The organism is Ensifer adhaerens (assembly GCF_001270265.1).
Taxonomy (GTDB): Bacteria; Pseudomonadota; Alphaproteobacteria; order Rhizobiales; family Rhizobiaceae; genus Ensifer; species Ensifer adhaerens_B.
On record NZ_LGAP01000008.1, the window covers coordinates 115,344 to 170,532 of the forward strand.

Here is a 55,189-nt window from a genome sequence, read left to right on the forward strand (position 1 = left end):
CGACTGTGGCATATTTGCCATTCTGTCACCTTATTTGACAGTCATCTGAGACAGCGAAGCACGGTTGTCCGTCGGACGGGGATTGAATGCCAAATTTGTTCGGTTTTAAGAAGCCTCTCGGCTCCTTAGCTAGCAGACTCTGCTCAGCGATGACCCGTAAGGTGCCGCAGATTCTGACTTCCATCGCTCTCGCGGCCTCCCTCGTGACCCCTGGCATGGCGCCTCCCGTCGAGGCCGCCGGTCAGACGCGTACGCTGAAACTGTACTTTATCCACACGCAGGAGAAGGCGCAGATCACCTACAAGCGCAACGGTCGCTATGACGCCAAGGGCTTGCAGCAGATCAACCGTTTCCTGCGCGACTGGCGTCGCAACGAGCCGACCAAGATGGATCCGCGCCTGCTCGACCTCGTGTGGGAAGTCTACACCAAGAGCGGCTCGCGCGATTACATCCACGTTGTTTCGGCCTACCGTTCGCCGTCCACCAACGGCATGCTGCGTTCGCGTTCCAAGGGTGTCGCCAAGAAGAGCCAGCACATGCTCGGCAAGGCGATGGACTTCTATATTCCCGACGTGAAGTTGAAGGCGGTGCGCGAAATCGGCATGAAATTCCAGGTCGGTGGCGTCGGCTACTACCCGACTTCGGGCTCTCCTTTCGTTCACATGGATGTCGGCGGCGTTCGCGCCTGGCCGCGCATGACCCGCAACGAGCTGGCTCGCCTCTTCCCCGACGGCAAGACCATGCACGTTCCCTCCGACGGCAAGCCGCTGCCGGGCTATAACCAGGCCGTTGCCGACTACAAGCGTCGCGTCGGCGCTTCGGCGATCGAAGTTGCCGGCGGTGGCGCCAAGGCGGGCGACGCCGAGGGCGGCAAGCGCCGCGGTAATCTGTTTGCCATGCTCTTTGGCGGTGGCGGCGACGAGGATGAAGAACCCTCGGCAATCGCAGCCGGCCCCGGCGAGGGCGAAGAAGCCGCTCCGGCCAAGGTTCAGACGGCGTCGGCACCTGCCGCTCAGGAAGCGCTTCCGGGTGTTGCCGGTTCGGTCGCCGCCGAGACGACCACTGCCGAGACGACCACTGCCGAGACCACCACTGCCGATCAGAACATCAATGCGCCGGTTCCGGCCGTTCGCCCGGCCTTCAAGGATGCGCCTGAAAATGGCGGCGTAGCAGTGGCACTGGTCGCGCCGCAGAAGAACGCGGCCCAGGAAGCACTTGCTGCTGCCCTGCCGCAGACGCCGGAAATGCCGAGTGAATTTGCCGATCTCGCGTCGGTCAAGGTGCCGGTGCCGCAGATTCTTGATCGTGGTGGCATGAACGCCGCTGCCGGTGAGACGCTCGTGGCATCGGTCGATCCTCTGGCAACCGACATGCAGGCGCTCGGCTTCGTGCCGGTGCCGGCCATGCGGCCGGCCGGCGATGCGGCTCTTGCCGCTGTCGCGGACGCCAAGGTTGCCGTGCCGGCCTTTGCAGAACGTCCGGTTCTGGCTTCGGCCGAGCCGCCGCGTGATACGACGGCCCAGGCATCGACGCGCGTCGCGCTTGCCGCGCCGACACAGACCCAGCGCGAGCCCGTGGCCCAGCCGGTCGAAATGGCCGCCTATGCGCCGCAGACTTCGACGAATGGCCGCGCCGATGTGTTTGACAGCGCCTTCGACACCCAGGCCGAAGCCCCGGCAAAGGGTGGCCGTCCGAAGAAGCACGATGCCGACGCAGCGACCCGTTCGTCGGTTCGCACAGAGCCGAAGCTGACGCAGAAGATCATCTCCGAATGGGCTCTCTCGGCCGGCCGCGTCGCGACGCTTTCGAAACCGGTGAAGGCACCGCGCTTCGTCTCGAAGACGCTGCGCACCGCCCCGACGACTGTTTATGCCGCAGGCTTCAGCAGTGGTGCAGGGACCGTCGATACGGCCCGCTTCAGCGGCAACGCGGTCAACTTCATGGAAGTGAAGAAGTTCAGCACCAACTGAGCTTGCCGCAACTGAGACCCAACAAAAAAGCCCGCCGGTGATACCGGCGGGCTTTTTGCTGCATATCGCAGAAGAATTATGCTTCTTCAGCCGCGGCAGGAATCATGCCGAGCGCCTGCAGATAGGTGTCGAGGATCGCTTCCTGTTCCATGCGCTCGTCGGCATCCTGCTTGCGAATGGAGATGACCTTCCGCAGGATCTTGGCGTCGAAGCCGGTGGACTTGGCTTCACCGTAGACGTCCTTGATGTCGTCGGCGATGGTCTTCTTTTCTTCTTCCAGGCGCTCGATCCGTTCGATGAAAGCGCGGAGCTGGTCGCGTGCGACGCCGTGTGCATCTGACATGGTCTTCTCCTTTTGCGGGGAATGAAATTCGTGGGTGCCGTGACGTGCCGCGAACGGCGGCCAAGGTCAAGGGCCATTGCGCAACAACGCTGGCATTTCCGTGGCGGTTGCCCGGCGCGGGGGCTTATTCCTTGGGACGGTTGGCTTCGAAGGCGGCTTTCTGCTCGCTCGAGGCTTCCCTTTGGTGCAGCGCCCGCCACTCGTCATAGGGCATGCCGTAGACGATCTCGCGGGATTGCTCCTTGTCGAGCGCCACACCGGCCTCGTTGGCCGCTTCGAGGTACCAGTTGGACAGACAGTTGCGGCAGAAGCCGGCGAGATTCATCAGGTCGATGTTCTGCACGTCGCTGCGCTCGCGCAAGTGCTCGACGAGACGCCGGAAGGCGGCGGCCTCGAAGGCGGTCTGCTGGTCCGGGGTAAGCTCGGTCATGATCTTGTCTTTCCTCGTCTCAAAAGTCGTAGGCGCCGGTGCGCGACGGGTGCCGCTCGTAGCGATGCAGCTCGGAGCGGGCGTTGAGATCGGCAAGGATCGGAGCCAGGCGATCGGCCCATGCCGCAATGCCGGCCTCGTCGGAAATCAGATCCTGTCGAACCTCGATCAGGGCATGGGGAATGCCTGGTGCCATGCAGTGCCGGAACATCGTATCCCCGCGCAGCGCCCCATCATAGGGTTCGTTGTTGCCGACGACGATATCGCCCGATGCCTCGAGTTTTTCGATGAGCGGCAGGACCGCGCGCGGGTCGTTGTCCCAGAGCACGGCGGCGTCCCATGGACGGGCGACGCCCTTCCATGCGGGCGTAAAGGAATGGATCGAGATGACCAGCGGGGCGCTGCCTGAGGCCACGGCACTGCGCTCCAGCGTCGCGGCGACAGCACGATGATAGGGGCGATGGAAACGGTTCAGCCGGTTGTCCCATTCCTGCTCCGTGATCGGGTGGTTTCCCGGAATGATCGCGCCGTCCGAGATCTTCATGATCAGCGTCGGATCGTCCTCGCCGCGATTGGGGTCGATCAGGAGCCGCGAGAAGCAACCGAGAACCGCCGGCGCGTCGAGCGCGGCCGAGAGGCGGCGGACCAGATGTTCGACACCGATATCGTAGGCGATATGTCGCTGAAACGCTGCCTCCGGCAGACCGAGCCTGCCATATTCTTCCGGCAGGCGGTTCATGGCGTGATCGGCGAGAAGCACGAGACCGGTTGTGGGGCTGGCTTCGATAATCTCATAGGGCGAATGGTGCTGCATGCCGTTCCAGTCTGCTTTCGGGGATCATGCTTTTGATTGCATGCGTCGGCGACATTCACAAGAAAAACGCAACTGTTTTGCGCAATCGGCACCCAATTGGCCCGATGTAATCGATTAGAGTTACGTTGACTTTCCGGGCTGGCCGTCGCAAGAAAGGCCACGCAAATCAAAACGGAGTTCCATCGGAAACCGTGTCCAGATATCCATTTTCCAAAGCGAAGCCTGGGCTGTCGACATTGGGGGGGATCCTCCTGTTTTCCCTGGCAATTTCAGGCTCATTCCTATTCGCCGGCGAGGCCCGTGCCGATTTTCGCGTCTGCAACGGCACGCAAAATCTGGTCGGCGTGGCGATCGGTTACCGCGCCAAGGAAGGCTGGGTAACCGAGGGGTGGTGGCAGGTTCCTGCGACCACCTGTGCGACCCTGATCGAGGGCGAACTCGAATCGCGATACTATTATCTCTACGCTGAAGACGCCGCCCGGGGCGGCCGTTGGACCGGCGACGTCAACATGTGCGTCGCCGAAAACGAATTCAAGATCTCGGGCGTGCAGGACTGCTTTGCCCGCGGCTTCCAGCGGATGGGGTTCAAGGAATATGACACGGGGCGGCAAGGGAGCTGGATGGTTCAGCTCTCCGACACGCCCGGCACGCAGGAAAGCCAGAATTGATGAAGCGGAACAGAAAAGTCAAAATCCTCGCCACGCTCGGGCCGGCGTCCTCCGACGAGCAGATGATCCAGAAGCTGCACGAGGCGGGGGCTGATCTGTTCCGTATCAACATGAGCCACGCGAGCCACGAAGTGATGCGCACGCTGGTGCAGCGCATCCGCGCGGTCGAAGCGCGCTGCGGCCGCCCGATCGGCATTCTTGGCGACCTGCAGGGGCCGAAGCTGCGCGTCGGCAAGTTTGCCGAGGGCAAGGTCGACTTAAAGGTCGGCCAGACCTTCACCCTCGACAACAAGGACGAGCCCGGCGACAGCACCCGCGTTTTCCTGCCGCACCCGGAGATCCTCGAAGCGGTCAAGCCTGGCCATCGCCTGCTGATCGACGACGGCAAGCTGCACCTGCGCGCCGAAAAGACCGACGGTAAGAGCATCGTCACGACGGTGGTTGCCGGTACGAAGATTTCCGACCGCAAGGGCGTCAGCCTTCCCGACACGCTGTTGGCCGTCGGCGTTCTGACCGACAAGGACCGCTCCGACCTCGACGCGGTGCTGGCGACCGGAGAGTTCGACTGGGTGGCGCTTTCCTTCGTCCAGCGCCCCGAAGATCTGGCCGAGGTCCGCAAGATCGCCCGTGGTCGCGTCGGCCTGATGTCCAAGATCGAAAAGCCGCAGGCGCTGGACCGCATCGACGAAATCATCGAGCTCTCCGACGCGCTGATGGTTGCGCGCGGCGACCTCGGCGTCGAGATGCCGCTCGAATCCGTCCCGGGCCTGCAGAAGCAGCTGACGCGGGCTTGTCGCCGCGCCGGCAAGCCGGTGGTCGTTGCTACGCAGATGCTGGAATCGATGATCTCAGCGCCAGTCCCGACGCGTGCCGAAGTCTCCGACGTGGCGACCGCCGTGTTCGAGGGTGCCGACGCCATCATGCTGTCGGCAGAATCGGCCTCCGGCGAGTATCCCGTCGAAGCCGTCTCGACCATGGCGTCGATCGCCAGCAACGTCGAGCGCGACCCGCATTATTCCAGCATCATCTACGCGCAGCGCACGCCGCCTGAGGCCACCGGTGCCGACGCGATTTCACTGGCGGCCCACCAGATCGCCGAGACGCTCCGGCTGTCCGCGATCGTTTGCTACACCTCGTCCGGCACGACCGGCCTTCGCGCCGCCCGCGAGCGCCCGCAGGTTCCGATCATCGCACTCTCGCCGATCGTGCAGACCGCCCGTCGTCTTTCGGTCGTCTGGGGCCTGCATTGCGTCGTCACCGAAGATGCGACCGATCTGGACGACATGGTCAACCGGGCCTGCCGCATCGTTGCTCACGAGGGTTTCGGCAAGCCCGGTGAACGGGTCATCATCTCGGCCGGTGTGCCGCTCGGCACGCCCGGCGCCACCAACATGCTGCGCATCGCCTATATCGGCTCGGACGGCATGAGCGGGATCTGAGACTAACGAACTTCTCTGGGTTGCACGATAAGGCGGGCTTCGGCCCGCCTTGTTATTTTGTCGAGGTCGGTGGCCTGTCCGGAGAGTTTCTCGACCGCTGCGACGACGACGTCGGTGACGACGTAATCGGGTTTGTGGCCGAGGTTGCCGATCCACAGCAGTTCCGATCCGGCAATGTCGCGTGCCAGACCGCGCGAATGGATATCGGCGAGCACGATGTCGTCGCTGTCGCCGCTGACGATGATCGTCGGCGCGGTGATCTCCTGATATCGCGGCGCGACCTCGCTGACATAGGCATGCAGATTGGCGACATCGACGGCGTTGTTGCGGAAGGCGAGGGGCCGCAGCACGAGGTGCGGCGCCGTCTTATCGATATAGTCGACCGGCCTTGGGTTTGGGTAGAAGACCGAACGCGTACCGCTGTCGATCCGCCTGAGGCCGATCGGCGCGGCCAGAGTATGTGCGAACAGCCAGCCGACATAGGGCAGGGCCGTCAGCCGGTAGTACCAGTCGACGCCGCCCGGCCAGGGATGGGTCGCTGGCGCCAACAGAACGAGGCCGGTCGTCTTCTCCGGATGGCGAAGAGCGAAGCTCGCGGCAATCGCCCCGCCGAAGGAATGCCCGACGATGATCGCCCGGGTCATGCCTCTCTTCTCCATGAGCTTTGCAATGGCGTCCGCCTGACCGTCGGGGCGGTCGTTCGCCCGTCCGCCACGCTCGGAGTAGCCGTGGCCCGGCCGATCGACGAACAGCATCTCCGCCCGGCCTTCGAAGGCCGGAGCAAAGGCATGCATCTGGTCGAGCAGGTTGCCGCTGGCGCCGTGGATGAAGACGAGGGGGGCCAAGTCGGCCTTTGCCGTCGCCGGGAGGTGGACGCTGTTCATGCGGAAGCCGCCGACATCGATCAGTTCGCCCGTGTTCGGGAACCGTGCGCTGATGTCCCGTGCGCTGCGCAGGCTATAGGCAATGCCGGCGAGCGTCAGGGCAACGATGAACAGGGCGGCTAGAACCATTGTCTCGGCGGCTCCTCTTACTCGGCAGTGCCCGAAAATGTCCCGGGCGTGGACGTCGATGTATTTCGGTTATTGCCGAGCCATCGTGGCCAGATTTCGTCGACGGCGCGCTCACGGGCCAGAATGAACTCGGGCAGTGCCGTATCGCGGTCGCCTCTGCGGTAGCGGCGATCGTGCCGATCGGTGATGAGCACGGGAGAAGCGCCGAACTGGTCGGCGGTAATGTCGACAATCATGTTGCCGCATTCGACCCAGGCGTGGCTTTGCCAGCCGGTGTCGGTGAGAAAGCCGAATGGGCCCAATTCAGGCCCATCAGCAGACAGGCGCGGCGTGCCGCTTGCCCATGAGGCGTCTACGCCCGCGGCAGTCAGCGCGCGGACCAAAAACAAGCTTGTGCGTCCGCATGTCCATTGTGACGGCGTGCTTGGTGCATCGCCGCTCCGGCCGCTGTGCCATTCAAGCCAGATCGGCTCCATGAAATGGCGTGCGGCCACGGCAAGGTGACTGTTAGCAGCCAGTTCGGTAGAAGGCGTTATTGCGGGAGCCTGCGTTTGCTTCGGCATTCGGCCGGCTTACGTCTTGCTGCCCGCAAGTTTTTCGGTCAGCTCGCCCAGTTGCTCCTGCGCCTTGCGGTCGGCGGGGTAGATCGCCAGGAACTGCTCCCAGGCCCTGAGCGCCAGCTCGTCCTTGCCGGCGGAGCCAAGGATTGCGGCCATGCCGGCGAGCGCGCCGAAGTGGCGTGGCTCGAGAGCCAGGACATGATTGATGTCCGACATCGACTTGCGATAGTTGCCCATCGTGTAGTGTAGAGTCGCGCGGCGGTTCCAGCCTTCGACGTAGCTGGGTGCAAGCGTGATGACCTGGTCGAGGATATCGAGGGCGGCCGCCTGCTTGTTGTCGGTGATGGACTTGTCGGCCCACTGCATCAGCAGGTTGACCGTCGCGCTGCCGGAATCCTGCCATTCCAGGCGGATCTGGTTGGCGAGTTCGCGCGCCTTGTCGGCGTCCCGTTCCTTTTTCAGGTCGGAGAACAGGGCGTCCAGGCGTTGCTTGGGGGTGGAGAGGCTGGCGGCCTCTGTTGCTGGTGCCGCCTCTGCGGCGAAAGCCAGGGTGCCGGCTCCAACTGAGGCGGCGAGAAGGGCGGAGCACGCCAGAATCAAGGGTACAAAAACTCGCATGGCGAGCATGTTAGCTCGCCACGGAATAAGATCAAAATCAATTTTGGGACATCGCCGAAGCGAGGTGCCAAACAGAAACCCGTCGGAGCCTCAGCCCTGACGTGCCTTGAAGCGCGGGTTCTGCTTATTGATGATGTACATACGGCCCTTGCGACGAACCAGACGGTTTTCGCGGTGGCGGGTCTTCAGCGACTTGAGCGAATTCTTGATCTTCATTTTCCTGATCCGCAGGTTTCGGGGAAACAAAATTCGCCCGGTATTTCTAACAATCAAAAGCGCGCCATTCAGCGCGCTCCATAAGGTGGGATGGCAAATACCGTGTCACCCCAGTTGTGTCAACCGCAAGGCACCGGATTTTGGCGCCTTGCCCCGCATTTCTGTGGCTTTGAGGCTCACGTCAGGCGGGTGATGTGACCCATCTTGCGGCCCGGTCGCGCTTCCGTCTTGCCGTAGAGATGGACGAAGACATTGTCTTTGGCAAGCCAGTCGGGCACCTCGTCGATATCGTCGCCGATCAGGTTCTGCATCACGCAGTCGGAGTGACGAACGGGATTGCCGAGCGGCAGGCCGGCTACGGCGCGAATGTGTTGGTCGAACTGCGAGACGATGCAGGCCGCTTCCGTCCAGTGGCCGGAATTGTGCACGCGCGGCGCCATTTCGTTGGCAACCAGGCTGCCGTCGGCCAGCACGAAGAACTCCACGCCGATGACGCCGACATAGCCGAGAGCATCGAGGATCGCCTTGGCAGCGGCGCGCGCGGCCTCCGCAGTGGCAGGGCCGATGGCGGCGGGCACGGTGGAGGTATGAAGAATGCCGTTGCGGTGGATATTCTCAGCCGGATCGTAGCAGGCGACCGTGCCATCGACTGAGCGGCCAGCGATCACAGAGATTTCCCGTTCGAACGGCACGAAACTTTCGAGGATCAACGGCACGGAACCGAGCGCCGCGAACGCGCCTTGCGGGCTGTCCTGCCCAGAGCGGAACACCCGCTGGCCCTTGCCGTCATAGCCGAGGCGGCGGGTCTTCAGCACGCCGGAACCGCCGAAATCAGCAAGGGCTGCTTCAAGATCAGCCTGGCTGTCGACGGCATGGAAGCGGGCGGTAACGATGCCGCTGTCATTGAGAAAGCGCTTTTCGACCAGGCGATCCTGGGCGGCTTCAAGCGCCTTCGGCGGCGGAAATACCGGCCGGGCCCGCGCAAGCCTCTCGGCGGCTGCGACCGGCACATTCTCGAATTCGTAGGTGACGATATCGCAAGCGGCCGCAAGCGCGTCGAGCGCTTTCTCATCGTCATAGGCGGCAACGATCTGTTCGTTTGCCAGCTGAGCTGCCGGACAGTCGGGCTGCGGCTCGAGGACGATGGTGCGGAAATTCAGCCGTGCAGCGGACATGGCCAGCATGCGGCCGAGCTGGCCGCCGCCAATGATGCCAATGGTTGTCATGCGTCGTCCACCGGGTACTCGGCGACGGCGACCGTCTGCTGCTCGCGCCAGTCGTCGAGGCGGTCGGCAAGGTCGTTGTCGCTGAGCGCAAGCACGGCTGCGGCCAGTAGCGCGGCGTTGACCGCTCCGGCGCGCCCGATCGCCAGCGTTCCGACGGGAATGCCGGCCGGCATCTGGACGATCGACAGCAGGCTGTCCTGGCCGGACAGCGCCTTCGACTCCACCGGCACGCCGAAGACCGGCAACGGCGTCATCGAGGCACACATGCCCGGCAGGTGGGCAGCGCCGCCGGCACCGGCAATAATGACCTTGAAGCCTTCGTCGCGCGCGCCCTTGGCGAAGTTGACCAGGCGGTCAGGCGTGCGGTGCGCAGAAACGATGCGGGCCTCATAGGCAATGTCGAGCGCGTCGAGCGTATCGGCGGCGTTCTTCATCGTCTCCCAGTCGGACTGGCTTCCCATGATGATGGCGACGGGTGGGGTCGTGGTGTCGAGCACGTCTTTAAAGTTCCGCTTCAGGCGATGATATCGGGAATGATCTGGTCTTCGAGCTTGGTGATCTTGTCCTTGATGACCAGCTTCTTCTTTTTCATGCGCTGAATTCTGAGCGCATCGCAGCCGGTCTGGATCATGGCGTTGATGGCAGCATCGTAGTCTTCATGTTCCTGCCTCAGCCGCGCGGCGGTCAATCTGAGTTCGGCCTGGTCCTGGTCCGGCATGCAAAGCGATCCCCATCAGCCCGGTTGCGAAGTCCTCCTCGAACCGGAATTTCATGCGCCGCTCTACCACATCTTGGGCGGTAACGGGAAGTTATCCGTCGTCATCATTTCGCCTTCGACAAATGAAAAATGGCGTGGCACAGTAGTAAGGTTACAACCATGGAACATCCGGCATTTGCCTGCCGGATGCAAGCAAAAGGAAGGGACTGCCAATGACCATTGAGGCTCATCTTGCAACGCTTGAGAAAAAACATGGCGCACTGGAGCAGGAGCTCCATGCAGCAATGAACCAGCCGTCCACCGAGGACGAAATGATCAGCGACATCAAGCGGAGGAAGCTGCGCATCAAGGACGAAATCGAAAGGATTCGCTCCTCAACTCACTGATTATGAACGGTATTTCCCAGTAACAACGGGAGGTGTCCTCTCCCCGGAGACGACGCAACAAGGTTCACAACCAATCCCCTCAACGGAATATACGGATCGCTCGACCGGGTTTGAGACCCGGTCGATTTGTGTCAGGAGGCGGTTACGCTTCCGCCAGCCCCTCACGCCCAGAACTGATCCAACCAAAGGTTGAGCCCGTCGAAGCCGGGGCGGTTGATGGCGTATATTCGCCGGGTGCCATTGGCCGAAACCGAGACCAGATTGCAGTCCAGCAGAGCCTTCAGGTGCTGCGATACCGCCGGTCGGCTGATCGGCAATCCTTCAGCCAGTTCGTTGACCGTCTTCGGCGCGCGCCGCAGTTCCTCCAGCAGGTAACGCCGGTTGGGATCCGCGATGGCATCGAAAGGGTCCGCAATGGTCATGACCGGACGTTAAGCGAAATCACTGCTGGCGGCAAGAAATTTGTGCGCTGCGGCATTTCCGTTTTGCTTCGCAATATGACGGTTTGCTTTGATATGTTTCAGGCGCCGGCCAGCAGGCTGTTCAGCCCATCCCACAGCAGTTTCAGTCCGGCTATGAAAGCCATCGTATACATGAAGGGATAGAAGATCTGCGGCTTCATGCGGCGAACGATGAAGGCGCCGCAGATGGTGGCGACGATCGCCAGCGGAAATAACGTCGCAGAGATCTTGAGATTGCTGATGTCGAGCTGGCCGAGTGCGAAGTAAGGGATGAGCTTGACGGCGTTGAGGATGGCGAAGAAGCGTACGATCGTGCCGGTGTATTCGCGCGGGTCGAGTTGAAGCGGCAGCGCGTAGATCTGGAAGGGCGGGCCGCCGGCGTGGGCGACAAAGCTGCCGTAGCCGGCAAACGAGCCCCAGAGTGTTGCTGGGCCGGCCCGTTGCTTCTTGGGCGTGATCGTTATTCCGTTGCGCATGCGCCAGACATTGTAGACATAGCGCAAGACGAACAGCACGGTGATGAGGCCGATGATCAGGCGCAGATAGTCGCGCGAGACATAGGCCGACGTCGCCCAACCGATGAGAATGCCGGCGATGGCGCCGGGCAGGAGCATGACCAGGGTCTTGCGATCGCCGTGCTTGCGCCACATCCAGAGCGAGACGAGGTCCATCGCGATCAGGATCGGCAGCAACAGCGCCGCAGCCTGAACCGGCGAGACGGCCATCGACAGGATCGGCACGCCCATCAGCGAAAGCGCCTCGCCCATGCCGCCCTTGCTGAGGCCAACAAGAAGAACCGCCGGGATGGCGACGAGATAGAAGTCCAGGTCGGGAAGCATCGGTGGCGGTTGATCCTTTTGACGTCTCCGTCTATCGGTTTTCTCAAACGAAATCGAGCGCTGGTTTCCGCCGACATGCGGGCACAGCCGGAAATGGATGTCATGAGCAAGACAATAGAACGCTGCCGCCTGGTGCTGATCGCGCCCGATATCGCCGATCCGGCGGATCGCGCCAAGGTGCTTGCCGACGCCTTGAAGGGCGGTGACGTCGCTTCGGTGATCGTGCCGCAATACGGCCTCGACGACGCCGAGTTCCAGAAGCACGCCGAGCGCCTCGTGCCGATCATCCAGGAGGCGGGTGCTGCCGCGCTGATCGAGGGCGATTCCCGTGTTGCGGGACGCGCCAAGGCCGACGGCCTGCACATTTCCGACAATGCCGAAGTGCTCGGAGAGGCGGTCGAGAAGCACACGCCGAAGCTCATCGTCGGCGGCGGCAATGCGGCCGACCGCCACCACGCGCTTGAAATCGGCGAAGTGCGCCCGGACTACGTGTTCTTCGGCAAGACCGATGGCGACATCAAGCCGGATGCGCATCCGAAGAACCTGGCGCTGGCCGAATGGTGGGCCTCGATGATCGAGATTCCCTGCATCGTCATGGGCGGCACGGATCCGCAATCGGCGCTGGCGGCCGCCGAGACCGGCGCCGAGTTCGTGGCGCTGCGACTGGCCGTCTTCGGCGAGCCCGAGCAGGCGCCGTCGGTCGTTGCGGCCGTCAACGCGCTTCTTGACGAAAAAGCGCCACGGTTTGAAGATTAAGACGTGTCGATGTTGAACCGACTGTCGTCAAAGCTCAGCTGGGGCGTTGCCCTTCTTGCCGTCGCCGCTGCCGTGGCGATGCCGGCGCGTGCGCAGGAACAGCCAACTCCTGCGCAGGAACAACCGGTTCCAGCGCCGGAGCAAGGCGTCAGTGCGGATGACGGCGGCGCCGCAAAGCGCGGCCGCATCACCCCCTTCAATGGCGCGGCAATGCCGGACGAAGGCACGGCCGCGGGCAAGCCCGGGGCCAAGCCGGCTGACCCGGCGGACAAGAAGAAAGCCGGCGACGGCACGGTGCCTTCGCAAGGTGTCAATGTCTTCGATCGCATGGGCGCCGAACTGCCGGCTTTGCCGGCGGAAAAGCCGTTCGCCGGCAAGGTGGATGACGCCTACGGCGCCTTCCAGCGCGGCTACTATCTGACGGCGATGGATCTGGCGCTCCCGCGGGCGCAGCTCGGTGATCCTGCCGCCCAGACGCTGGTCGCCGAAATCCTGCAGCAGGGCCTCGGTGTCGTGCGCAATGCCAAGCAGGCGGCGTTCTGGTATGGGCAGGCGGCCGAAAATGGCGACCCGGCGGCGATGTTCAAATATGCGCTGATCCTGATGGAGGGGCGCTACGTCAAACGCGACCGCAAGAAGTCCGAGGAGCTGATGAAGAAGGCGGCCGATCTCGGCAATGCGTCGGCCCAGTTCAACTACGGACAGACGCTGGTTGCCGACAGTCCAGGGCCGAAGGGTCTGAAGGCAGCGATGCCCTATTACGAAAAATCGGCCGCGCAGGGGATCGCCGACGCGCAATATGCGCTGTCGCAGATCTATCTCAACGTCGATGGCATCGACGAGGGCAAGCGGGCGCGGGCCAGGGAGTGGCTGCTTCGCGCGGCCCATGCCGGCTACGACACGGCGCAGCTCGACATTGCCATCTGGATGATCGAAGGCATTGCCGGCGATCGCAACCTGGAGGACGGTTTCGGCTGGATGAAGCGGGCGGCGGAAGGCGGCAATGTCGTGGCTCAGAACCGGCTGTCGCATCTCTATGTCAACGCCATCGGCACTCGCCCCAATCCGGTCGAAGCGGCAAAGTGGTATGTTTTGTCGCGCCGCGCCGGGCTCAAGGACGATGCGCTGGAAGACTTCTATCTCGGTCTCAACGAACAGCAGCAGAAGGCGGCACTGAGCGCGGCCAACAAGTTCCGCTCGACCTGACCGGCCTTCCAGGCGCCCGAATCTCGCCGGCTTGGCGGGTCTAGGCGCTATTTCTCTTGAACTTCCGGGGCTTTTGTGGTCTTCAAGCCCCGGTTTTTGCCCTTGGCGCCATGGTCTTCCGGCGCGCCTCGGGCGGAGTGATCTTCACTCGGTTTTTTGACGACGGAACTCGATGACAAGCCTTGCCCATTCGGCTGGCGCTACCCCATGTTCCGTCACACAGGTTCAATGTCCGATCGAGAAGGCTCGATCGGCCTTCGCTTCACAAGGATCGCCAGATGGCCCGTTCAGCTCTCCTCAATGTCATGGTTCAAGCCGCCTTCAAGGCCGGCAAGTCGCTGGCACGCGATTTCGGTGAAGTACAGAACCTGCAGGTCTCGCTGAAGGGACCGGGCGACTACGTGTCCCAGGCCGACCGCAAGGCCGAAAAGCTGATCCGCGAAGAACTGCTGAAAGCGCGCCCGACCTACGGCTTCCTCGGCGAGGAGGGCGAGGAGATCATCGGTACCGATGGGGCGCATCGCTGGATCGTCGATCCGCTCGACGGCACCACCAACTTTCTGCACGGCATTCCGCATTTCGCTGTCTCGATCGCGCTTGAACGCCAGGGCGAGATCGTCGGCGCAGTCGTGTTCAACCCGGCAACGGACGAACTCTATACGGCCGAGCGTGGCGGCGGTGCCTTCCTCAACGATCGTCGCCTGCGCGTCGCTTCGCGCAAGGCCCTGTCGGATGCGGTGATCGCCACCGGCACGCCGCATCTCGGCCGCGGCAACCACGGCAAGTACCTGATCGAACTGCGCCACGTGATGGGCGAAGTCGCCGGCATCCGCCGCATGGGCTCTGCTGCGCTGGATCTCGCCTATGTCGCCGCCGGCCGTTTCGACGGCTACTGGGAGCGCGACCTGGCAGCCTGGGACATTGCGGCCGGCGTGCTTCTGATCCGCGAAGCCGGTGGCTGGTCGACGGATATCGATGGCGGCGCCAAGCCGGTCGACGAGGGCTCGATCATTTGCGGCAACGAATACATCACCAAGGCGCTGCGTGACGTCGTTCACCGCCCGATCCCGGCGAAATAAACGGCGGCCGTCCGGCTTTTGCTTCAAGCCTCCGATGCGCCATGCGTCGGGGGCTTTTGTTTTTCCTTCAATTTGGCGCAAAGTTTCACTACAGCGCCGCGCATATTGTATGACGCGCCAAGAACGCTGTGGCGCCTCAAACCTGCTGCATAACTTTCTCCTTAAATCGATTCCGATTTGAGAAATTATGCAGTAGGCTCCGACACGTCGCGGCACCGTTCCGCCAAATGCAACCGGGAGAATGGTATACCCATGACGAAACTGCATCTGTCCGGGTGGGACGGTCGGGAAGGCGTGGAAGCAGACTACAATCCGTATAAGCTTTCGAGCCCCATGCACTTTTTCTGGACCATGGCGATCTTCCTGATCATCGTCGGTTTCGTCGGCGCGATCCTTTTCCGCCAGGCGCACAATGCCTTCCTCGCCAATCCTGGCTTGAACGGCCTGATCCTCGGGGTGCTGCTTATTGGCATCCTGCTGGCTTTCAATCATGTGATCGGGCTTCGCCCCGAGGTGCGCTGGTTCAATTCTTTCCGCGCCGCCGGCAGTGCCGACAAGGTCGGGCGGGACCCGGTCCTGCTTGCGCCGATGCGCGCGCTGATCGGCGGTCGCCAGACGGCGATCTCGACGACCGCGCTGAGGTCGATCCTGGATTCGATCGCAACACGACTGGATGAATCGCGTGATACCACGCGTTACATGACCGGCCTTCTCGTCTTCCTCGGCCTGCTCGGGACCTTCTGGGGTCTGCTCGGTACGATCGGCTCCATCAACACCGTCATCCAGTCCCTGGATGCCGGTTCCGGCAGCACCGAAGACGTGCTTGGCGCCCTGAAAACCGGTCTGTCGGCGCCGCTGGCCGGCATGGGCACGGCATTCTCGACGTCGCTCTTCGGTCTTGCCGGCTCGCTGATCCTCGGCTTTCTCGATCTGCAGGCCGGCCGGGCGCAGAACCGTTTCTATACCGAGCTTGAAAACTGGCTGTCCTCTGTCACCGATGTCGGTTCGGAACTCTCCATTGCCGGCGACCTGTCGACCGGCGCGCCGGTCGCGGAACTGAAGCGCCTGACGGACCAACTCATCCGCCTCAACCATGAAGGCGGTTCCAACCAGCGCACGACGGCTGCGATGGCGAGCCTTGCCGAGGGCATTCAAGGACTGGTCAAGAACATGCGCGGCGAGCAGCAGATGCTGCGTGACTGGATCGAGGCGCAGCAAGAAGAGGCGAAGGCCATGCGCAAGACGCTGGACAAGCTGACGACGCGCATCGGCCACACCGAGCGCATTTCGGTGAACGGCGAGAAATCCGGATCGCAGGCCAAACTCAGTCATGCCGACGATTCCGGAGGGGATTGATCCATGGCGCTCGCCCGTAAAGGCCGCACACAGCGCACGATCGACTATTGGCCCGGCTTCGTCGATGCGCTGTCGACCCTGCTCTTGTCGATCATGTTCCTGCTCAGCGTCTTCGTGCTGGCGCAATTTCTGCTCAGCCGCGAAATCAGCGGCAAGGATGACGTGCTGAACCGGCTGAACAGCCAGATCAACGAACTGACGCAACTGCTGGCGCTTGAAAAGAGCGGCAAGCAGGATCTTGAGGATTCGCTCGCCAATCTGCAGGCTTCCCTGTCCCAGTCTGAAGGCGAGCGGTCTCGTCTGCAGGCCTTGCTCGATCAGGGCGCCGGCAGCACGGATGCCGCCAACCAGAAGCTGGGGCGTATCGGTGCGGAACTCGACGCCGAACGCCAGACGAGCGCACGCGCCATGAGCCAGATCGAGCTTCTGAACCAGCAGATCGCGGCGCTGCGCAGCCAGATCGCCGCAATCGAAGAGGCGTTGCAGGCGTCGGAAGCCAAGGACGTGTCTTCGCAGACCAAGATCGCCGATCTCGGCCGCCGGCTGAATGTCGCGCTGGCGCAACGGGTGCAGGAACTGAACCGCTATCGTTCGGACTTCTTCGGCCGGCTGCGCGAAATCCTGTCCGATCGCGAAAACATCCGCATCGTCGGTGACCGCTTCGTCTTCCAGTCGGAGGTGCTTTTCCCTTCCGGCGGCAACGAGCTCAATCCCGAGGGCCAGGTAGAAATGGCCAAACTCGCCTCGGCGCTGCTCGACCTTGCCAAGGAAATTCCCGCGGAGATCAACTGGGTGCTGCGCGTCGACGGGCACACGGACAATGTACAGCTTTCAGGCACCGGCCGTTATGCCGACAACTGGGAGCTTTCGTCAGCCCGTGCCACATCGGTCGTCAAGTTCCTGATCTCGAAGGGCGTGCCGGCCGACAGGTTGGTCGCGGCCGGCTTCGGCGAGTATCAGCCGATCGCCGAAGGCGAGAGCGTCGGGGCGCGGGCACAGAACCGCCGCATCGAGCTGAAGCTGACCGAGAAATAAGCTCGCGGGCCAAGATACCCGAGCGATCCCGGCGCCCTTGAATTGACCTTGACGTACGCGTAACACTTGCGCCTTCGGGATGCGGGGGAGGGCTCGCATCCCTGGGGATGCAGGGGAGAGCGCCTTTGATGGATTGTGATGTACTGGTGGTCGGTGCCGGGCTTGCCGGCCTTGTGGCGGCGTCGGAGGCAGCAGCGCTTGGCCGCAAGGTCATCGTTCTCGATCAGGAGGGGGAGCAGAACCTCGGCGGTCAGGCGTTCTGGTCGCTTGGCGGTCTCTTTTTCGTCGACAGTCCCGAGCAGCGGCGCATGGGCATCAAGGACAGCCGCCAGCTCGCCCGCCAGGACTGGATGGGCTCATCGCAATTTGATCGTCCCGAGGATCACTGGCCGCGACTGTGGGCCGATGCTTATCTCGATTTCGCTGCCGGCGAGAAGCGCAGCTGGCTGCATTCGCTCGGCATGCGCTGGTTTCCCGTCGTCGGCTGGGCAGAGCGTGGCGGTGGCCTTGCGCATGGGCACGGCAATTCGGTTCCGCGCTTCCACATCACCTGGGGCACTGGTCCCGCGGTTCTCGAGCCGTTCGTGCGGCTGACGCGGGAGGCAGAAAGCCGCGGCCTCGTGCGGTTTCGCTTCCGCCACCGTGTCGATGAACTGGTGACGACCGATGGAGCGGTTACCGGCGCGCGCGGCGCGGTGCTCAAGGCCGATCCGGTTGGCCGGGGTGAGCGCAGTTCGCGCGATGTCGTCGGCGATTTCGAGATATCGGCAGGCGCGGTGATCGTGACGTCGGGCGGCATCGGCGGCAACCATGAGCTGGTGCGGCGCAACTGGCCGCGCAAGCGGCTGGGCCAGCCACCGGCGACGATGGTCTGCGGCGTGCCGCACCATGTCGATGGCCGTATGCTGGAGATCGCTGGGCGCGCCCGCGGCTCGGTCATCAATTCCGATCGCATGTGGCACTATACCGAGGGCCTGAAGAACTTCGATCCGATCTGGCCCGACCACGGCATCCGCATCCTGCCCGGTCCGTCGTCCTTCTGGTGTGATGCCGACGGCCATCGCTTTTCAGCACCCGCCATGCCCGGCTTCGATACGCTCGGCACCTTGCGGGCCATTCGCGACAGCGGCCATGACTACAGCTGGTTCATCCTGACCCGGGCGATCATCAAGAAGGAGTTCGCCCTGTCCGGTTCCGAACAGAATCCGGATCTGACCGGCAAGAGCATCTCGCTTCTGCTCAAGCGGTTGGGCAAGAATCCGCCCGGACCGGTGCAGGCCTTCATGGACCGGGGCGAGGACTTCATCGTTCGCGATCGGCTCGACGATCTCGTGCCGGCAATGAACGCGCTGACCGGTGAAAACCGGCTGTCGGTCGATCACCTGCGCGAGCAGATCGAGGCGCGCGACCGCGAGATCACCAATCCCTTCTCGAAGGATGCGCAGGTGACGGCGATCCGTGGGGCGCGATCCTATCGCGGCGACCGACTGTTGCGTACCGCCAAGCCGCACCGCCTGCTCGATCCCAAGGCCGGGCCGCTGATTGCCGTCCGGCTGCATATCCTGACGCGCAAGACGCTCGGCGGTCTGCAGACCAATCTTTCGGGCCAGGTGCTGGAACAATCGGGCGAGCCGGTGCCGGGTCTTTACGCTGCGGGCGAAGTCGCCGGCTTCGGCGGCGGCGGCATGCATGGCTACAACGCGCTCGAAGGCACGTTCCTCGGTGGCTGCATCTACTCCGGCCGCGTCGCCGGGCGGGGTGCTGCCGGGGCGCTTTGAGCGAACCGAACCGGCTATTGTTGTCCGTAAATGGCGCCCCTCACCCTAGCCCTCTCCCCGCAGGCGGGGAGAGGGACGCATGTCGCTGCTGGCTCGGTGCTTGTGGCTAGAGCCTTTCCAGCAGAGCGTTTCCATGAAGCCGTTTAAGATGGAAACGCTTTAGATCAGCGAGCGCATGCCACAAGGTCCCTTCTCCCCGCAAGCGGGGAGAAGGTGGCGGCAGCCGGATGAGGGGCCAATCCGCCGGGTAGCATCAAATCGCTGAGATCAATCCATCTGGATGTTGGCGTCGCGAACGACCGGCGTCCACTTTTCCAGCTCGGCCTTCACGTGTGCGGCAAGTTCCTGCGGCGTCGATGCGACGATGGTCGCGCTGAATTCCTTCATGCGCTCGACCACGGCCGGGTCCGCAAGGGCCTTGTTGGCGGCTTCGTTCAGGCGCGCGACAACTGGTTCGGGCGTGTTAGCCGGCGCAAAAAGCGCGTTCCAAGTGTAGGTTTCATAGCCTGGTATGCCGGATTCGGCGACCGTCGGGACATCGGGGAAGGATGGCGCGCGCTCGGCCGTCGTTACCGCAAGCGCCCGCAAGGTGCCGGCCTTGATGTGGCTGGAGGAGGAGGGCAGGTTGTCGAACATGATCGGCACCTGGTTGCCGATAACATCGTTCAGCGCCGGGCCAGCGCCCTTGTAGGGGATATGCTGCATGCTGACGCCGGCCATCTTCTTGAAGAGCTCGCCAGACAGGTGCAGGGGCGTACCGTTGCCGGAAGAGGCGTAGGCGTACTCGTCGGGCTTGGCCTTCAACAAGGCCAGCAGTTCCTCGACGGTCTTGGCCGGCAGTTCCGGATTGACCACCAGCACATTCGGCACGACGACCAACAACGAGATCGGAGCGAAGTCCTTTTCCGGGTCATAGGGTTTGGTCTTGAGGATCAGCGGGTTGAGCGCATGCGTGGCGACGGTGCCCATGAGGATCGTATAGCCGTCCGGATCTGCGCGCGCGACATTGTCGGCACCGAGGTTGCCACCGGCGCCGGCGACGTTCTGGACGATGACCTGCTGGCCGAGATCCTCCGACATCTTCTGCGCCACGATCCGCGCCACCACGTCGGTCGAGCCGCCGGCGGCAAAGGGAACGACGAGGGTGACTGCGCGATCCGGAAAGCCCTGAGCAGCTGCCTGGATGCCGGAGCCGAGAACGGTAAGTGCGGTGAAGCCGAGGGCGAGCGCCCCTCGGCGGGTCAACTTCGAAAACGTCATTAAGGTTCCTCCCTGAACAGTCCACGCCTGTCGTGGCCGCCGAAAAAAGCCGGCACCTATAGAATAGGGTCCGGCTTTCCAGCTGCAATGGCATGCCGAACATGCCGGCATGAGACTATCGTAGTGGTCGCCTTATTTGCCCGGATTCAGGAACAGCCCCTCGGCGCCGTGGTTGAACTGCAACCGGGCCAGCTTGGCGTACAGTCCGTCCTGCCGGATCAGCGAGGCATGGGTTCCCTCTTCGACGATGCGACCGTGTTCCATCACGAGGATACGGTCCGCCTTCAAGACGGTTGCGAGCCGGTGGGCGATAACGATCGTCGTGCGTTCATGCAGCAGGCCTTCAAGCGCCTTCTGCACCAGCGTTTCGCTCTCGGCGTCGAGCGCCGAGGTTGCCTCGTCGAGCAGCAGGATCGGCGCATTGCGCAAAATGGCGCGGGCAATGGCGATCCGCTGGCGCTGGCCACCCGACAGTGTGATGCCGCGCTCGCCGACGAGCGTGTCGTAGCCCTGTTCCATTCGGCCGATGAATTCGTCGGCCTGGGCGGCGATGGCTGCGGCGCGCACCGCCTCGCGGCTTGCGCCCGGCAGGCCGAAGGCAATGTTGTCGTGAACGGAGGAGGCGAAGATGGTGACATCCTGCGGCACGATTGCCAGGCGGTCGCGCAGCTCCTTCGGGTCGACGGTGCGGATATCGACGCCGTCGACCGTAACAGCGCCCTTCGCTGGGTCGTAGAACCGGAGCAGCATCGAAAAGACCGTGCTCTTGCCCGCGCCGGACGGGCCGACGATGGCGACGGTTTCGCCGGGCTTGATCGCGAAGCTGAGGCCATTCAGGCTCTTGTAGTCGGGGCGCGCCGGATAGGCGAAATAGACTTCGTCGAAGCTGATGGCACCGAGCGCCGGCGACGGCATGGCGACCGGGTTTTCGGGCGCCTTGATTTCGGGAACTTCGGTCAAAAGTTCATTCAACCGCTCTGCAGCACCGGCTGCCTGCGAAAGTTCGCCCCAGACCTCCGACAGCGAGCCGAGGCTGCCGGCGGCGAACACCGAATAGAGCAGGAACTGGCTGAGCGTGCCGGCCGAGAGATTGCCTGCCAGCACATCGCGCGCGCCGAACCAGAGCACGGCGACGACACTGCCGAACACCATGGTGATGGCAAAGGCAGTCAGCACGGAGCGTGCCTTGATCGCCGAACGTGCGGCGCCGAAGGCGTCCTCGACCGCTGTGCCGAAGCGGGTGTTGGCGATACCCTCGCTGTTGAAGGCCTGAACTGTGCGGGAGGCGGCAATCGCCTCGCCGGCATAGGCCGATGCCGTTGCCAGCGTATCCTGCGCCTCGCGCGACCGGCGGCGGACGGAGCGGCCGAAGCCGACCAGCGGGAAGACGATGACCGGGATTGCCGCCAGCACCAGGCTCGACAGCTTCGGGCTGGTATAGACCATCATGCCGATGGCGCCGAGACACAGGATCAGGTTGCGAAGGGCGACGGATGCGGTCGCACCGACGGCGGACTTGAGCTGCGTGGTGTCGGCGGTCAGCCGTGAGACGATCTCGCCCGACTGGTTGACGTCGAAAAACGACGCGGAAAGGCGGGTGACGTGCTGGAAGACGTTGCGCCGCAGATCGGCAACGATGCGCTCGCCAAGGGTGATGACGAAATAGTAGCGCGCGGCACTGGCCAGGGCGAGGATGATGGCGAGCATCATCAGCATCGAGAAATAGGTATTGATGAAGCCGCTATCGGAGTTGGAGAAGCCGTTGTCGACCATGCGGCGCACGGCGAGCGGCAGCGTCAGGGTCGTCACCGCAGCGATAACGAGCGAAATCCCGGCGCCGATGACCAGATGGCGGTAGCGCGAGAGGTAGGGCAGCAGCGTGGCGAGAGGGCGAATGGATTTGCGCGCTGGCGACTGGTTTTCTCGTTCGGACACATGACCCCCGTTCGCCAACCACGGAGGGGGCGGGTTTGCCCATGAGTCTTCCGTGCGGCACTTGTTATCCCGCAGACCTTGATGTATAGGCACGGCATCGAATTGGGAAGCCGTGGCCCATCAGCCGGTCCGCGGCTTCATTTACGTGTTCGGTCTCGAAGTCGCAATGCCTTGCGACAATTGGACCCTGGAACTCTAGGAAGATCGTTATGAAGGCAGACATCCATCCCGACTATCACCTGATCAAGGTGGTCATGACTGACGGCACCGAATACGAAACCCGCTCGACCTGGGGTTCGGAAGGCGCCACCATGAACCTGGAAATCGACCCGAAGTCGCACCCGGCCTGGACGGGCGGCAACCAGCAGCTCATGGACCGCGGCGGCCGCGTCTCCAAGTTCAAGAAGCGTTTCGAAGGCCTCGGCCTCTAATCGCACGCCCTCTTGGCGCGTTTTCGAAGCCCGGCTCTGCCGGGCTTTTTGTTGTCCGGATTTCCGTTCCGGCCCGAGGGGCGCGCCGATCCCTTTCGCATGCGAGCTTGCTTGATCAGTGCATGAAAAAACCCGGCTCAAGGGCCGGGTTCGTGTCGGTGGCAGCAAGCTGCCGAATATCTTGCCTGAATCAGTTGGTGCCGAAGGCGGTCTGCAGCAGCTTGATCTGCGCCTTGACGCCGTTCTGGTTGTCCGGAACGAAGGTCGAGGCTTCCTGCGGGCGGTAGATTTCGCGGTCGAGCAGGGCAACGCGGTTCTGCAGGCGCAATGAGCGCTCGATGAGGTCGCGGAAGGCTTCCGGCAGCTCGCTCCAGCCGGGCGCGCTGCGGTCGACGTTGAAGCTGTCTAGGCGAACCTTGCTCTTTTCCGAAAGCACCTGGTCGCGGCTCATCTCGCCGTTGTTGACGGCGCGCTGAAGCAGGAGCCAGGATGCCATCTGCATCAGGCGGGTGGTCAGACGCATGGATTCTGCTGCATAGAGGACCGACGCCATGCGCGGCAGGACCTTGGATGCCAGGCGACCCGGACCGTCGAGATAGCTCGCGGTTTCTTCGACCAGACCCATGCCTTCCGAATAGAGCGCCTTGAACTGCGCCGACGCCGCCGCGTGTCCCGCGAAACTGACGGTATTCAATCCTCTTTCGGACATGACCTGTTTTCCCTGGTTCAAACGCATCACGACAGTCGGGTAACGGGCGACTTTAGGAAAAATTTCCTTGCCAGCCTCTATGCCTGAAGAATGATGCCATAGCGCATTTCGCGCAAGAGCATTCTTAAGAAAGGGTTAATCTCCACAATTCTTTACGGCAACATATGCCAAAACAAAAAAAGAGCCGCGGAAAGCGGCTCTCAAGGTAAAACAGGGAGAAAAATCAGACCCATTCGCCAGTCGGAGAAATTGTCTGAGTCCGGAAAGCTCCGGATGATCAAACAATCGCAGAGAATGCTTAATATACCGTTAAGCAAGCGCCGTTTCGGGCCGATTGTCCTTATGCAGCCGTCAGCGAAACAGGCCTTCGGCCGCTGACCGGCTTGCGGATTTGCGCTCACGCTCCGCCTCGAGCCGGACGATTTCCTCCTTCAAGAGCGCGATGCGCTGGGTGAGTTCGTCGACGGACAGCAACGACAGGTCGCTGCCGATCTCATGCGCCAGTTTCTTCTTAGGTTGGTCTTCGTCAAACAGGCCCATTCGTCTTGTCCTCCTGTTCGGGGTCGATATCGCCGTCCTGGTCATGCGTTTCGTCGAACGGTGCAGCGCGCGGCGAGAGCTGCAGGCTCTCTGGCGTCGTTGCCGTTCCGGCATTGATCGGTGAGAAGGCATCGCGCTCGGCGACGGGAACCGGTGCGCGCATGCGGCTGCGGATAATGGCGTAGGCGGTGATGAGGATATGGGCGCAGGCGGTGATCATGAACAGCCCATAGGGGCCGGTCGCGGTCATGACCGGACCGCCGATCGTCGGGCCGATAATGGTGCCGATGCCGTAGAGCAGCAGCAATCCGCCGGAAACCTTGACGAAATCCTCGGCCGTCGCAAAGTCGTTGGCATGGGAAACGGCGATCGGATAGAGCGCGTTGGCGGCGGCGCCGTAGATCGCAATCAGCGTCAGCACGATCCAGACCTGGCTCGGTTCGACCAGGAAGATCAGGAGCCCGGCAAGCGCGCCGACGCCGGCAAGGGCTGCGAGCACATAACGCCGGTCGATGCGATCGGACAGGCGCCCGGCCGGCAGTTGCATCACCGCGCCGGCAAAGATCGCCACGCTCATCATCGCGGCGACGGTGCTGTCGGAGAGGCCCGCCTGGCGACCGAAGACGGCGCCGAGCGTGCCGAAGGCGCCGTTGGCGATGCCGACGAGCAGGATGCCGAGGAACGAGACCGGCGAATTGCGGTAAAGCCCGCGCAGGTCGAGCTGGACCTGCTTCAGCGGCTGCGGCGAGGCGGCCTTCGACAAAAGGGTCGGCAGCATCGCGACGCAATAGAGAATGCCGCAGATCATGAAGAGGGTGCTGGTGGAGGTATCGCCGAACGGGATCATCATCTGACCGCCGACGACGCCGAAGAGCGTGATGGCGATATAGAGGGAAAAGATCACGCCGCGGCTCTCATTGGTGGCGCGTTCGTTGAGCCAGCTTTCGATGATCATCGAGGTGCCGGCGGTGGAGAAGCCGGTGAGCGCCCGCAGGATCAACCACCACGTCGGGTCGATCAGGATGCCGGTCATCAGCGCGACGATGGCAATCATCGAGGTAAAGACGCTGAAGGCGCGCACGTGGCCGATGCGCTTGACGACGTTCGGTGCAAAGAAGCAGCCAAGGACGAAGCCGGCCGCCCAGGACGTGCCGATCAGGCCGAGGATGGTGGTGGGATAGCCCTCGGCGGTGCCTCTGACCGGCAGAAGCAGGCCCTGCAGGCCGTTGCCCAGGAAGAGAAACAGTGTGCCCAGCAGGAGAGAGGCGACGGGGAGCAGGTTTTTTCTCATCATCCATCCGAAAATCGTTCTGCCGTCAGCAAGCTAGGGCGGTGCGTCCCGAATTGCCAGCCGGATTCTGTCCGACCGGTCATTGCAAATCGGTGACGGAAACAATAGCCCTCTAACGCATCATCCCAAGAATCGGAATCGAATTTCGGGATCGTAAGCAGTTGCGCGTTCAGACGGCGTGCGCTGCTGCATGCGGCGACAAGGTGACGGCGGCGTGACAGTTCCGCCGGGTTAAGGGAACTATCCCGAGGATAGGCTGGATATGTCGAAGGCGCTGGCGATCATTCTGCTTCTGGCGATGGCCATCCAGTTGATCTGGCCGATCGGCCTGCCGGGCCTGAGGCAGCGCCGCGACTTCTGGAAGATCGCCGTGTTCGCGCTCGTCATGATGATGGTCACGGTTCTCATTCGACCCTGACGGGTCCAATTCATCGCGGTGCGATGCCACGGTTGTGCCTTTGGAAACTGTGCCGATCGATCTACTCTGTTACGCCGTTACTCGATCAATAGTAGTAGCTGGAAAAGTGCGCAGGACAGATCATGAAGAACGCGCTAGATTGTCCGTTTCATCAAGCAGATGAATTCGGGGGTTACTTGGAACGCCGCCTTGCTGCCATCCTTGCTGCCGATGTCGTGGGCTACAGCCGTCTCATAGGCGCTGACGAAACCGGTACGCTGGCCGCCATGAAGCGGCACAAGAACGAGCTGGTTGACCCGAAGGTCAGTCGGCACAAGGGCCGGATCGTCAAGCTGACCGGCGACGGCATTCTGGTCGAGTTCGCCAGCGTCGTGAACGCGGTCGCCTGCGCCGTCGACATTCAGCGCGGCATGCTTATCCGCAACGAAGACGTGCCGCAGTTGAAACGCATCGAACTGCGCATCGGCGTGCATCTGGGCGACGTGATCGTCGAGGACGGCGATATCTTCGGCGATGGCGTCAATGTCGCAGCCCGGCTCGAGGGTCTGGCGGAGCCCTCCGGCATCGCGGTCTCCGCCTCGGTTCGCGACCATGTCGGGTCAAGGCTGGATGTCGGCTTCGTCGACAAGGGGCAGCATGCGCTAAAGAACATCGCGGCGGGCGTGCATGTCTATTCGGTGGCGCTGGGCGCTCCGACCAAGACCGCCAAGGTGTTGAACGGGACCCATACGGTGACCGTGGACGACGTTTACGGGCTGTCCGTCGCAGTTTTACCCTTCACCAACATGAGCCATGATCCGGAGCAGGAGTACTTCTCCGACGGTATCACCGAGGACATCATTACCGATCTGTCGAAGATCTCGCAGCTCCACGTCGTCGCCCGCAACACGGTGTTTACGTACAAGGGGCGGTCGGTCCGCGTCAAAACGGCGGCGCAGGAGCTCGGCGTTCGTTTCATCCTCGAAGGCAGCGTGCGCAAGGCCGGCACGCGCGTCCGCATCACCGGGCAACTGATCGACGCGCTGACCGGCACGCATCTGTGGGCGGATCGCTACGACCGCGATCTCACCGACATCTTCGCCATTCAGGACGAAATCACCCACGCCATCGTCAATCAGTTGCGCATCAAGCTGTTGCCGGAGGAGAAGAAGGCGATCGAGCGGGATCCGACGACGAGCGTCGAAGCCTACACCTACTATCTGCGCGGTCGGCAGTTCTCGCATGCCTGGACCCGCTCCTATCTGCTGCTCGCCCGGCGCATGTTCCTGAAGGCCGTCGAACTCGATGCGAACTTTGCCCGTGCCTATGCGGGCATCGCCGATTGCGAGTCGGCACTGCGCGACTGGCACGAGCACGAGTTCCCGCTCGAGAGCATTCTGTGCACGAGCGAGCGGGCGCTGGCGCTCGACCCGAACCTGGCGGAGGCGCACGCTTCCCGGGGGCTGGTCCTGCATCAGGACGGGCAAGACGAAGAAGCCGCCGTCGAGTTCGAACGCGCGCTGGCGCTCGAACCCCAGCTCTACGAGGCAAACTTTCACTACGGACGCTTTCTCTTCATGCGCGGCGAGTTCGAAACGGCGATCCAGTTCTTCAAGCGGGCGGCGGAAATCCATCCCGACGACTACCTCTCGCCGATCCACCTGATGAGCGCCTACAAGTCGCTCGGCCAGGAAACCGAGCGCGGACACTGGGCGAAGATCGGCATCTCCCGGGCGGAGCGGGCGCTGGAGCTGCACCCGGAAAATTCCGGTCCGGCCCACCGCGGCGCCCTGGCGCTTGCCCACATGGGCGAGGCGGAGCGCGCTCGCGAATGGGCGGCGTGCGCGATCGCCATCGATCCGGACGATGTCGTCGCGCGCTACAATACGGCCTGCGTCTACTCGATCCTCGGCGATGTCGACACGGCACTCGACATGCTCGAGAGCCTGTTGCCGCAGAGTTCCTGCTACCAACTGCTGTGGTTCAAGCAGGATTCCGATCTCGATGCCGTTCGCCACCATGTACGCTTCCAGGCCATGGTGGCGGCGATCGCCCAATGCGAGGCCACACAGCATTGACGACCTGAGGTCAATGGGCGCGGTAGGATGCGGCCGGCTGCCGCGGCTTGCCCCGTGTACACCACCAGATGCCGGCACCCGTGGTGAACAGGAGGCCCGTTGCCAGCAGCACGACAGCGACAAACGCCTTTTCGAAGGCCGATTTGGCGAGTGTCACCAGGCCTTCGGCCGCATCGGGCGACAGCGTTGCCGCCAGGATCAGCGCCTCGTCCAGGCTGTCGCGTGCGACCGCCGATATGCCTGCGCCTTCCGGCAGGATGACAAAGGCGGTGTAGACCGCCGACATGACGCTGCCGAGCACCGCAATGCCGATGGCGCCGCCCAGCTCGAACGAAACCTCCTCGATGGAGGCGGCCATGCCGGCGCGCTGCGGCGGAGCGTTGGACATGATGGCGCTGGACGCGGCCGTCATCGACGCCCCAATGCCGAGGCCGAGCACGACAAGGCTGACGATCTGGCCGAGAATGCCGGCGTCGTGCACGGCAAGAAACGCGCCGAGGCCGGCCGCCGCGGTGAGGAGGCCGGTGTGCAGCACCATCTCGGCGCCGAAGCGCGGCAGGACCATGCCCGTGAGCGGCCCGGCGACAAAGGCGGCAAGCGGGATCGGCAGGATGAAGATGCCGGCCTCAAGCGGTGAATAGCCGGTGACAAGCTGCAGCCGCTGGCTGAGCACGAGCTCGACGCCGACGAGCGCTGCCGAAGCCACCAGAGCTGCGGCGACGCCCGAGGAAAAGGCGGCGTTGCGGAACAGGCCGAAGTCGATCATCGGGTGCTGGCTGCGCCTCTGCCGGCGCACGAAGAGAACGAGTGCCGCGGCGCCGATCGCGGCGGCGATGAGCCCGGCTTCAGCCGACGGCTCGCGCTTGCTCATCTCTTTGATGGCATAGGCAAGCCCGACCAGGCCGACCATGATCTGGAAGGAGCCGAGCGGATCCCACGGGTGATCCTTGTTGCCCTTGCTGTTGGGCAGCACGACCACGCCGAGCAGCAATGCCACCGCGACGATCGGCACGTTGATGAGAAAGACCGAGCCCCACCAGAAGTATTCGAGCAGGAAACCGCCGAGCACCGGGCCGATCGCCGCACCACCGGAGGCGATGGCCGCCCAGATGCCGATCGCCAGCGCCCGCTCGCGCTCGTCGGTGAAGGTCAGCCGGATGATTGAGAGCGTCGCCGGCATCATCAAGGCGGCACCGACCGCAAGGAGAACACGGCCGGCAATCAGGATCGGCGGGTTCGGCGCATAGGCAGCCAGCAGAGAGGCGAGGCCGAACACGGCGAGACCGGCAATGAACGGCCGCTTGTGGCCAAGCCTGTCGCCAAGCGTGCCGAGCCCAGGAAGCAGGCCGGCGACGACCAGCGCATAGGCATTGACGATCCAGAGCTTTTCCGACGCGGAGGCGCCGAGATCGTGGGTCAGCCGGGGGAGGGCCGTATAAAGCACGGTCATATCGACGACGATCAGCAGCAGCGCGCTCGACACGATGGCAAGAATGAGCCAGCGATTATGCGGGGACATGGTACACCTCTGTGGCCGACCCGCTGCCTGCGGGACCTATGGCCTTGTTAACGTCAGAGCGATTATATAAATACATACGTATGGAATTGAAAGAGGGAATCGGAAATGGGACGACGCCGGACAATCGATCGCGACAAGGTGCTGGATGCGGCGGAGGCGACTGTGAGCGCCGTCGGTGCCGCCGGCCTGACGATCGACGCGGTGGCCAAGGCGGCAGGCATAACCAAGGGCGGCGTGCAATACTGCTTCGGCAACAAGGACGGCTTGATCGACGCGATGATGGAGCGCTGGTTCAACGAATTCGACAGTGCGGTGGCGGCCGAAGTCGGAGACGATGCTGACCCGGTGACGGCGATGCGCGCACATGCGGAGGTGACGGAACGCATGAACACGGCGGAGAACGCCCGCACGTCGGGGATGATGGCAGCGCTCCTGCAGCGCGAAGACCACATGGAGAAGAACCGGGTGTGGTACCGCGGACGTCTCGACAGTCTCGATCTGTCGACCGAGGAGGGGCGCCGCGCGCGCCTCGCCTTTCTCGCAACCGAAGGCGCATTCCTGTTGCGCAGTTTCGGCTTCATCGACATGGACGACGCGGAATGGCGCGATATCTTCGGCGATATCGTCGCCCTAGTGCCGAAGCAAACCGCCTGAACGCAGCAGCAACTCTGACCGGCACGATTGGCGGCCGGCCTGGTTTTGGACGAAAGGAAGCGCATGCCGACGTTGGTCGAGGTCGTTGCCTATGACAAGGCATGGCCGCGCGCATTTGCTGAGATGTCGAAACACCTAATGAGCCGGCTCGGCTCGGCGGTGATCGCGATCGACCATATCGGCAGCACCGCCGTTCCAGGGCTCGCCGCGAAACCGATTATCGATATCGACGTGACCATGGGCGGGTCGGATGCGATTGCTGCTGGCAGCGCAGCGCTCGTTGCCGGCGGTTTTGCGCCACGGGGGAATAGGTATGACGATGGCGTCTGGGCATTTGCCAAACAGGGAGCGCCGGGTCAGCGCGTCTATCTCTGCCCGCCTTTCAGCGACACCCATCGCCGCCGGCTGATCTTTCGTGATCAGCTACGTCAAAGCCGTGAGACGGCTGAAGCCTACGCGTTGCTGAAGCGACGTCTTGCCGCGACATTTGCCTTTGATGGCGACAGCTACACCGCGGCCAAGACGCAATTTATCGACGAGGTCGTTAAACGCGCCGGCCCGGGGTTGACCGAAGCGCTCTTCTGAATGCCTGTCCTCTCAGGTCTAAAGCGCGATGGAACCGCGCATCGCAGTCACACAGGCGCCGGCAATGCTGGTTCGCCGCACGGTGCCGCCTTGTTTGCTGACGCTGACCTCAATGATGCTTCGGCGGCCCATCTCGACGCCTTGCTCGATCGTCAGATCGACGTCGATAGTCTTCTCGGGCAGAAGCGAGACGAGATAGGCGCCAAGGGCGGCCGAAGCGCTTCCGGTCGCCGGGTCTTCGATGACATTGTCGAGTGGTGCAAACATACGGGCGCGCAGCTGCCATGGCCGTTCGGCCGAACGCGCATAGAGAAACAGGCTGAAGCTGTCTTCATCCGGCTTGTAGCGTCCATTGGCCGCCTCGAAGGCAGTGACGTTGGGACGCGTCGCCGACAGTGCAGTGACATCCTTCAGTTCCGCAACGGCGAAGGGCAGCCCGACGGAAACGCGCACCGGCGCGTGGTTGCGTGTGCTGACGGCATCGGGCGGGAGCATGGCGCAGGCGGCGATCGTCTCCACATCGATGCTCGGCCCGATGCTCAAGGCGCGCGGCACGACGATACGCGCGCCCGTCACAGCGCCGTCCGCGCGCGACAAGGCGACTTCGACCAGGCCGGCCAGTTCTTCAAACCGCAGGTGATCGCCGGTGGCCCGGCCGAAAAGCTCTGCCCGCTGGCCGACGACGAAAGCGGTGCCGACATTCGGATGTCCGGCGAAGGGGATCTCTATCGTCGGGGTGAAGATGCGCACGCGGGCTGTATTGGCAGGATCTTCCGGCGGCAACACGAAGGTGACTTCGGAATAGCCGAACTCGGTCGCGATCGCCTGCATCTGCGCATCGCTTAAACCCCGAGCATCTGGAATGACGGCGAGCTGGTTGCCGGCGAAACGATCCTCGGTGAAAACGTCGACGGTCACATAGTCGACGGAACGCAGGGGGGCAAAAGAAGTCATAAACGCTCACTTCCGCTTGGTGCGGCGCCGATCCGCGCCGCCTGATGGCCTGGAGCGAAAGGTTTAAGGCAGGCGTCGGGGTGGGCAAAGGCGCCAACTTGTCTTGGTGACAAGTTCGGCATTCTCCGGTTCGCGGGGGGCGACAGACTTTGGTTGCCGCAAGGAAAAGGGGCCGATAATCGGCCCCTCATCCTGTCCTCTAGCGGGTGCAAGCCAACTTAGGCTGCTTTCTCCAGATCCTTCTTCCAACTGCCCTTGGCAGCCAGGCTGCACATTTCGGCGCGGTGGGAGAAGGCCCGCTGGCCGGCGGCGACGTTCTCGGCCTTGCCGTTCCAGGCCGAAAGCGCCTCCTGCTGGAGGGCGCGGCCGTAGGAGAAGGTGAGCTTCCAGGGCAGATCATGGGTCGCATTCATGGCCGAGAGATGGGCCGTTGCTTCCTCTGTCGTCTGGCCGCCGGACAGGAAGGCGATGCCGGGAACGGCTGATGGCACTGTGCGCCGTAGCACCCTGATGGTGCGCTCGGCCACTTCGGCAACGGACGCCTTGCGCGCCTTCTTGCCGTCGATCACCATGCTCGGCTTCAGGATCATGCCTTCGAGCTTCACCCGCATTTCCGCAAGGGCCTCGAAGGTGACGCGAAGCGTCCATTCGGTGACGTGCTCAGACCGGTCGATCGAGTGATCGCCGGGTGTGCCGTCCATCAGCACCTCCGGCTCGACGATCGGAACGATGCCGGCCTCCTGGCAAAGAGCAGCGTAGCGCGCGAGCGCATGGGCGTTCGCCCTGACTGCGCCCGGGCTCGGCAGGCTGTCGGAGATCGCGATCACGCCGCGCCATTTGGCAAAGCGCGCGCCGGCCTCGTAATATTTCGTCAGGCGTTGCGCCAGGCCATCGAGACCTTCGGTGATCGTTTCTGCCGGAAAGTTGGTCATCGGCTTGGCGCCGGCATCGACCTTGATGCCGGGGATCGAGCCGGCGGCGCGGATGACGTCGACCAGCGGCGTACCGTCGGCGGCCTTCTGGAACAGGGTTTCCTCGTAAAGAATGACGCCGGAGATGTACTTGCGCATCGCCTCGTCGGCCCGAAGCAGCATCTCGCGATAGTCGCGCCGTGACGTCTCCGTCGATTCCAGGCCGATGCCGTCGAAGCGCTTCTTGATCGTCGCCGTGGACTCGTCGGCGGCAAGCAGTCCCCGGCCGTTTGCGACCATGGCAACCGCGATGTCTTCCAGTCTTTCGCTCATGCTTCTTCTCCCTAGATCACGATGATTTGGGCCGGGCCGGCCCACATCATAAACGTGATCGTTCCCAATAAGTAGAGCGGGATGCGGGCGGAACACCGCACACACTTTTCCTCATCCCGCTCAGCGCCGATCAACAAGGACCAGGCGACCACTGAAACAGTTTCGGGACCGACGGTGCGCAAACAACCGCCACGCCCCCAAACTAGGGCGCGAGTAACAGGTGAAATTGTCCGGGAAAAAGGCAGGAAAAGCGACTGAAACGATTTAAATTATTTTAATCGGTTGAATTATCTTTGTTTTTTCTGTGTCTCAGGCGCGCGGGTAACCCGCGCGCCTGAGAGTTCGGCTTAGTTCTGTTGCTTGAGAATGTCGACACCCGGCAGCGGCTTGCCTTCCATCCATTCGAGGAAGGCGCCGCCGGCGGTCGAGACATAGCTGAAATCGTCGGTGACTTCGGCGTGGTTGAGGGCGGCAACCGTATCGCCGCCGCCGGCGACCGACACGAGCGAACCCTGGCGCGTGCAGGCAGCCGCATGCTTGGCAACGGCGACCGTCGCCTTGTCGAAGGGCGCGATTTCGAAGGCGCCGAGCGGGCCGTTCCAGACCAGCGTCTCTGCCTTGGAGATCCAGTCGTTGACCGCAGCAATCGACTTCGGGCCGACGTCGAGCATCATCGCGTCCGCTGGGATGGCGTCGACGTCGACCACTTCATTGTCGGCACCGGCCTTGAACTCGCGGGCGACGACGCCGTCTTCCGGCAGAACGATGGCGCAACCGGCGTCAGCCGCAGCGGCGATGATCGCCTTGGCGGTATCGGCAAGGTCGTGCTCGCAAAGCGACTTGCCGACATTGACGCCCTTTGCGGCGATGAAAGTGTTGGCCATGCCGCCGCCGATGACGAGTGCGTCGACCTTCTTCACGAGGTTCTGCAAGAGATCGATCTTGGTCGAGACCTTGGCGCCGCCGACGATGGCAACGACCGGGCGCTTCGGCTGGCCGAGACCCTTTTCAAGCGCCTCGAGTTCGGCCTGCATGGTGCGGCCGGCATAGGCGGGCAGGTGGTGGGCGAGGCCCTCGGTCGAGGCGTGGGCGCGGTGTGCGGCCGAAAAGGCATCGTTGACATAGATATCGCCGTTGGCGGCAAGAGCCTTGACGAAGTCTGGCTCGTTCTTTTCTTCACCCTTGTGGAAACGGGTGTTTTCGAGCAGCAGCACGTCGCCGTCGTTCATCTCGGCAATGGCGTTTGCCGCCTTGTCGCCGACGCAGTCTGCAGCAAAGTGAACGCGCTGGTCGAGGATGTCTTCCACCGCCGGCGCGATCGTCTTCAGCGACATGTCAGCGACCGGCTCACCCTTCGGGCGGCCGAAATGCGCCAGCAGAATGACCTTGGCGCCCTTTTCCGATAGTTCGTGGATCGTCGGCGCGACGCGTTCGATGCGGGTTGCGTCGGTGACCACACCGTCCTTGACCGGCACGTTGAGATCGACGCGCACAAGCACGCGCTTGCCGGCAATGTCGGTCAGGTCGTCGAGGGTCTTGAAAGTCATCAGATAGTCTCCGGTGATAGTCTCAGGAAAAGGGTGGGGTAGTCGATGACGAGGCCGTCCGCGTCCACGGGCAGGTCGGCGGCAAAGCTCCGGTCCTCGGCCTCGTAGCGGTAGAGCCTGAAGTCATCGAGGCAGGTGTAGTGCTGACCGTCCACAACAGGCTCGAACGTGTCGAACGGAACGTAGAGCATTTTCAGCCTGGCGGTGCCGGATTGGCGAGTAAGGCCGAGGCGGCGGATCGGCAGCGTGTTGGTGAAGGGCGTTCCTGCAAGGTCGATGTCGACGCAGCCGTCGAATTCGGGCAGCGCCGTGCCTCCGGAGGTCGCCCATTGGCCCGGGTGATCCGAGCGCAGATGTAGGCTCCGGCCATCCGTCGTATCGACCACGAGCTTTCGAACCAGCCATCCGGCATCGCAATCGATCCGGTAGCGCACACCATAGGGCGTGCCGCCGCGGTTGCCGATCAGAACGCCAACGGCGCGGATGACCGCGCCGTTGGCTGTACTCGTTGATGTCAGTGTCAGATGTTCGAGCCCTTCCCCCTCCAGCGGACGCCAGCGGACCGTCGTTTGGGAAAGGGCGCGAAACATCTGAGTTAGATGAGCTTGCTGATCGCAACCGCAGTGTCGGACATGCGGTTGGAGAAGCCCCACTCGTTGTCGTACCAGGTCAGGATCGACACGAACTTGCCTTCCATCACCTTGGTCTGGTCCATGTGGAAGACCGAGGAATGCGGGTCGTGGTTGAAGTCGATCGAGACGTTCGGAGCGAGCGTGTAGCCGAGGATGCCCTTGAGCGGGCCGTCAGCGGCTGCCTTGATTGCTGCGTTGATCTCTTCCTTGGTGGTGTCGCGCTTGGCGACGAACTTAAGGTCGACGACCGAGACGTTCGGGGTCGGGACGCGCATGGCGAAGCCGTCGAGCTTGCCCTTCAGTTCCGGCAGAACGAGGCCTACGGCCTTGGCAGCGCCCGTCGAGGTCGGGATCATCGACAGAGCCGCAGCGCGGGCGCGGTAGAGATCCTTGTGCATCTGATCGAGCGACGGCTGGTCGTTGGTGTAGGAGTGGATCGTCGTCATCATGCCGTGGTCGATGCCGATGGCGTCGTTCAAAACCTTGGCGACCGGTGCAAGGCAGTTGGTCGTGCACGAGGCGTTGGAGATGACGAGGTGATCCTTCGTCAGCTTGTCGTGGTTGACGCCGTAGACGACGGTCAGGTCGGCGCCGTCGGCCGGAGCCGAGACGATGACGCGCTTGGCGCCGGCTTCCAGGTGCGCGGCTGCCTTGTCGCGGGCGGTGAAGATGCCGGTGCATTCCATCGCGACGTCGACGCCGAGTTCCTTGTGCGGCAGTTCGGCCGGGTTGCGGATTGCGGTGACCTTGATCGGCTTGCCGCTGTTGATGATGATCGAGTCGCCCTCGACCTTCACGTCAGCCGGGAAACGGCCATGGATCGAGTCGAAACGCAGCAGGTGCGCGTTGGTCTCGACCGGGCCGAGGTCGTTGATGGCAACGACTTCAATATCCTTGCGGCCGGATTCAACGATGGCGCGCAGCACGTTGCGGCCGATGCGGCCAAAACCGTTAATGGCGACTTTCACTGTCATATCGGGTCTCTCCCTGTCTGAATGGCATGGTCGGAAAAAAGCGGGGCGCGCTCGAAAACGCGCCCCGCGGCTTGATCAGGAAAGCTTGGCTTCCGCAGCGGCGACGACCGCCTCGGGCGTGATGCCGAAGTGCTTGTAGAGTTCCTTGTAGGGGCCGGAGGCACCGAAGGACGACATGCCGATGAAGGCGCCGTCGCTGCCGATGAAATGGTCCCAGCCCTGGCGGATGCCGGCTTCGACGGCGATCTTGACCGGCGAGTTGCCGATGATCGCCTGCTGGTAGTCTTCGCTCTGTTCGGCAAAGAGTTCGAAGCAGGGAACCGAGACCACGCGGGTCGAGATGCCCTTGGCCGTCAGTGCCTGGCAGGCCTTGACGGCGATTTCGACTTCCGAGCCGGTGGCGAAGATCGTCACCTTTGCGTCGCTTGCCGAGATCAGATCGTAGGCGCCGCGCGCGCAGAGGTTCTCTTCCTCATACTCGGTGCGCACCGCCATCAGATTCTGGCGGGTCAGCGCGATGCCGGACGGGCGGTTGTGGCTTTCAAGCGCCAGCTGCCAGCATTCGGCCGTCTCCGTGGCGTCCGCCGGGCGGAACATCAGGAGGTTCGGGATGGCGCGCAGGGCTGCCATGTGCTCGACCGGCTGGTGCGTCGGGCCGTCTTCGCCAAGGCCGATGGAATCATGCGTCAGCACGTGGATGACGCGGATGCCCATCAGGGCCGCCAGGCGGATCGACGGACGGCAATAGTCCGAGAAGATCAGGAAGCCGCCGGAGTAGGGGATGACGCCGCCATGCAGCGCCATGCCGTTCATCGCAGCCGCCATGCCGTGTTCGCGCACACCATAGTGGATGTAGCGGCCGGAGAAGTCGGTCGGCGTGATCGACTTGGTCTGGCTGGTCTTGGTGTTGTTGGAACCGGTCAGGTCGGCCGAGCCGCCGATCGTTTCGGCCAGCACGCCGTTGATGACTTCGAGCGCGTCCTCGGAGGCCTTGCGGGTGGCCGGCGACGGCTTGGTCTCGGCCAGCTTGCGCTTGTAGTCGTCGATGGCCGAGGCCAGGCGGCCTTCGAGTTCGCCGGAGAAGCGGCGAACGAACTGCGCCTTTTTCTCGGCGTCGCTCTTGTCGAGGCGTTCTTCCCAATCCTTGCGGGTCTTGGTCGAACGCAGGCCGGCGAGGCGCCAGGCGTCGAGCACGTCGGAAGGAACGACGAAGGCTTCGGATTCCCAGCCGAGCGCCTCGCGCGTGGCGGCGATTTCCTCGGCGCCGAGCGGCGAACCGTGAACCTTGTGGGTACCGGCCTTGTTCGGTGCGCCGAAACCGATCGTCGTCTTAGCCGCGATCATGGTCGGCTTGTCGGAGTTCTGCGCCTGTTCGATTGCAGCGGCAATGGCTTCGGGATCATGGCCGTCAACGGCAATGGTGTTCCAGTTGCTGGCGCGGAAGCGGGCGTGCTGGTCGGTCGAGTCGGCGATCGAAATCGGGCCGTCGATCGAGATGTTGTTGTCGTCCCAGAAGACGATCAGCTTGTTGAGCTTGAGGTGGCCGGCAAGCGAGATCGCTTCCTGGCTGATGCCTTCCATGAGGCAGCCGTCGCCGGCGAGCACATAGGTGTAGTGCTCCATCAGGTCGTTGCCGAACTCTTCGCGCAGCTTGCGCTCGGCGATCGCCATGCCGACGGCGTTGGCAATGCCCTGGCCGAGCGGACCGGTGGTCGTCTCGATGCCGGCGGCATGGCCATATTCCGGGTGGCCGGCGGTGCGGGCGCCGAGCTGGCGGAAATTCTTGATCTCTTCGATGGAGATGTCTTCGTAGCCCGTCAAATAGAGCAGCGAATAAAGCAGCATCGAGCCGTGACCGGCCGACAGCACGAAGCGGTCGCGGTTGGGCCAGGAGGGGTTCTTGGGGTCGAAGCTGAGGAAGCGCGTAAAGAGGACTGTCGCTATGTCAGCCGCACCCATGGGCAGGCCGGGGTGACCTGAATTTGCCTTCTCGACGGCGTCCATGGAGAGGAAACGGATCGCATTCGCCATCCGGTCGTGTTTTTCGCGAGAGATCATGACTGTTCCGTTTTGAGTTCGGTGGTCAGGGGACGGTCTCTATCCTCCAAAGACCGTGCAAGAAGCGGCAGACACATAGCATCTGCGCCGCGCGAGTCAACAAATACAGGCCTTCCGCGGCCATTGGCAGCATGGTTTTCAAGCTAGGATATCGCGTTGCAGCAGAGTTTTTGCGCTGCGGCCGGATGAGCCGGCTATACAAACCATCCACAGCTTCCGTAATGCTTTGCTGTAGTTGGCATTGTTGAGATTTGCGTAATAGGTTTAAAAAGGAGTGAGCCGAAGCGGCGGACAGGATTCTGGCGATTCGGCCTCACGGGCGAGGTATCGAAAAACATGCCGGCAAAGACGGTCAAAGCGGCGATCGACGAACTGAAGAACGCGGTTCAGTCCCTGGAAAACGCGATCGACAGCCGTTTTGACAGGGAACGCGATCTCGGCGAGTTCGAGGGCGAGGTCCGACGGGTCAATACGGATCGGTCGCGGCTGGCACAGGAACTCGACCAATCCCAATTCCGGGCAAACCGACTTGAAGAGGTCAACCGCGAGGTTTCCCGACGCCTCGTGACGGCGATGGAAACCATTCGAGCGGTGCTCGACCGCTGAGGTTTAAGCGACATGGCGCAGGTGACAGTATCGATCGACGGCAAGGCCTATCGCATGGCCTGCGAAGAGGGACAGGAAGATCATCTGATCGAACTGGCCACCAACTTCGATCAGTATGTCGGTCACTTGAAGACCCAGTTCGGCGAGATCGGCGATCTGCGTCTGACGGTTATGGCCGGCATCATGGTCATGGACGAGCTCAGCGAGGTGAACCGCCGGCTGAAGGCGCTCGAAGCCGAAGTCGACACCCTCAAGCGGGGGCGCGACAGCGCTCTCACCGACCAGGCAAGAGGCGAGGAACTCCTGGCCTCGGCACTGAGCGAAGTCACCTCGCAAATCCACACCATTGCCGCCAAGCTCAATGGCCGGACGACATCTTCGACAAACTGAGCTCTTTCGTCGGGTCGCCTCTGGCGCGACGCACGGATAGGCTCTATATGTTGGCTGCGGTCTGCGCTTCCCGACAGGATCCACAATCCCCGGGGCCTTACTCGATCTCAAGGGAGCTGTCCCTGGCCGGGCTCGTGGGTCCGGACACATGGCACCCACCTACTTTGTAGGCACCCGGGATCGTAAAATATCCATCGGTTGGGTGGATCGCACTTTCCCCTTTCAAAAACGATCTCAGCCAGCGGCAAAAGCGCTGCGGATGGCGTCGGCCATCGCATCGACGGTCTGCGATCGATTGCCCGGCCGGGTGCGCAGCACGACATTCGAGAAATCGATGACGCCGAAACCGTCTTCCTCAGTCAGTTCGCGGCAGCCGGCCGGGATGGCGCTGCGCGACAGCGGCGCAATGGCGAGCCCCGAGACCACAGCGGCGATCAGGCCGCTGCTGGTGCGGCTGGCATAGGCGACGCGGCTCTCGAGCCCGCGCTTCCTCAGGCACTTCATCGCAAGGTCATCGCACCATCCGCCTGCCAGATAGGTATAGGTCGCGATCGGCAGGGGCCGGCGTTCATGGGCCGCATGCTGGTCCGACGTCACCCAGACGGTGGGGTCGACCATGAGGACTTCGTTCCTTGTCGGTCCGCCCGGTTCGAAAACCACGGCAATATCGATTTCTCCGGCGGCAAGGGCGTTGACGTTCGACATCGACACGCCCTGCTGCACCGTCACCTCCACGCCTGGATGAACGGCGGCGAAGGCGCCCAGAGCCTTCGGAAGTGCGGAGTTGATATATTCCTCGGAGATGCCGATCCTGACCGTTCCGTCGAGCGCCGGCAGGCGCATCGATGCTGCTGTATCGTCCAGCAGAGCCACGATCCGCCGGGCGTTGTCGACGAGGCGCAGGCCCTGCGCCGTCGGCACCACCCCGCGCGAATGACGCTCGAACAGCGCCTCGCCCAGCATGTCCTCGAGCTTCTTGAGCTGCATGCTGACGGCGGACTGCGTGCGCCCGATGCTGTCGGCGGCGCGTGTCAGGTTGCCGGCGTCGGCAACGGCGAGAAAGGTCCTCAGCAGATCGCTGTCGAGTGGAACGGACATTGTCTCTACCATCAGAGTTTCTGATGGTAGTCATGCTTGCAATTCGTTTGTCAGATGTCAATGAGGCGAGGACAATCGGTCCGTCCTATCCATCAAGGCTGTCCCGATGAGCGTTCTTGCTCTTGTCTTCTTCTCAGATCTCCAGGCCACTCTCCGTACCCGGCTGGTACCAAGCGGCCGGTCGCTGTTGGCGGCCGCCTCTGTGGAGTCGCCGTCCGCAATTCCGGACGACAAGCCGCGTCTGCTGCGCGATGCCGGGCTCGGTGATCTGCGGCTTGATGATTGCTGGCGAGAGGGCATAGGCCGGGACCCGGTCTATCGTTCGCTCTGGATGTTATGAAATGATGTCGAGCCGGGCGGCGCGGAAGATCGCTTCCGCAAGATTGCCTGCCCGCAGCTTGCGCATGGCGTCCTGAAGCGCTCTGTCGATACGATCGAGCGGGATGTCGGTCTCGCGCATCATGTCCTGGCGCGTGCGGCCACGGGCGGCCAGCGTCAGGCAGCGCAATTCCAACGGATCGAGTTCGTTCATCTGGTCCTTCATGGACGTCGGCTTTTCCACTGCTGCCTGCAGGAGCGCGTCCATACATCGAACGCGGGCATTAGTTCCTGCTAATTATTTGAAATCATGTCTGTATTTGCACGCGGCCCCACTCATGCGAAAGCGGAACCGTGGCCCATGATGAACGGAACGCTAACTCTGTGCCGTTGCGGGAAAGAGCAGATCTACTGTCGCAGACTGTTGCAAAACCGGCGGTGACGTGGTTCGAGCTAAAGGCCGCAACGCGCTATGCCACAGGCGTCGAGGCGGGAAATCGACCGGAAAAACAGCGTTCTGTGTCATTTCGGGAAAAGAATGTGACGCCGGTCGAAATGTTTGCGCCCAGTCGGAGGGGAATGATGTCACCAAAGGACCTGAAAGCCGCCTTGCGCAGGGATAGTCTGGCGCTTCGCGACGCGATGACGGCGGAGTTTCGCATCGAAGCGAGCCTGACCATGGCTGATCACGCCGGCGATGTCATTGCGCTCGATCCCGGCCACATCGTCGCCGGCTTCTGGCCGATCCGTTCCGAGGTGGACATCCGGCCGCTGATGGCGCGCCTTCGGGATCGCGGCGCGAGGCTCTGCCTGCCTGTTATCATGGACAAGAAGACGATCGTGTTTCGCGAATTGCTCAACGGCGCTTCCGTCATCGAGACCGGCTTCGGCACCACCGGCCCTGGCCCGGACGCGCCGGAACTCGACCCGGACATCATGCTCGTGCCGCTGTCGGCCTTCGATGCGACGGGCCATCGGATCGGCTACGGCGCCGGCTATTACGACCGCGCCATCGACAGACTGCGCAACAAAGGCCACCTGCCGAAGCTGATCGGGATTGCATTCGACTGCCAGGAAGTGGCATCAGTGCCCGCTGAACCGCACGACGTCGCGCTGGACGCCGTCCTTACGGAGAGCGGGTTTCGGCATTTCTAGAGCGTTTCAGGAAAGCCACGGATTCGTGGAAACGCTCTATCTCTTTGTTTTACGCAGTTCCGGACGCAAAACCGCTACGCACTTTTGCTCCAACTGCTCTGGTGGGATTGAACGGGCATGAGGCTTTTGTTTCTGGGAGATATGGTGGGCAAGACGGGCCGCACGGCGGTCTGGGAGCGTCTTCCGGGACTGGTCGGAGACCTCAAGCTGGATTTCGTCATCGTCAACGGTGAGAACGCCGCCGGCGGCTTCGGCATCACCGAGGATATCTTTCTCGAGACGATCAATGCCGGTGCCGATGTCGTCACCACAGGCAACCATGTCTGGGACCAGAAGGAGGCCGTCGTCTTCTGCGAGCGGCACGATCAATTTCTGCGGCCGGCGAATTATCCCGCGGGCACGCCCGGGCGCGGATCGAACCTGTTCTTTGCCCGCAATGGCGCGCGTGTGCTCGTCGCCAATGTCATGGGTCGCGTCTTCATGCACCCTGAACTCGACGATCCCTTCAAGTCGGCCGAAGCGATCCTCGATGCCTGCCCGCTCGGCGAGCAGGCGGACGCCATCGTCTTCGACTTTCATGCCGAGGCGACGAGCGAAAAGCAGTGCTTCGGTCATTTCGTCGACGGACGGGCCAGCCTCGTCGTCGGCACGCACACCCATGTGCCGACGGCCGACCATCAGATTCTCAATGGCGGCACCGCCTATATGAGCGACGCCGGCATGTGCGGCGACTACGATTCCTCGCTCGGCATGGACAAGGAAGAGCCGCTCAACCGCTTCATTTCGAAGATGCCGAAGGGGCGCTTCGAGGCGGCGTCCGGGCCGGCGACCATTTGCGGTCTCGGCGTCGAAATTTCCGACCGCACAGGCCTTGCCGAAAAGATCGCGCCGTTGCGCCTCGGCCCGAGATTGACAGAAACCATCCCGGACTTCTGGGCCTGAGCCATCCTCAAATTGACGATTTCCAGCCGCCGGATCGTCTCGCCCGCGCCTGACCAAGGCGCGGGTTTCAACGCGTATCACCTTCCCGGAATTGATTTTTTTCAAGGTGACAACCCGGCCAAATGATGGCAGGGTAACGCCACGTCAGCGCCGTCTCGGCCGCGGCCGACGTCAGCAAGTCTTCCATATTGAATACCATCCGCAGCACAGGATTGCGGGTTCGAAATGTCGCCGCAGGTATTCGGACGACCAATGTCCCGTGCCGGGCGTTCTCGATTTTACTGCATGATTCCTTGGATCGACGTCGATTTAAGGAGAAGATCATGCAGCGAGTTTCAGGCGTGACAGCGTTCTTTGCGCGTCATATTTGATGCGCGGGGCGCTGTCGGTGCATTCGGAGAGCGTGCATGTTTTCAAAGTGGCATTTGCCGATGATTTTCGGCGCTTCGATTTCCCTTTTCTCTGTGACGAGCGTGGTCGCGCAGGATGCGCAACTTCCCACGGTCACCGCCGCCAAGCCGGTCGTTCGCGATGTCATCGACAGCGACGAGTTCATCGGTCGCTTCGAAGCGGTCGATGAGGTTGCCATCCGCGCCCGCGTCGGCGGCTATCTCGACGAGGTGAACTTCACCGATGGTGCTCTGGTGAAGAAGGGCGACAAGCTCTTCGTCATCGATCAGCGCCCCTATCGCACCGCGCTGTCACAGGCGGAGGCGACGCTCGAGTCAGCGCGTTCGTCTCTCGCCTTTGCCGAAACGCAGTTCAAGCGGACGGAATCCCTGACCGGGACCGGCACGCTCTCCGTCTCGACGCTTGACGATCACCGCCGGGAACTGCTTTCGGCACAGGCCAGTGTGCGCGGAGCGGAAGCCGCGGTCGAACGCGCCAAGCTCGATCTCGACTACACGACCATCAGTGCGCCGCTGACCGGCCGCGTCGACCGCCGGCTGATCTCGACGGGCAACCTCGTCCAGGCGGACCAGACCGTGCTGACGACGATCGTTTCGCTCGACCCGATCGATTTCTATTTCGACGTCGATGAACGTCGTCTGCTTTCCTATGCGCGTGTTGCCCGTGAACGCGGCAGCGCCCTGCAGGAGGGCGGCGGCGCGCTCGACGTTATGGTCACGATCGCCGACGCCAACGAGGCGCCCTTCAAGGGCAAGCTCGATTTTGCCGAGAACCGGCTGGACCAGGCGAGCGGCACGATGCGGGTGCGCGCCCGCTTCGACAATCCCAATTTCGTGCTGCAGCCCGGCCTCTTCGGCCGTGCGGAGCTGGAGGGCTCGAACACCTACAAGGCCGTGCTCGTTCCGGATGAAGCAATCGGCGCCGACCAGAACGAACGCATCGTCTACGAAGTGCGCGAAGACGGCACCGTCGCGACCAAGCCGGTGCGGCTGGGTCCCAAGCTGCACGGCTACCGCGTCATTCGCAGCGGCATGACCGGCGACGAAACCATTGTGGTCAACGGCCTGATGCGGGCACGGCCGGGCACGAAGGTGAAGCCGGAATTAGTCGAACTGCCTCCCGAAGCTCAGGCGACAGGGAGCGCGCAATGAGGTTTGCCCATTTCTTCGTCGACCGCCCGATCTTCGCATCGGTGCTTTCGATCGTATTGCTGATCGTCGGCAGCATCGCCTACTTCCAGCTGCCGGTGGCGCAGTACCCGGAAATCGCTCCGCCGACGATCGTCGTTCGAACGGCCTATCCGGGCGCCGATGCCGAAACCATCGCCAACACGGTGGCGACGCCGCTAGAGCAGGAAATCAACGGCGTCGAGAACATGCTCTACATGTCCTCCTATTCGACCGCTGACGGCTCGATGGCGCTGACGATCACCTTCAAGCTCGGAACGGACCTCGATCAGGCCCAGGTTCTGGTGCAGAACCGTGTGTCCATCGCCGAACCCCGCCTGCCCGAAGATGTCCGGCGCATCGGCATCACCACGGCCAAGAGTTCGCCCGACCTGATGATGGTCGTGCATCTGCTGTCGCCGAGCGAGCGCTACGACCAGCTCTACGTCTCGAACTATGCCCGCACCCGCATCCGCGATCTCCTGGTTCGTCTCGACGGCGTCGGCGACGTCATCCTGTTCGGCGAGCGCGAATATGCCCTGCGTGTCTGGCTCGATCCGGAGAAACTCTCGGCCTATGCAATGACGGCCGGCGACGTCGTGCAGGCGCTGCGCGAGCAGAACGTACAGGTGTCCGGCGGTTCGATCGGCGCGCCGCCGACGCCGGGTGACAGCGCGTTTCAATATACGGTCACGACCGATGGCCGCTTCAGCGATGCCCGGCAGTTCCGCTACGTCATCGTCAAGGCGACGGAGAGCGGGCGCCTGGTGCAGTTGCAGGACGTGGCGCGCATCGAGCTCGGCGCCCGCGAATACGTCAACAACAGCTATCTGGACGGCAGCCCGGCCGTGGCGCTCGGCATCTTCTCGCGGCCGGGCACCAATGCGCTCGACGCGGCCGACGCGATCCAGAAAGTGATGACGGACGTTTCGAAGGACTTTCCCGAGGGTCTCGAATATCGGATCGTCTACAATCCGACCGAGTTCATCTCCGAATCGATCAACGAGGTCTACAAGACGATCGGCGAAGCTGCCATTCTGGTGGCACTCGTGGTTCTCGTCTTCCTGCAATCCTGGCGCACGGCGATCATCCCGATCGTGGCGATCCCGGTGTCGCTGGTCGGCACCTTCGCGTTCCTCTACGCTTTCGGCTTCTCGCTCAACATGCTGACATTGTTCGGCCTGGTGCTGGCGATCGGTATCGTCGTCGACGACGCCATCGTCGTGGTCGAGAACGTCGAGCGGAACCTGGCGCGCGGCATGAGCCCGCGCGAGGCGTCGCACGTGACCATGGACGAAGTGGGCGCAGCGGTCATCGCGATCTCGCTGGTGCTGACCGCCGTCTTCATCCCGACGGCCTTCATCCCCGGTATTGCCGGCCAGTTCTATCTGCAGTTCGCCGTCACGATTTCTGTGGCGACGGTGATCTCCGCTTTCAATTCGCTGACGCTGTCGCCGGCGCTCGCGGCAATCCTGTTGAAACCGCACGAGAACGATCACCACGAAAGCGGCAATCCGCTGACCCGGCTTGGCCGGTCGCTGGCGAACGGCTTCAACAATGGTTTCGACCGCATAGCTGAAGGCTACGCCTGGATCGTGCGCAAGCTGGTTTCGACAAAAACGGCGCTCGCTGCGGCGCTCATCGTCTTCGTCGGCCTGCTCGGCGCCACCTGGTATATGGCGCAGATCGTGCCGAGCGGCTTCGTACCGACCATGGACCAGGGTTACGCCATCGTCGTCATCCAGCTTCCGGATGGTGCTTCGCTCGATCGTACCGATGCAGTGGTCAAGCGCGCGTCGAAGATCATCCAGGAGGTGCCCGGCGTGAAGAGCGCGGTCGCCTTTGCCGGCTTCAACGGTGCGACCTTCACCAACGCCTCCAATTCGGGCGTGGTCTTCGCCCCCTTCGAGAGTTTCGAGGAGCGCTTGAAGCACGGCCAGAGTGCCAACCAGATCATCGGCGAGCTCTATGGCAGCCTGCAGAGCATCCAGGAAGCCTTCATCATTGCCGTACCGCCACCGTCGGTGCGCGGTATCGGCAACTCCGGCGGCTTCAAGATGCAGATCATGGATCGACAGAGCGCCGACATGCGCCGGGTGCTGGGGCTTGCCTATCAGATGATGGGCGCCGCCAATCAGACCGAGGGGCTGACCGGGGTCTTTACGACGTTCTCAGCGTCGAGCCCGCAATATTTCCTGGCGATCGACCGCGACAAGGCGAGGACCTTGAACGTGCCGATCCCGAATATCTTCGAGGCACTGTCGATCAATCTCGGCACGTCCTATGTCAACGACTTCAACGCCTTCGGCCGCGTCTATCAGGTGCGGGCGCAGGCCGATCAGCAATATCGTCTGGAGCGGGACGATATTCTGGCGCTGAAGGTCCGTTCGGCCACCGGCGCCCTGGTGCCGATGGGCACGCTGGTGGAGATCCGCGACACGGCGGGTCCTGCCCTCGTGCAGCGCTACAACATGTACGTATCGGTGCCGATACAGGGCAACCCTGCGCCCGGCGTTTCGACCGGTACGGCTCTCGACAAAATGGAGGCGCTCGCCGCCCAAATCTTGCCGCAGGGAACGACCTTCGAGTGGACGGAACTCGCCTTCCAGGAACGCCAGACTGGCAACACCGCGGTGTTCATCTTCGCGCTGTCGGTCGTCTTCGTGTTCCTGGCGCTGGCAGCGCAGTATGAAAGCTGGGTCCTGCCGCTGGCGATCATCCTGATCGTGCCGCTCGGGGTGCTCTCGGCACTCATCGGCGTGTTCGTGCGGGGGCTCGACAACAACGTGCTGACCCAGATCGGGTTGATCGTGCTGATCGGGCTTGCGGCGAAGAACGCGATCCTGATTGTCGAGTTCGCCCGACAAGGTGAGGATGAGGGGAAAACGCCGATCGATGCGGCGGTCGAGGCCAGCCAGTTGCGCCTGCGGCCGATCCTGATGACCGCCTTCGCCTTCATTCTCGGCGTCGTGCCGTTGGTGATCGCCACAGGCCCGGGCGCGGAAATGCGCCAGTCGCTCGGAACGGCGGTGTTTTCCGGCATGCTGGGCGTGACCTTCCTCGGCCTGTTCCTGACGCCGGTCTTCTACGTCGCGCTGCGTTCGTTCCGCCGGCGCAAGCCGGTTGCGGCGAGCGAGCCGATGGCGACACCGGCCGAGTAACCCGAGCCACACTCCTTGTGATCCAACGCCCCGGCGGAAACGCCGGGGCGTTTCGTTGTGAACAGGGCGCTCGGCACTGTTCGCAATGCCAGCACAATGACGCAAACGTGAGCGCCTGCTCGCCCTTTGCGGCTGGACGTGACGGCGCGCTTGAACAATCCTCCGTTCGCCCGTGACGGCGGCGTTTCTCGACCTGGACGCGTTCGCTGCCGATACTGTCGAACGGCCGCACGGCCTGTACCCAAGCCGAAATCTGCTTGAGCACAGGGTATGCGCGAGGTGTGAAAGGGGAAGGATGATGCTCCGCTACCTTGCCTACACTTTTGCTGCCATCTGGCTTCTGCATGCCCTCTGGCCATCGGTCGCGCATGCACAGGCAGCGCCCGCGCAGGTAAGCCAATGCCAGGCGATTGCCGAGACGTTGCCGCAGGCCACTTTCGCCAGTTTCACACCGGCCGCCGCCACCGAAGGGCAAACGGCCGCTGGTGAAGTGACGATCACCTATCTCGGTCATTCCACCTTTCTGATCGAGACGCCCGGCGGCGTTTCGATCGCCACGGACTATAACGGCTGGTTCCGCCCGTCGGCGCCGCCGACGGTGGTGACGATGAACAAGGCGCATTCCAGCCACTACACATTGACGCCGGATCCGGCGATCAACACGGTGCTGCACGGTTGGGGTGACGATGGCGAGCCGGCTCGGCACGACCTCGTCGTCGGCGACACTTATATCCGCAATGTCACCACGGACATTCGCTCCGGCGCCACGACGATGGAGCACGATGGCACCTCCATCTTCATCTTCGAGGTGGCGGGCCTGTGCATCGGCCATCTCGGCCATCTGCACCATGAGCTCGACGACAGCCACTACCGGCAGATCGGCAGGCTCGACGTGCTGATGGTGCCGGTCGATGGCGGGCTGACGATGGGAGCCGAAAGCATGAGCCGTGTGGTTTCGCGGCTGCGCGCAGCACTGATCCTGCCGATGCATCGGCGCGGACCCCCGATCAATGCCTTCCTCGATATGTTCGGCGATGATTTCGACAGGAGCTTCGCGACAGGGGCGAGCGTCAAAGTTTCGCTGCGTTCCTTGCCAAGCAAACCACTGATTTATATTCTCCAGGGCGTCTGAACATCGGGATTGCCCAATGAAGTTGTCAGTGGTCGGCGTACTCGTCTTTTTGTCCCTTTCAACCATGGCTCAGGCCGGCGGCGCGCCGGCGCCGCGCATGCCGTCCCCCGATACTCAGCAATCGCAAAGCGTTCCCCTGGCGACTGTCGCGCCCGTTGTCGAGCAGGAGGAGTTCGTGATGCCGTCCGGCAATATCGGCTGCATCTATACGCCCGCGGGCGGCACGGCGACCTACCAGCCTGATGACGGCGGGCCGGAACTCGCCTGCGATATCATCGCGCCGCGTTATGTCAGGGCAACGCTTGGGCGCGCCGGTGCGGCAACGATCAATCGCGAGGTTGGCGATCCCAGTTGCTGTTCTGCCGGGCCGGTGCTCGAATACGGGGCGACATGGTCGGGCGGTCCCTTTTCCTGCATCTCGGAACGAACCGGTCTTTCCTGCCGCCGCGAGGACGGTCATGCCTTCGTTCTCAGCCGCGCAAGCATCTCCGCCAACTGAAAAGAAACGCCCCCTGCTGGACGGAAAGCGGCAATAAAACTATAAGGCGCCCCATTCCATTCAAATTCATGCATGCAGAGGGTGCCATGGCTGGCCATTCACAGTTCAAGAACATCATGCACCGCAAGGGCCGTCAGGATGCGGTGCGCTCGAAAATGTTTTCCAAGCTCGCGCGCGAAATCACGGTTGCCGCCAAGACCGGCATGCCCGATCCGGCAATGAACGCGCGCCTGCGTCTGGCGATCCAGAACGCCAAGGCGCAGTCGATGCCGAAGGACAACATCGAACGTGCGATCAAGAAGGCCTCCGGCGGCGACGCGGAGAACTACGAAGAAGTCCGTTACGAAGGCTACGGCCCGGGCGGCGTCGCCGTTATCGTCGAGGCGCTGACCGACAACCGCAATCGTACCGCCTCCAACGTTCGCTCGACCTTCACCAAGGCCGGCGGCGCGCTCGGTGAAACCGGTTCGGTTTCCTTCTCCTTCGACCGCGTCGGCGAGATTACCTACAAGCTTTCCGTCGGCGATGCCGACAAGGTGATGGAAGCTGCCATCGAAGCTGGCGCTGACGACGTGACGACCGACGAGGAAGGCCACACGATCATCTGCGGTTTCGAGGCCATCGGCGAAGTTTCCAAGGCGCTCGAAGATACACTCGGCGAAGCCGAAACCGTCAATGCGATCTGGAAGGCCCAGAACACCGTGCCGGTCGACGAGGAGAAGGCACAGTCGCTGATGAAGCTCATCGATATCCTCGAAGACGACGACGACGTCCAGAACGTCTATTCGAATTTCGAAGTGTCCGACGAAGTCATGGCGAAGCTTTCGGCCTGAGCCGGATCTTTCGGTCCTGCATGTTTCCTTAAATCCCATCCGATTTAAGGACAAAAACATGCAGCGATTGAAGTTGCTACAGCGACCTTTGCGCGTCCAATAGGACGCGCGGCGCTGTAGAGATTTTGATCTACCCGTGTCCGACAGGGCGCGGGTTTTTCTTTGGGTATCACAGATGACATATGAATTCGCGATCTTCGACTTCGACGGCACGCTTGCCGATACCGCGGAGTGGTTCATGGCGGCGAGCAACCTTGCCGCTGCACACTTCGGATTTCGCCAGCTGTCCGTCGAGGAGTTCAAGGGGCTGCGTGCCATGGGCAGCCGCGAGATCATCGCGCATATGGGCATGCCGATGTGGAAGCTGCCACGGATCGCCAGTTTCATGCGACAGGAGATGGCGGCCCAGACTCAGGCGATCCGGCTCTTTCCCGGTGTATCGGACATGCTGGTCGGGTTGAAGTCGGACGGCATCGGCATCGCGGTCGTCAGTTCAAATGGCGAAGCGGCGATCCGCAGGGCGCTGGGCGAGACCGCCTCAACCATCGACTTGTTCGAATGCGGCGCCACCCTGTTCGGCAAGGCGCAGCACTTCAAGAGGGTCGTCAAGTTCGCCGGTGTCGACCCGTCGCGCATCCTTGCAATCGGCGACGAGGCCCGCGACATCGAGGCAGCCCGCAAGGCGCGCATCGCCGCCGGTGCCGTCGGCTGGGGCTACGCCGACCCGGCGTTTCTGAAATCGCTTGGGCCGGATCGTTTCTTCGATCGCATGGACGAGATCCTGCTCGCCTTCCAGGCTGCGAACGGCTGACCGGTCACGCCGCCTTCGAAAGCTGCTGCTGCGCCTCGGCGAAGAGGCGCAGCGATTTGAGCCGGGCCCCCATGTCGAAGATCGGCATCGAGATGATCAGTTCGTCGGCCTTTGTCTGGCCAAGGAACGTTTCGATCTTCCTGCGGATCGTCTCCGGCCCGCCGACGATGGCATAGGACATCGCGTGATCGACGAAGATCTTTTCATCCGAACTCCACAAACCATCCATGGACGCGATCGGTGCCGGGAACCGGCCACGGGCGTTGCGTCGCAGGGCAACGAAGGATTGCTGCATCGAGGTGAAGAGGTAGTTTGCCTCCTCATCGGTCTCTGCCGCCACGCCCATGACGCCGACCATCACATGCGGCTTGGCTAGCGTTTCCGAAGGCGTGAAACGCTCGCGATAGATCTCGAGCGCCGACAGCAGCATGTCAGGTGCGAAATGTGAGGCAAACGCAAAGGGCAGGCCGAGCATGCCGGCAAGATGGGCGCTGTAGTGGCTCGAGCCCAGGAGCCAGATCGGTACGTTGGTGTCGGCACCTGGAACCGCGATGATCGTCTGATCCTCGGCGACGGGGCCGAGCAGCGCCTGCAGTTCGACGACGTCGTTGGGGAAGTTGTTGGCGCTCGCTTCCATGTTGCGGCGCAAGGCCTGGGCGGTGCGCATGTCGGTGCCGGGCGCGCGGCCAAGCCCGAGGTCGATGCGGCCGGGATAGAGCGCGGCAAGCGTTCCGAACTGCTCGGCGATCACCAGCGGCGAGTGATTGGGCAGCATGATGCCGCCGGAGCCGACGCGGATTGTCCTCGTTCCTGCCGCCACATGGGAGATGACGATCGAGGTCGCAGCGCTGGCGATGCCCTTCATGCCGTGGTGTTCGGCCAGCCAGAAGCGCTTGTAGCCGTTTTCTTCGGCGGCCTGCGCCAGCAGCCTCGAGTTTTCCAGCGACTGGGCGACGCTGCCGCCTTCGGTGATCGGGGAGAGATCGAGAACGGAGAACGTCGCCATGAGCAAGGCCTTTGTTGAGCAAAATTGATTGAATGGCTATGTAAGGTCAAAATTCCTCAATCCAAGGGCCGCCGTTAAGATTTCCGGCAAGGGCGCCTGTGTCATGTGGATGTTTTTGTTTTGTTCACTTTTTGCTGGCAGCGTCCGGACACGCAGCATAGGGTGAATTTCATGCAGACCACGATTCGCATCATCGGCATCGATCCCGGCCTTCGCCGTACCGGTTGGGGCATCATCGAAACGCTCGGCAATTCGCTGCGCTTCGTCGCGTCCGGGACTGTGACATCCGATGGCGACATGGATCTCGCCTCGCGTCTCTGCCAGCTGCATGACGGACTGGCTGAAGTCGTGCACAGTTATCAGCCGCATGAGGCGGCGGTGGAGCAGACCTTCGTCAACAAGGATGCGACGGCGACACTGAAGCTCGGGCAGGCGCGCGGCATCGCCATGCTGGTGCCGGCGCGCGCCGGCTTGAGGGTGGCCGAATATGCGCCGAACGCAGTCAAGAAGGCCGTCATCGGTGTCGGCCACGGGGAAAAGCAGCAGATCCACATGATGCTGAAGGTCCTGATGCCGAAGGCCGAGTTCAAGGGCAATGATGCTGCCGATGCTCTGGCGATCGCCATCTGCCACGCGCACAACCGCCTGTCGGTGACCAGCCGGCTTGCGGCCCTGATGGGGTAGTTGCGCCGGTGCCGTTAATTTCCGATGGTCGGTCCGATCATCCCGCAATCCATCCATGAGAGACGACGCCACATGATCGGCAAATTGAAGGGTACTATCGACGAAATCGGCGAGGATCATGTCGTTCTCGACGTGCATGGCGTCGGCTATGTCGCCCATTGTTCGGCGCGCACATTGTCGAAGCTCGGTTCGGCGGGAGAGGCGGCGGTGCTGTTTATCGAAACCTATGTGCGCGAGGACCAGTTGAAGCTGTTCGGCTTCCTGACGGCGCTGGAGCGCGAGTGGTTTCGCCTGTTGCAAAGCGTGCAGGGCGTCGGCTCCAAGGTGGCGCTCGCCCTCCTTTCGACGCTGACGCCGGGCGAGCTCGCAAACGCGATCGCGCTGCAGGACAAGACTTCGGTGTCGCGCGCGCCGGGCGTCGGCCCGAAGGTGGCGGTGCGCATCGTCACCGAACTGAAGAACAAGGCGCCGGCGTTCGCCGGCGAAATGTCCGGCTCGATCGGCCTCAAGCAGGAGCTTGGCGAGGGTGTTGCCTCGGCGCCGGTTTCCGATGCGGTGTCGGCACTCACCAACCTCGGCTATTCGCGCGATCAGGCCGCCAATGCGGTTGCCGCGGCGCTGAAGAACGGCGGTGAGGACGCCGACAGCGCCAAGCTGATCCGGCTGGGTCTGAAGGAACTGGCGCGATGACTTCTTGCGTTGTCGTCCCGGCCGATGCAAAACGGGCATATTCTTTGACACCTTGCGCACGAATGCCCGATCGATTGGAACGGATGGATGACTGAAGCCGCACGCCTGATAACGCCGGAAAAGCGCGGCGAAGATCTCGATGCGACCATGCGTCCGCAGTCCCTGGACGAATTTACAGGCCAGGCGGAAGCGCGCGCCAACCTGAAGATCTTCATCGAAGCGGCGAAGAACCGCGGCGAGGCGCTCGATCACGTGCTGTTCGTCGGACCGCCCGGCCTCGGCAAGACGACGCTGGCGCAGATCATGGCTAAGGAGCTCGGCGTCAACTTCCGCTCGACCTCCGGCCCGGTCATCGCCAAGGCGGGGGATCTCGCTGCACTTCTGACCAATCTCGAAGAGCGCGACGTTCTGTTCATCGACGAAATCCACCGGCTCAACCCGGCGGTCGAGGAAATCCTCTATCCGGCGATGGAAGACTTCCAGCTCGACCTTATCATCGGCGAGGGGCCGGCGGCGCGCTCGGTGAAGATCGATCTGTCGAAGTTCACGCTGGTGGCCGCAACCACGCGTCTCGGCCTGCTGACGACGCCGCTGCGCGACCGTTTCGGCATTCCGGTGCGGCTCAATTTCTACACGGTCGAGGAACTGGAATCGATCGTGCGCCGTGGTTCCCGGCTGATGGGGCTCGGCATGACCGACGACGGCGCACGCGAGATTGCCCGCCGCGCCCGTGGCACGCCGCGCATCGCCGGCCGCCTGCTTAGGCGCGTGCGCGATTTTGCCGAAGTGGCGCGGGCCGAAGCGGTGACAAAGAAAATCGCCGACGAGGCGCTGACGCGGCTGCTCGTCGACAATATGGGGCTCGACCAACTCGACCGCCGCTATCTCTTCATGATCGCCCAGAATTTCGCTGGCGGGCCTGTCGGCATCGAGACCATCGCCGCGGGTCTCTCCGAACCGCGCGATGCGATCGAAGACATCATTGAACCCTATCTGATCCAGCAGGGCTTCATCCAGCGCACGCCGCGCGGCCGAATCTTGACCGCCAATGCCTGGAAACATATCGGCCTCAATCCGCCGAAAGAGGTCGAGGCGACGCAGTTCCGGCTGACGCTCGAGGACGAGTAAATGATCACCCGTCGTGGACTGTTGAAGGTTCTCGGCGGCGGCATAGCCAGTATGGCGGCGCTTGGCGGCTATGCCTTTGCCATTGAGCCGCTCGCCCGGCTGAACGTGACGCGGTATTCGCTGACGCCGCCGGGATGGACGCCGGGCTTGAAGCTGCGCGTGGTGGCCCTTGCCGACATCCATGCCTGCGAACCGTGGATGTCAGCCAATCGCATCGCTTCGATCTGCCGACAGGCCAATGCGCTTGGCGGCGATATCACCGTCCTTCTCGGCGACTATGCCGCCGGCATGAACCTGGTGACGCGCTACGTGCATTCCAGCGAATGGTCGAAGGCGCTTGCGACGCTCGAGGCGCCGCTCGGCGTGCATGCGATCATGGGCAATCACGACTGGTGGGAGGACAGGACCGCGCAGAAGAACAGCGGCGGTCTCACCTTCGGTCACAGGGCGCTCGCGGACGTCGGCATCAACGTCTACAGCAATCGTGCCATCCGCCTGGAAAAGGATGGCCTCGGCTTCTGGCTCGCCGGCCTCGAAGATCAGCTTGCGCTGGTGCCGGGCAGGAAGTGGCTGCGGAAACATATGCAGGGCCTCGACGATCTCGACGGCACCTTGGCGCAGGTCGGTGACGACGCGCCGGTGATCCTGCTTGCCCATGAGCCGGACATTTTTCCGAAGGTGCCCTCGCGCGTCGCCTTGACGCTCTCCGGCCATACCCATGGCGGGCAGGTCCGGTTTCTCGGTCACGCTCCCGTCGTGCCCTCCCGTTTCGGCGATCGCTACGCCTACGGTCATATGGTCGAGGCGGATCGCAGCCTGATCGTTTCCGGCGGGCTCGGCTGCTCGATTGCGCCGGTCCGCTTCGGCGTGCCGCCGGAGATCGTCGTCATCGACCTCGGCTAAGGGGGCCCGGCCGCATGGCTTAGGCACGCGGCCGAATGGCGTATTTCGGCGGGACGGCGAGCTCGCTATGATCCAGCAAGGATAGAGCCGGCCGTCGACGATGGGCGAGCACTTTCCGTTGCCTGCGCCGCCTCCACGAAGGCGGCCGAATGCTTGAAGTCCATCCAGAGGAGGGAAGAGTGTATGCTGGCGCGGCGCGCGTTCCTCAAGCTCCTGGGCGGACTGGTAATGGCGGGCTTTGGGACGAGCGCCTATGCCATCGGTGTCGAACCGTTGCGGCGCCCCCTTGTCACGTCCTATGCCGTAAAGCCAACCAACTGGCCGATAGGGCTAAAGCTCAGGATCGTCGTTCTGGCCGACATCCATGCCTGCGAACCCTGGATGCCGGTACGCCGGATTGCCGGCATCTGCGATCAGGCTAATGCGCTTGGTGGCGATATCATCCTCCTGCTCGGCGATTACATGAGCAGTCTGCGCCTGACCGGTTTCGTCGAACCAGCCCGTTGGGCCGAGGCATTGGCGCGGCTGAAGGCGCCG

Annotated in this window: 58 protein-coding genes and 1 other RNA gene (1 of these 59 running past the window's edge); 32 read left to right on the top strand and 27 right to left on the bottom strand. The window is 62.8% G+C overall.

The annotated features are described in order from the left end of the window. The first annotated feature begins 86 nt into the window (after window positions 1-86). Window positions 87-1,970 carry a DUF882 domain-containing protein gene (locus AC244_RS14955; RefSeq protein WP_053249616.1) on the top strand — a complete coding sequence of 628 codons (1,884 nt, stop codon included), beginning with the start codon at window positions 87-89 and terminating at the stop codon, window positions 1,968-1,970. A gap of 76 nt (window positions 1,971-2,046) precedes the next feature. On the opposite strand, the gene AC244_RS14960 is transcribed toward AC244_RS14955, so the two are convergent. The 3 genes from AC244_RS14960 to AC244_RS14970 all read right to left on the bottom strand — a co-directional run bounded on the left by AC244_RS14960 (window position 2,047) and on the right by AC244_RS14970 (window position 3,557). Next, complete coding sequence (locus AC244_RS14960) at window positions 2,047-2,313, bottom strand: DUF2312 domain-containing protein (RefSeq protein WP_053249617.1); 267 nt, start codon at window positions 2,311-2,313, stop codon at window positions 2,047-2,049. Window positions 2,314-2,437: 124 nt separating this feature from the next. Then, window positions 2,438-2,743 (bottom strand): DUF1244 domain-containing protein, encoded by a 306-nt coding sequence (locus AC244_RS14965; RefSeq protein WP_053249618.1) that lies wholly within the window; start codon window positions 2,741-2,743, stop codon window positions 2,438-2,440. A 19-nt stretch (window positions 2,744-2,762) separates the two neighbouring features. Next, window positions 2,763-3,557, bottom strand: coding sequence for an N-formylglutamate amidohydrolase (locus tag AC244_RS14970; protein ID WP_053249619.1), 795 nt, complete (start codon window positions 3,555-3,557; stop codon window positions 2,763-2,765). A gap of 191 nt (window positions 3,558-3,748) precedes the next feature. Here AC244_RS14970 and AC244_RS14975 point away from each other — a divergent pair, with 191 nt between their 5' ends. Together AC244_RS14975 and pyk are read left to right on the top strand one after the other, a co-directional pair. After that, window positions 3,749-4,225: a DUF1036 domain-containing protein gene (locus tag AC244_RS14975; protein WP_082366861.1), complete on the top strand. Its 477-nt coding sequence runs from the start codon at window positions 3,749-3,751 to the stop codon at window positions 4,223-4,225. Then, window positions 4,225-5,664 carry a pyruvate kinase gene (gene pyk / locus AC244_RS14980; protein ID WP_053249621.1) on the top strand — a complete coding sequence of 480 codons (1,440 nt, stop codon included), beginning with the start codon at window positions 4,225-4,227 and terminating at the stop codon, window positions 5,662-5,664. Before AC244_RS14975 ends, pyk begins: the two co-directional genes overlap by 1 nt. A gap of 2 nt (window positions 5,665-5,666) precedes the next feature. Here pyk and AC244_RS14985 read toward each other — a convergent pair whose 3' ends face one another. The 7 genes from AC244_RS14985 to AC244_RS15015 all read right to left on the bottom strand — a co-directional run bounded on the left by AC244_RS14985 (window position 5,667) and on the right by AC244_RS15015 (window position 10,015). Beyond that, window positions 5,667-6,677, bottom strand: coding sequence for an alpha/beta fold hydrolase (locus AC244_RS14985; protein ID WP_053249622.1), 1,011 nt, complete (start codon window positions 6,675-6,677; stop codon window positions 5,667-5,669). Between the two features lie 17 nt (window positions 6,678-6,694). Beyond that, window positions 6,695-7,240: a hypothetical protein gene (locus AC244_RS36430; RefSeq protein WP_152975960.1), complete on the bottom strand. Its 546-nt coding sequence runs from the start codon at window positions 7,238-7,240 to the stop codon at window positions 6,695-6,697. Between the two features lie 9 nt (window positions 7,241-7,249). After that, window positions 7,250-7,864: a hypothetical protein gene (locus AC244_RS14995; RefSeq protein ID WP_053249624.1), complete on the bottom strand. Its 615-nt coding sequence runs from the start codon at window positions 7,862-7,864 to the stop codon at window positions 7,250-7,252. 81 nt (window positions 7,865-7,945) lie between these two features. Continuing rightward, complete coding sequence (gene ykgO / locus AC244_RS15000) at window positions 7,946-8,071, bottom strand: type B 50S ribosomal protein L36 (RefSeq protein ID WP_053249625.1); 126 nt, start codon at window positions 8,069-8,071, stop codon at window positions 7,946-7,948. A 176-nt stretch (window positions 8,072-8,247) separates the two neighbouring features. After that, window positions 8,248-9,297, bottom strand: coding sequence for a 5-(carboxyamino)imidazole ribonucleotide synthase (locus tag AC244_RS15005; RefSeq protein ID WP_053249626.1), 1,050 nt, complete (start codon window positions 9,295-9,297; stop codon window positions 8,248-8,250). Further along, entirely contained in the window at window positions 9,294-9,758 is a 465-nt protein-coding gene (gene purE / locus AC244_RS15010) for a 5-(carboxyamino)imidazole ribonucleotide mutase (protein WP_053249687.1), read from the bottom strand. Before purE ends, AC244_RS15005 begins: the two co-directional genes overlap by 4 nt. Before the next feature lie 53 nt (window positions 9,759-9,811). Beyond that, the gene (locus AC244_RS15015; protein ID WP_025424784.1) at window positions 9,812-10,015 is read right to left on the bottom strand and encodes a YdcH family protein; all 204 of its coding nucleotides are present in this window, start codon (window positions 10,013-10,015) and stop codon (window positions 9,812-9,814) included. A 212-nt stretch (window positions 10,016-10,227) separates the two neighbouring features. Here AC244_RS15015 and AC244_RS35260 point away from each other — a divergent pair, with 212 nt between their 5' ends. Further along, a complete protein-coding gene (locus tag AC244_RS35260) occupies window positions 10,228-10,401 on the top strand; it encodes a YdcH family protein (RefSeq protein WP_082366862.1) in 174 nt (57 codons plus the stop codon). 161 nt (window positions 10,402-10,562) lie between these two features. Here the strand turns inward: AC244_RS35260 and AC244_RS15020 are convergent, their stop codons facing one another. Together AC244_RS15020 and AC244_RS15025 are read right to left on the bottom strand one after the other, a co-directional pair. Further along, window positions 10,563-10,823: an ArsR/SmtB family transcription factor gene (locus AC244_RS15020; protein ID WP_053249627.1), complete on the bottom strand. Its 261-nt coding sequence runs from the start codon at window positions 10,821-10,823 to the stop codon at window positions 10,563-10,565. A gap of 98 nt (window positions 10,824-10,921) precedes the next feature. Then, window positions 10,922-11,701 (bottom strand): sulfite exporter TauE/SafE family protein, encoded by a 780-nt coding sequence (locus AC244_RS15025; protein WP_053249628.1) that lies wholly within the window; start codon window positions 11,699-11,701, stop codon window positions 10,922-10,924. 102 nt (window positions 11,702-11,803) lie between these two features. On the opposite strand from AC244_RS15025, the gene AC244_RS15030 reads away from it, so the two are divergent. The 6 genes from AC244_RS15030 (at window position 11,804) to AC244_RS15055 (ending at window position 18,911) form a co-directional block, all read left to right on the top strand. Next, complete coding sequence (locus tag AC244_RS15030) at window positions 11,804-12,457, top strand: thiamine phosphate synthase (protein WP_053249629.1); 654 nt, start codon at window positions 11,804-11,806, stop codon at window positions 12,455-12,457. Between the two features lie 78 nt (window positions 12,458-12,535). Next, window positions 12,536-13,663: a tetratricopeptide repeat protein gene (locus tag AC244_RS15035; protein WP_053249688.1), complete on the top strand. Its 1,128-nt coding sequence runs from the start codon at window positions 12,536-12,538 to the stop codon at window positions 13,661-13,663. A gap of 278 nt (window positions 13,664-13,941) precedes the next feature. Next, entirely contained in the window at window positions 13,942-14,742 is an 801-nt protein-coding gene (locus AC244_RS15040; protein WP_053249630.1) for an inositol monophosphatase family protein, read from the top strand. Between the two features lie 252 nt (window positions 14,743-14,994). After that, on the top strand, window positions 14,995-16,098 hold the full coding sequence (locus AC244_RS15045) for a MotA/TolQ/ExbB proton channel family protein (protein ID WP_053249631.1): 1,104 nt from the start codon (window positions 14,995-14,997) through the stop codon (window positions 16,096-16,098). 3 nt (window positions 16,099-16,101) lie between these two features. After that, entirely contained in the window at window positions 16,102-17,133 is a 1,032-nt protein-coding gene (locus AC244_RS15050; RefSeq protein WP_053249632.1) for a peptidoglycan -binding protein, read from the top strand. A gap of 128 nt (window positions 17,134-17,261) precedes the next feature. Further along, window positions 17,262-18,911, top strand: a complete 1,650-nt coding sequence (locus AC244_RS15055; protein WP_053249633.1) for an FAD-binding dehydrogenase — start codon at window positions 17,262-17,264, stop codon at window positions 18,909-18,911. Window positions 18,912-19,178: 267 nt separating this feature from the next. Here AC244_RS15055 and AC244_RS15060 read toward each other — a convergent pair whose 3' ends face one another. Both AC244_RS15060 and AC244_RS15065 read right to left on the bottom strand, forming a co-directional pair. Beyond that, complete coding sequence (locus AC244_RS15060) at window positions 19,179-20,171, bottom strand: Bug family tripartite tricarboxylate transporter substrate binding protein (protein WP_053249634.1); 993 nt, start codon at window positions 20,169-20,171, stop codon at window positions 19,179-19,181. A 132-nt stretch (window positions 20,172-20,303) separates the two neighbouring features. Then, window positions 20,304-22,106, bottom strand: coding sequence for an ABC transporter transmembrane domain-containing protein (locus AC244_RS15065; RefSeq protein WP_082366866.1), 1,803 nt, complete (start codon window positions 22,104-22,106; stop codon window positions 20,304-20,306). A 209-nt stretch (window positions 22,107-22,315) separates the two neighbouring features. Here AC244_RS15065 and rpmE point away from each other — a divergent pair, with 209 nt between their 5' ends. Next, the gene (gene rpmE, locus AC244_RS15070) at window positions 22,316-22,537 is read left to right on the top strand and encodes a 50S ribosomal protein L31 (RefSeq protein WP_053249635.1); all 222 of its coding nucleotides are present in this window, start codon (window positions 22,316-22,318) and stop codon (window positions 22,535-22,537) included. A 190-nt stretch (window positions 22,538-22,727) separates the two neighbouring features. Here rpmE and AC244_RS15075 read toward each other — a convergent pair whose 3' ends face one another. From AC244_RS15075 to AC244_RS15085, 3 genes are all read right to left on the bottom strand, one after another. Further along, a complete protein-coding gene (locus tag AC244_RS15075; protein ID WP_025424772.1) occupies window positions 22,728-23,246 on the bottom strand; it encodes a DUF1465 family protein in 519 nt (172 codons plus the stop codon). 351 nt (window positions 23,247-23,597) lie between these two features. Beyond that, a complete protein-coding gene (locus AC244_RS15080; protein WP_053249636.1) occupies window positions 23,598-23,786 on the bottom strand; it encodes a DUF1192 domain-containing protein in 189 nt (62 codons plus the stop codon). Then, window positions 23,773-25,077, bottom strand: a complete 1,305-nt coding sequence (locus AC244_RS15085) for an MFS transporter (RefSeq protein WP_053249690.1) — start codon at window positions 25,075-25,077, stop codon at window positions 23,773-23,775. Before AC244_RS15085 ends, AC244_RS15080 begins: the two co-directional genes overlap by 14 nt. Window positions 25,078-25,339: 262 nt before the next feature. Between AC244_RS15085 and AC244_RS37510 the strand changes: the two genes are divergently transcribed. Together AC244_RS37510 and AC244_RS15090 are read left to right on the top strand one after the other, a co-directional pair. Next, window positions 25,340-25,495 (top strand): hypothetical protein, encoded by a 156-nt coding sequence (locus tag AC244_RS37510; protein WP_152975961.1) that lies wholly within the window; start codon window positions 25,340-25,342, stop codon window positions 25,493-25,495. A 122-nt stretch (window positions 25,496-25,617) separates the two neighbouring features. Next, complete coding sequence (locus AC244_RS15090; RefSeq protein ID WP_152975962.1) at window positions 25,618-27,552, top strand: tetratricopeptide repeat protein; 1,935 nt, start codon at window positions 25,618-25,620, stop codon at window positions 27,550-27,552. A 10-nt stretch (window positions 27,553-27,562) separates the two neighbouring features. On the opposite strand, the gene AC244_RS15095 is transcribed toward AC244_RS15090, so the two are convergent. Then, the gene (locus AC244_RS15095; protein ID WP_053249637.1) at window positions 27,563-29,071 is read right to left on the bottom strand and encodes an MFS transporter; all 1,509 of its coding nucleotides are present in this window, start codon (window positions 29,069-29,071) and stop codon (window positions 27,563-27,565) included. A gap of 105 nt (window positions 29,072-29,176) precedes the next feature. Between AC244_RS15095 and AC244_RS15100 the strand changes: the two genes are divergently transcribed. Continuing rightward, window positions 29,177-29,725 (top strand): TetR/AcrR family transcriptional regulator, encoded by a 549-nt coding sequence (locus AC244_RS15100; protein ID WP_053249638.1) that lies wholly within the window; start codon window positions 29,177-29,179, stop codon window positions 29,723-29,725. A gap of 63 nt (window positions 29,726-29,788) precedes the next feature. Next, window positions 29,789-30,310 carry a GrpB family protein gene (locus AC244_RS15105; RefSeq protein WP_053249692.1) on the top strand — a complete coding sequence of 174 codons (522 nt, stop codon included), beginning with the start codon at window positions 29,789-29,791 and terminating at the stop codon, window positions 30,308-30,310. A gap of 18 nt (window positions 30,311-30,328) precedes the next feature. Here AC244_RS15105 and AC244_RS15110 read toward each other — a convergent pair whose 3' ends face one another. The 6 genes from AC244_RS15110 to tkt form a co-directional block, all read right to left on the bottom strand. Beyond that, window positions 30,329-31,264, bottom strand: a complete 936-nt coding sequence (locus AC244_RS15110; RefSeq protein ID WP_414735927.1) for a PhzF family phenazine biosynthesis protein — start codon at window positions 31,262-31,264, stop codon at window positions 30,329-30,331. A 218-nt stretch (window positions 31,265-31,482) separates the two neighbouring features. Beyond that, window positions 31,483-32,508 (bottom strand): class I fructose-bisphosphate aldolase, encoded by a 1,026-nt coding sequence (locus tag AC244_RS15115; protein WP_053249639.1) that lies wholly within the window; start codon window positions 32,506-32,508, stop codon window positions 31,483-31,485. Between the two features lie 347 nt (window positions 32,509-32,855). Further along, window positions 32,856-34,055, bottom strand: a complete 1,200-nt coding sequence (locus AC244_RS15120) for a phosphoglycerate kinase (protein ID WP_053249640.1) — start codon at window positions 34,053-34,055, stop codon at window positions 32,856-32,858. Then, window positions 34,055-34,645: a putative glycolipid-binding domain-containing protein gene (locus AC244_RS15125; RefSeq protein WP_053249641.1), complete on the bottom strand. Its 591-nt coding sequence runs from the start codon at window positions 34,643-34,645 to the stop codon at window positions 34,055-34,057. The genes AC244_RS15120 and AC244_RS15125 overlap by 1 nt, the downstream gene beginning before the upstream one ends. A 5-nt stretch (window positions 34,646-34,650) precedes the next feature. Beyond that, complete coding sequence (gene gap / locus AC244_RS15130) at window positions 34,651-35,661, bottom strand: type I glyceraldehyde-3-phosphate dehydrogenase (protein ID WP_053249642.1); 1,011 nt, start codon at window positions 35,659-35,661, stop codon at window positions 34,651-34,653. A gap of 75 nt (window positions 35,662-35,736) precedes the next feature. Continuing rightward, window positions 35,737-37,719 carry a transketolase gene (gene tkt, locus AC244_RS15135; protein WP_053249643.1) on the bottom strand — a complete coding sequence of 661 codons (1,983 nt, stop codon included), beginning with the start codon at window positions 37,717-37,719 and terminating at the stop codon, window positions 35,737-35,739. Between the two features lie 336 nt (window positions 37,720-38,055). On the opposite strand from tkt, the gene AC244_RS15140 reads away from it, so the two are divergent. The 3 genes from AC244_RS15140 to ssrS all read left to right on the top strand — a co-directional run bounded on the left by AC244_RS15140 (window position 38,056) and on the right by ssrS (window position 38,928). Beyond that, window positions 38,056-38,325 carry a DUF4164 domain-containing protein gene (locus AC244_RS15140; protein WP_053249644.1) on the top strand — a complete coding sequence of 90 codons (270 nt, stop codon included), beginning with the start codon at window positions 38,056-38,058 and terminating at the stop codon, window positions 38,323-38,325. A 12-nt stretch (window positions 38,326-38,337) separates the two neighbouring features. Then, on the top strand, window positions 38,338-38,715 hold the full coding sequence (locus AC244_RS15145; RefSeq protein ID WP_053249645.1) for a cell division protein ZapA: 378 nt from the start codon (window positions 38,338-38,340) through the stop codon (window positions 38,713-38,715). Between the two features lie 55 nt (window positions 38,716-38,770). Beyond that, window positions 38,771-38,928, top strand: a non-coding RNA gene (ssrS, locus tag AC244_RS34870) — 6S RNA. 21 nt (window positions 38,929-38,949) lie between these two features. Here the strand turns inward: ssrS and AC244_RS15150 are convergent. After that, on the bottom strand, window positions 38,950-39,825 hold the full coding sequence (locus AC244_RS15150; RefSeq protein WP_053249646.1) for a LysR family transcriptional regulator: 876 nt from the start codon (window positions 39,823-39,825) through the stop codon (window positions 38,950-38,952). Window positions 39,826-39,919: 94 nt separating this feature from the next. Here AC244_RS15150 and AC244_RS15155 point away from each other — a divergent pair, with 94 nt between their 5' ends. Continuing rightward, window positions 39,920-40,153 (top strand): hypothetical protein, encoded by a 234-nt coding sequence (locus tag AC244_RS15155; protein ID WP_053249647.1) that lies wholly within the window; start codon window positions 39,920-39,922, stop codon window positions 40,151-40,153. Here AC244_RS15155 and AC244_RS15160 read toward each other — a convergent pair. Further along, window positions 40,148-40,357: a hypothetical protein gene (locus AC244_RS15160; protein WP_053249694.1), complete on the bottom strand. Its 210-nt coding sequence runs from the start codon at window positions 40,355-40,357 to the stop codon at window positions 40,148-40,150. The two genes, AC244_RS15155 and AC244_RS15160, sit on opposite strands and share 6 nt — an antisense overlap. Window positions 40,358-40,713: 356 nt before the next feature. Here AC244_RS15160 and AC244_RS15165 point away from each other — a divergent pair, with 356 nt between their 5' ends. From AC244_RS15165 to AC244_RS15200, 8 genes are all read left to right on the top strand, one after another. Continuing rightward, window positions 40,714-41,286, top strand: coding sequence for a 5-formyltetrahydrofolate cyclo-ligase (locus tag AC244_RS15165; RefSeq protein ID WP_053249695.1), 573 nt, complete (start codon window positions 40,714-40,716; stop codon window positions 41,284-41,286). 117 nt (window positions 41,287-41,403) lie between these two features. Continuing rightward, complete coding sequence (locus tag AC244_RS15170; protein ID WP_053249648.1) at window positions 41,404-42,228, top strand: YmdB family metallophosphoesterase; 825 nt, start codon at window positions 41,404-41,406, stop codon at window positions 42,226-42,228. A gap of 407 nt (window positions 42,229-42,635) precedes the next feature. After that, the gene (locus AC244_RS15175) at window positions 42,636-43,790 is read left to right on the top strand and encodes an efflux RND transporter periplasmic adaptor subunit (protein WP_053249649.1); all 1,155 of its coding nucleotides are present in this window, start codon (window positions 42,636-42,638) and stop codon (window positions 43,788-43,790) included. Next, a complete protein-coding gene (locus tag AC244_RS15180) occupies window positions 43,787-46,966 on the top strand; it encodes an efflux RND transporter permease subunit (protein ID WP_053249650.1) in 3,180 nt (1,059 codons plus the stop codon). The genes AC244_RS15175 and AC244_RS15180 overlap by 4 nt, the downstream gene beginning before the upstream one ends. Window positions 46,967-47,261: 295 nt before the next feature. Then, window positions 47,262-48,098, top strand: a complete 837-nt coding sequence (locus tag AC244_RS15185) for an MBL fold metallo-hydrolase (RefSeq protein WP_053249651.1) — start codon at window positions 47,262-47,264, stop codon at window positions 48,096-48,098. Between the two features lie 16 nt (window positions 48,099-48,114). Next, the gene (locus AC244_RS15190) at window positions 48,115-48,597 is read left to right on the top strand and encodes a DUF6636 domain-containing protein (protein WP_152975963.1); all 483 of its coding nucleotides are present in this window, start codon (window positions 48,115-48,117) and stop codon (window positions 48,595-48,597) included. A gap of 86 nt (window positions 48,598-48,683) precedes the next feature. Then, a complete protein-coding gene (locus tag AC244_RS15195; RefSeq protein WP_053249652.1) occupies window positions 48,684-49,430 on the top strand; it encodes a YebC/PmpR family DNA-binding transcriptional regulator in 747 nt (248 codons plus the stop codon). A 175-nt stretch (window positions 49,431-49,605) separates the two neighbouring features. Beyond that, entirely contained in the window at window positions 49,606-50,241 is a 636-nt protein-coding gene (locus AC244_RS15200) for an HAD hydrolase-like protein (RefSeq protein ID WP_053249653.1), read from the top strand. A gap of 4 nt (window positions 50,242-50,245) precedes the next feature. On the opposite strand, the gene AC244_RS15205 is transcribed toward AC244_RS15200, so the two are convergent. Beyond that, window positions 50,246-51,247 carry an LLM class flavin-dependent oxidoreductase gene (locus AC244_RS15205; protein WP_053249654.1) on the bottom strand — a complete coding sequence of 334 codons (1,002 nt, stop codon included), beginning with the start codon at window positions 51,245-51,247 and terminating at the stop codon, window positions 50,246-50,248. A 171-nt stretch (window positions 51,248-51,418) separates the two neighbouring features. Here AC244_RS15205 and ruvC point away from each other — a divergent pair, with 171 nt between their 5' ends. From ruvC to AC244_RS15230, 5 genes are all read left to right on the top strand, one after another. Further along, window positions 51,419-51,931 (top strand): crossover junction endodeoxyribonuclease RuvC, encoded by a 513-nt coding sequence (ruvC, locus tag AC244_RS15210; protein WP_053249697.1) that lies wholly within the window; start codon window positions 51,419-51,421, stop codon window positions 51,929-51,931. Window positions 51,932-52,003: 72 nt separating this feature from the next. After that, entirely contained in the window at window positions 52,004-52,621 is a 618-nt protein-coding gene (gene ruvA, locus AC244_RS15215) for a Holliday junction branch migration protein RuvA (RefSeq protein WP_053249655.1), read from the top strand. Between the two features lie 87 nt (window positions 52,622-52,708). Then, window positions 52,709-53,749 (top strand): Holliday junction branch migration DNA helicase RuvB, encoded by a 1,041-nt coding sequence (ruvB, locus tag AC244_RS15220; RefSeq protein ID WP_053249656.1) that lies wholly within the window; start codon window positions 52,709-52,711, stop codon window positions 53,747-53,749. After that, window positions 53,750-54,652, top strand: a complete 903-nt coding sequence (locus tag AC244_RS15225) for a metallophosphoesterase (RefSeq protein ID WP_053249657.1) — start codon at window positions 53,750-53,752, stop codon at window positions 54,650-54,652. 183 nt (window positions 54,653-54,835) lie between these two features. Beyond that, window positions 54,836-55,189, top strand: partial view of a metallophosphoesterase gene (locus tag AC244_RS15230; protein ID WP_053249658.1) — the beginning only. 546 nt of this gene lie beyond the right edge of the window; 354 of the gene's 900 nt are visible here — the first part of the coding sequence; the start codon lies at window positions 54,836-54,838; its stop codon lies off the right edge, out of view.

Coding starts and splice junctions, on each gene's coding strand:
- AC244_RS14955 (WP_053249616.1), top strand. CDS start 87: ATGCCAAATTTGTTCGGTTTTAAGAAGCCTCTCGGCTCCTTAGCTAGC.
- AC244_RS14970 (WP_053249619.1), bottom strand. CDS start 3,557: ATGCAGCACCATTCGCCCTATGAGATTATCGAAGCCAGCCCCACAACC.
- AC244_RS15030 (WP_053249629.1), top strand. CDS start 11,804: ATGAGCAAGACAATAGAACGCTGCCGCCTGGTGCTGATCGCGCCCGAT.
- ruvA (WP_053249655.1), top strand. CDS start 52,004: ATGATCGGCAAATTGAAGGGTACTATCGACGAAATCGGCGAGGATCAT.
- purE (WP_053249687.1), bottom strand. CDS start 9,758: ATGGGAAGCCAGTCCGACTGGGAGACGATGAAGAACGCCGCCGATACG.
- AC244_RS15160 (WP_053249694.1), bottom strand. CDS start 40,357: ATGAAGGACCAGATGAACGAACTCGATCCGTTGGAATTGCGCTGCCTG.
- AC244_RS15120 (WP_053249640.1), bottom strand. CDS start 34,055: ATGACTTTCAAGACCCTCGACGACCTGACCGACATTGCCGGCAAGCGC.
- AC244_RS15115 (WP_053249639.1), bottom strand. CDS start 32,508: ATGAGCGAAAGACTGGAAGACATCGCGGTTGCCATGGTCGCAAACGGC.
- AC244_RS15180 (WP_053249650.1), top strand. CDS start 43,787: ATGAGGTTTGCCCATTTCTTCGTCGACCGCCCGATCTTCGCATCGGTG.
- ruvC (WP_053249697.1), top strand. CDS start 51,419: ATGCAGACCACGATTCGCATCATCGGCATCGATCCCGGCCTTCGCCGT.
- AC244_RS15005 (WP_053249626.1), bottom strand. CDS start 9,297: ATGACAACCATTGGCATCATTGGCGGCGGCCAGCTCGGCCGCATGCTG.
- gap (WP_053249642.1), bottom strand. CDS start 35,661: ATGACAGTGAAAGTCGCCATTAACGGTTTTGGCCGCATCGGCCGCAAC.
- AC244_RS15035 (WP_053249688.1), top strand. CDS start 12,536: ATGCCGGCGCGTGCGCAGGAACAGCCAACTCCTGCGCAGGAACAACCG.
- AC244_RS14995 (WP_053249624.1), bottom strand. CDS start 7,864: ATGCTCGCCATGCGAGTTTTTGTACCCTTGATTCTGGCGTGCTCCGCC.
- AC244_RS15145 (WP_053249645.1), top strand. CDS start 38,338: ATGGCGCAGGTGACAGTATCGATCGACGGCAAGGCCTATCGCATGGCC.
- AC244_RS15020 (WP_053249627.1), bottom strand. CDS start 10,823: ATGACCATTGCGGACCCTTTCGATGCCATCGCGGATCCCAACCGGCGT.
- AC244_RS15080 (WP_053249636.1), bottom strand. CDS start 23,786: ATGGGCCTGTTTGACGAAGACCAACCTAAGAAGAAACTGGCGCATGAG.
- AC244_RS15045 (WP_053249631.1), top strand. CDS start 14,995: ATGACGAAACTGCATCTGTCCGGGTGGGACGGTCGGGAAGGCGTGGAA.
- AC244_RS15095 (WP_053249637.1), bottom strand. CDS start 29,071: ATGTCCCCGCATAATCGCTGGCTCATTCTTGCCATCGTGTCGAGCGCG.
- AC244_RS15205 (WP_053249654.1), bottom strand. CDS start 51,247: ATGGCGACGTTCTCCGTTCTCGATCTCTCCCCGATCACCGAAGGCGGC.
- AC244_RS15195 (WP_053249652.1), top strand. CDS start 48,684: ATGGCTGGCCATTCACAGTTCAAGAACATCATGCACCGCAAGGGCCGT.
- AC244_RS36430 (WP_152975960.1), bottom strand. CDS start 7,240: ATGCCGAAGCAAACGCAGGCTCCCGCAATAACGCCTTCTACCGAACTG.
- AC244_RS15025 (WP_053249628.1), bottom strand. CDS start 11,701: ATGCTTCCCGACCTGGACTTCTATCTCGTCGCCATCCCGGCGGTTCTT.
- ruvB (WP_053249656.1), top strand. CDS start 52,709: ATGACTGAAGCCGCACGCCTGATAACGCCGGAAAAGCGCGGCGAAGAT.
- AC244_RS15060 (WP_053249634.1), bottom strand. CDS start 20,171: ATGACGTTTTCGAAGTTGACCCGCCGAGGGGCGCTCGCCCTCGGCTTC.
- AC244_RS15150 (WP_053249646.1), bottom strand. CDS start 39,825: ATGGTAGAGACAATGTCCGTTCCACTCGACAGCGATCTGCTGAGGACC.
- rpmE (WP_053249635.1), top strand. CDS start 22,316: ATGAAGGCAGACATCCATCCCGACTATCACCTGATCAAGGTGGTCATG.
- AC244_RS15170 (WP_053249648.1), top strand. CDS start 41,404: ATGAGGCTTTTGTTTCTGGGAGATATGGTGGGCAAGACGGGCCGCACG.
- AC244_RS15085 (WP_053249690.1), bottom strand. CDS start 25,077: ATGAGAAAAAACCTGCTCCCCGTCGCCTCTCTCCTGCTGGGCACACTG.
- AC244_RS15090 (WP_152975962.1), top strand. CDS start 25,618: ATGAAGAACGCGCTAGATTGTCCGTTTCATCAAGCAGATGAATTCGGG.
- AC244_RS15175 (WP_053249649.1), top strand. CDS start 42,636: ATGTTTTCAAAGTGGCATTTGCCGATGATTTTCGGCGCTTCGATTTCC.
- AC244_RS14960 (WP_053249617.1), bottom strand. CDS start 2,313: ATGTCAGATGCACACGGCGTCGCACGCGACCAGCTCCGCGCTTTCATC.
- AC244_RS15040 (WP_053249630.1), top strand. CDS start 13,942: ATGGCCCGTTCAGCTCTCCTCAATGTCATGGTTCAAGCCGCCTTCAAG.
- AC244_RS15200 (WP_053249653.1), top strand. CDS start 49,606: ATGACATATGAATTCGCGATCTTCGACTTCGACGGCACGCTTGCCGAT.
- AC244_RS15015 (WP_025424784.1), bottom strand. CDS start 10,015: ATGCCGGACCAGGACCAGGCCGAACTCAGATTGACCGCCGCGCGGCTG.
- ykgO (WP_053249625.1), bottom strand. CDS start 8,071: ATGAAGATCAAGAATTCGCTCAAGTCGCTGAAGACCCGCCACCGCGAA.
- AC244_RS15110 (WP_414735927.1), bottom strand. CDS start 31,264: ATGACTTCTTTTGCCCCCCTGCGTTCCGTCGACTATGTGACCGTCGAC.
- AC244_RS37510 (WP_152975961.1), top strand. CDS start 25,340: ATGTCGAAGGCGCTGGCGATCATTCTGCTTCTGGCGATGGCCATCCAG.
- AC244_RS15075 (WP_025424772.1), bottom strand. CDS start 23,246: ATGTCCGAAAGAGGATTGAATACCGTCAGTTTCGCGGGACACGCGGCG.
- pyk (WP_053249621.1), top strand. CDS start 4,225: ATGAAGCGGAACAGAAAAGTCAAAATCCTCGCCACGCTCGGGCCGGCG.
- AC244_RS15140 (WP_053249644.1), top strand. CDS start 38,056: ATGCCGGCAAAGACGGTCAAAGCGGCGATCGACGAACTGAAGAACGCG.
- AC244_RS15125 (WP_053249641.1), bottom strand. CDS start 34,645: ATGTTTCGCGCCCTTTCCCAAACGACGGTCCGCTGGCGTCCGCTGGAG.
- AC244_RS15225 (WP_053249657.1), top strand. CDS start 53,750: ATGATCACCCGTCGTGGACTGTTGAAGGTTCTCGGCGGCGGCATAGCC.
- AC244_RS15190 (WP_152975963.1), top strand. CDS start 48,115: ATGAAGTTGTCAGTGGTCGGCGTACTCGTCTTTTTGTCCCTTTCAACC.
- AC244_RS15050 (WP_053249632.1), top strand. CDS start 16,102: ATGGCGCTCGCCCGTAAAGGCCGCACACAGCGCACGATCGACTATTGG.
- AC244_RS14985 (WP_053249622.1), bottom strand. CDS start 6,677: ATGGTTCTAGCCGCCCTGTTCATCGTTGCCCTGACGCTCGCCGGCATT.
- AC244_RS14965 (WP_053249618.1), bottom strand. CDS start 2,743: ATGACCGAGCTTACCCCGGACCAGCAGACCGCCTTCGAGGCCGCCGCC.
- AC244_RS15165 (WP_053249695.1), top strand. CDS start 40,714: ATGTCACCAAAGGACCTGAAAGCCGCCTTGCGCAGGGATAGTCTGGCG.
- AC244_RS15100 (WP_053249638.1), top strand. CDS start 29,177: ATGGGACGACGCCGGACAATCGATCGCGACAAGGTGCTGGATGCGGCG.
- tkt (WP_053249643.1), bottom strand. CDS start 37,719: ATGATCTCTCGCGAAAAACACGACCGGATGGCGAATGCGATCCGTTTC.
- AC244_RS15055 (WP_053249633.1), top strand. CDS start 17,262: ATGGATTGTGATGTACTGGTGGTCGGTGCCGGGCTTGCCGGCCTTGTG.
- AC244_RS15155 (WP_053249647.1), top strand. CDS start 39,920: ATGAGCGTTCTTGCTCTTGTCTTCTTCTCAGATCTCCAGGCCACTCTC.
- AC244_RS15105 (WP_053249692.1), top strand. CDS start 29,789: ATGCCGACGTTGGTCGAGGTCGTTGCCTATGACAAGGCATGGCCGCGC.
- AC244_RS35260 (WP_082366862.1), top strand. CDS start 10,228: ATGACCATTGAGGCTCATCTTGCAACGCTTGAGAAAAAACATGGCGCA.
- AC244_RS15185 (WP_053249651.1), top strand. CDS start 47,262: ATGATGCTCCGCTACCTTGCCTACACTTTTGCTGCCATCTGGCTTCTG.